The sequence below is a fragment of the Sphingomonas sp. genome, assembly GCF_035714405.1.
In the GTDB taxonomy this organism is placed as follows: Bacteria; Pseudomonadota; Alphaproteobacteria; order Sphingomonadales; family Sphingomonadaceae; genus Sphingomonas.
On record NZ_DASTMA010000014.1, the window covers coordinates 54,983 to 112,653 of the forward strand.

General features: G+C 68.8%; 47 protein-coding genes and 1 CRISPR repeat array (2 of these 48 running past the window's edge). Of the genes, 24 read left to right on the forward strand and 23 right to left on the reverse strand.

Annotation, left to right across the window (positions count from 1 at the left end; translation table 11 throughout):
* Positions 1-911 carry the 5' portion of an EAL domain-containing protein gene (locus tag VFQ64_RS05200; RefSeq protein ID WP_325102236.1) on the reverse strand. Its footprint begins 511 nt before the window's first position, so 911 of the gene's 1,422 nt are visible here — the first part of the coding sequence; it begins with the start codon at positions 909-911; its stop codon lies off the left edge, out of view.
* 68 nt (positions 912-979) lie between these two features.
* Entirely contained in the window at positions 980-2,188 is a 1,209-nt protein-coding gene (gene chrA, locus VFQ64_RS05205) for a chromate efflux transporter (RefSeq protein ID WP_325102237.1), read from the reverse strand.
* 150 nt (positions 2,189-2,338) lie between these two features.
* Here chrA and VFQ64_RS05210 point away from each other — a divergent pair, with 150 nt between their 5' ends.
* Together VFQ64_RS05210 and VFQ64_RS05215 are read left to right on the forward strand one after the other, a co-directional pair.
* On the forward strand, positions 2,339-5,188 hold the full coding sequence (locus VFQ64_RS05210; protein ID WP_325102238.1) for a pitrilysin family protein: 2,850 nt from the start codon (positions 2,339-2,341) through the stop codon (positions 5,186-5,188).
* Positions 5,185-5,448 carry a hypothetical protein gene (locus VFQ64_RS05215; RefSeq protein ID WP_325102239.1) on the forward strand — a complete coding sequence of 88 codons (264 nt, stop codon included), beginning with the start codon at positions 5,185-5,187 and terminating at the stop codon, positions 5,446-5,448. Before VFQ64_RS05210 ends, VFQ64_RS05215 begins: the two co-directional genes overlap by 4 nt.
* Positions 5,449-5,567: 119 nt before the next feature.
* Here VFQ64_RS05215 and VFQ64_RS05220 read toward each other — a convergent pair whose 3' ends face one another.
* Positions 5,568-6,878: an amidohydrolase family protein gene (locus tag VFQ64_RS05220; protein ID WP_325102240.1), complete on the reverse strand. Its 1,311-nt coding sequence runs from the start codon at positions 6,876-6,878 to the stop codon at positions 5,568-5,570.
* Positions 6,875-8,314 (reverse strand): amidohydrolase, encoded by a 1,440-nt coding sequence (locus VFQ64_RS05225; RefSeq protein WP_325102241.1) that lies wholly within the window; start codon positions 8,312-8,314, stop codon positions 6,875-6,877. The genes VFQ64_RS05220 and VFQ64_RS05225 overlap by 4 nt, the downstream gene beginning before the upstream one ends.
* A gap of 131 nt (positions 8,315-8,445) precedes the next feature.
* On the opposite strand from VFQ64_RS05225, the gene VFQ64_RS05230 reads away from it, so the two are divergent.
* Both VFQ64_RS05230 and VFQ64_RS05235 read left to right on the forward strand, forming a co-directional pair.
* Positions 8,446-8,664, forward strand: coding sequence for a hypothetical protein (locus VFQ64_RS05230; RefSeq protein ID WP_325102242.1), 219 nt, complete (start codon positions 8,446-8,448; stop codon positions 8,662-8,664).
* A 130-nt stretch (positions 8,665-8,794) separates the two neighbouring features.
* On the forward strand, positions 8,795-10,942 hold the full coding sequence (locus VFQ64_RS05235) for a histidine kinase dimerization/phosphoacceptor domain -containing protein (RefSeq protein ID WP_325102243.1): 2,148 nt from the start codon (positions 8,795-8,797) through the stop codon (positions 10,940-10,942).
* Here the strand turns inward: VFQ64_RS05235 and VFQ64_RS05240 are convergent.
* On the reverse strand, positions 10,939-11,463 hold the full coding sequence (locus VFQ64_RS05240; RefSeq protein ID WP_325102244.1) for a biliverdin-producing heme oxygenase: 525 nt from the start codon (positions 11,461-11,463) through the stop codon (positions 10,939-10,941). The two genes, VFQ64_RS05235 and VFQ64_RS05240, sit on opposite strands and share 4 nt — an antisense overlap.
* Positions 11,464-11,587: 124 nt before the next feature.
* On the opposite strand from VFQ64_RS05240, the gene VFQ64_RS05245 reads away from it, so the two are divergent.
* Entirely contained in the window at positions 11,588-12,571 is a 984-nt protein-coding gene (locus VFQ64_RS05245) for a LacI family DNA-binding transcriptional regulator (RefSeq protein ID WP_325102245.1), read from the forward strand.
* On the opposite strand, the gene VFQ64_RS05250 is transcribed toward VFQ64_RS05245, so the two are convergent.
* Genes VFQ64_RS05250 through VFQ64_RS05270 form a run of 5 tightly spaced genes read right to left on the reverse strand, consistent with a single transcriptional unit; the run spans position 12,568 to position 18,330 of the window.
* Positions 12,568-13,587 (reverse strand): YeiH family protein, encoded by a 1,020-nt coding sequence (locus tag VFQ64_RS05250; RefSeq protein WP_325102308.1) that lies wholly within the window; start codon positions 13,585-13,587, stop codon positions 12,568-12,570. The genes VFQ64_RS05245 and VFQ64_RS05250 overlap by 4 nt on opposite strands.
* Positions 13,588-13,630: 43 nt before the next feature.
* Positions 13,631-14,869 carry an MFS transporter gene (locus VFQ64_RS05255; protein ID WP_325102246.1) on the reverse strand — a complete coding sequence of 413 codons (1,239 nt, stop codon included), beginning with the start codon at positions 14,867-14,869 and terminating at the stop codon, positions 13,631-13,633.
* Between the two features lie 29 nt (positions 14,870-14,898).
* Positions 14,899-15,441: a TonB-dependent receptor domain-containing protein gene (locus tag VFQ64_RS05260; protein ID WP_325102247.1), complete on the reverse strand. Its 543-nt coding sequence runs from the start codon at positions 15,439-15,441 to the stop codon at positions 14,899-14,901.
* On the reverse strand, positions 15,381-17,234 hold the full coding sequence (locus VFQ64_RS05265; RefSeq protein ID WP_325102248.1) for a TonB-dependent receptor: 1,854 nt from the start codon (positions 17,232-17,234) through the stop codon (positions 15,381-15,383). Before VFQ64_RS05265 ends, VFQ64_RS05260 begins: the two co-directional genes overlap by 61 nt.
* Before the next feature lie 19 nt (positions 17,235-17,253).
* Positions 17,254-18,330, reverse strand: a complete 1,077-nt coding sequence (locus VFQ64_RS05270) for a Gfo/Idh/MocA family oxidoreductase (RefSeq protein WP_325102309.1) — start codon at positions 18,328-18,330, stop codon at positions 17,254-17,256.
* A gap of 37 nt (positions 18,331-18,367) precedes the next feature.
* Between VFQ64_RS05270 and VFQ64_RS05275 the strand changes: the two genes are divergently transcribed.
* Both VFQ64_RS05275 and VFQ64_RS05280 read left to right on the forward strand, forming a co-directional pair.
* A complete protein-coding gene (locus tag VFQ64_RS05275; RefSeq protein WP_325102249.1) occupies positions 18,368-19,279 on the forward strand; it encodes an aldo/keto reductase in 912 nt (303 codons plus the stop codon).
* On the forward strand, positions 19,276-20,346 hold the full coding sequence (locus VFQ64_RS05280) for an LLM class flavin-dependent oxidoreductase (protein ID WP_325102250.1): 1,071 nt from the start codon (positions 19,276-19,278) through the stop codon (positions 20,344-20,346). The genes VFQ64_RS05275 and VFQ64_RS05280 overlap by 4 nt, the downstream gene beginning before the upstream one ends.
* Here VFQ64_RS05280 and VFQ64_RS05285 read toward each other — a convergent pair.
* The 5 genes from VFQ64_RS05285 to VFQ64_RS05305 all read right to left on the reverse strand — a co-directional run bounded on the left by VFQ64_RS05285 (position 20,343) and on the right by VFQ64_RS05305 (position 25,309).
* Positions 20,343-21,836, reverse strand: coding sequence for an AMP-binding protein (locus VFQ64_RS05285; protein ID WP_325102251.1), 1,494 nt, complete (start codon positions 21,834-21,836; stop codon positions 20,343-20,345). The two genes, VFQ64_RS05280 and VFQ64_RS05285, sit on opposite strands and share 4 nt — an antisense overlap.
* A 7-nt stretch (positions 21,837-21,843) precedes the next feature.
* Positions 21,844-22,680 carry a p-hydroxycinnamoyl CoA hydratase/lyase gene (locus VFQ64_RS05290; RefSeq protein ID WP_325102252.1) on the reverse strand — a complete coding sequence of 279 codons (837 nt, stop codon included), beginning with the start codon at positions 22,678-22,680 and terminating at the stop codon, positions 21,844-21,846.
* A 27-nt stretch (positions 22,681-22,707) separates the two neighbouring features.
* Complete coding sequence (locus VFQ64_RS05295; RefSeq protein WP_325102253.1) at positions 22,708-24,138, reverse strand: aldehyde dehydrogenase; 1,431 nt, start codon at positions 24,136-24,138, stop codon at positions 22,708-22,710.
* Between the two features lie 66 nt (positions 24,139-24,204).
* The gene (locus tag VFQ64_RS05300) at positions 24,205-24,657 is read right to left on the reverse strand and encodes a MarR family winged helix-turn-helix transcriptional regulator (protein WP_325102254.1); all 453 of its coding nucleotides are present in this window, start codon (positions 24,655-24,657) and stop codon (positions 24,205-24,207) included.
* A 67-nt stretch (positions 24,658-24,724) separates the two neighbouring features.
* Positions 24,725-25,309, reverse strand: coding sequence for an NADPH-dependent FMN reductase (locus VFQ64_RS05305; protein ID WP_325102255.1), 585 nt, complete (start codon positions 25,307-25,309; stop codon positions 24,725-24,727).
* A 193-nt stretch (positions 25,310-25,502) separates the two neighbouring features.
* Between VFQ64_RS05305 and VFQ64_RS05310 the strand changes: the two genes are divergently transcribed.
* From VFQ64_RS05310 to VFQ64_RS05345, 8 genes are all read left to right on the forward strand, one after another.
* A complete protein-coding gene (locus VFQ64_RS05310; RefSeq protein WP_325102256.1) occupies positions 25,503-25,592 on the forward strand; it encodes a K(+)-transporting ATPase subunit F in 90 nt (29 codons plus the stop codon).
* A 12-nt stretch (positions 25,593-25,604) separates the two neighbouring features.
* Complete coding sequence (gene kdpA, locus VFQ64_RS05315; protein WP_325102257.1) at positions 25,605-27,296, forward strand: potassium-transporting ATPase subunit KdpA; 1,692 nt, start codon at positions 25,605-25,607, stop codon at positions 27,294-27,296.
* A 13-nt stretch (positions 27,297-27,309) separates the two neighbouring features.
* Positions 27,310-29,322: a potassium-transporting ATPase subunit KdpB gene (gene kdpB, locus VFQ64_RS05320; RefSeq protein WP_325102258.1), complete on the forward strand. Its 2,013-nt coding sequence runs from the start codon at positions 27,310-27,312 to the stop codon at positions 29,320-29,322.
* Positions 29,323-29,332: 10 nt separating this feature from the next.
* Complete coding sequence (kdpC, locus tag VFQ64_RS05325; RefSeq protein ID WP_325102259.1) at positions 29,333-29,926, forward strand: potassium-transporting ATPase subunit KdpC; 594 nt, start codon at positions 29,333-29,335, stop codon at positions 29,924-29,926.
* Positions 29,923-32,580 (forward strand): sensor histidine kinase KdpD, encoded by a 2,658-nt coding sequence (locus VFQ64_RS05330; RefSeq protein WP_325102260.1) that lies wholly within the window; start codon positions 29,923-29,925, stop codon positions 32,578-32,580. The genes kdpC and VFQ64_RS05330 overlap by 4 nt, the downstream gene beginning before the upstream one ends.
* Positions 32,577-33,257 carry a response regulator transcription factor gene (locus tag VFQ64_RS05335; RefSeq protein ID WP_325102261.1) on the forward strand — a complete coding sequence of 227 codons (681 nt, stop codon included), beginning with the start codon at positions 32,577-32,579 and terminating at the stop codon, positions 33,255-33,257. The genes VFQ64_RS05330 and VFQ64_RS05335 overlap by 4 nt, the downstream gene beginning before the upstream one ends.
* Positions 33,258-33,333: 76 nt before the next feature.
* Positions 33,334-34,122 (forward strand): rhodanese domain-containing protein, encoded by a 789-nt coding sequence (locus VFQ64_RS05340; protein WP_325102310.1) that lies wholly within the window; start codon positions 33,334-33,336, stop codon positions 34,120-34,122.
* Between the two features lie 214 nt (positions 34,123-34,336).
* A complete protein-coding gene (locus VFQ64_RS05345) occupies positions 34,337-35,539 on the forward strand; it encodes a multidrug effflux MFS transporter (protein WP_325102311.1) in 1,203 nt (400 codons plus the stop codon).
* Positions 35,540-35,567: 28 nt separating this feature from the next.
* Here the strand turns inward: VFQ64_RS05345 and VFQ64_RS05350 are convergent, their stop codons facing one another.
* The 5 genes from VFQ64_RS05350 to VFQ64_RS05370 all read right to left on the reverse strand — a co-directional run bounded on the left by VFQ64_RS05350 (position 35,568) and on the right by VFQ64_RS05370 (position 42,954).
* Complete coding sequence (locus VFQ64_RS05350; protein WP_325102262.1) at positions 35,568-37,115, reverse strand: acetolactate synthase large subunit; 1,548 nt, start codon at positions 37,113-37,115, stop codon at positions 35,568-35,570.
* Positions 37,116-37,273: 158 nt separating this feature from the next.
* Positions 37,274-38,827, reverse strand: a complete 1,554-nt coding sequence (locus VFQ64_RS05355) for a carboxylesterase/lipase family protein (RefSeq protein ID WP_325102263.1) — start codon at positions 38,825-38,827, stop codon at positions 37,274-37,276.
* On the reverse strand, positions 38,820-39,641 hold the full coding sequence (locus VFQ64_RS05360) for a LysR family transcriptional regulator (RefSeq protein ID WP_325102264.1): 822 nt from the start codon (positions 39,639-39,641) through the stop codon (positions 38,820-38,822). The genes VFQ64_RS05355 and VFQ64_RS05360 overlap by 8 nt, the downstream gene beginning before the upstream one ends.
* A gap of 32 nt (positions 39,642-39,673) precedes the next feature.
* A complete protein-coding gene (locus VFQ64_RS05365) occupies positions 39,674-42,106 on the reverse strand; it encodes a sodium:solute symporter (RefSeq protein WP_325102265.1) in 2,433 nt (810 codons plus the stop codon).
* Positions 42,103-42,954, reverse strand: a complete 852-nt coding sequence (locus VFQ64_RS05370; protein ID WP_325102266.1) for a CoA ester lyase — start codon at positions 42,952-42,954, stop codon at positions 42,103-42,105. Before VFQ64_RS05370 ends, VFQ64_RS05365 begins: the two co-directional genes overlap by 4 nt.
* Before the next feature lie 184 nt (positions 42,955-43,138).
* Between VFQ64_RS05370 and VFQ64_RS05375 the strand changes: the two genes are divergently transcribed.
* The 9 genes from VFQ64_RS05375 (at position 43,139) to VFQ64_RS05415 (ending at position 53,305) form a co-directional block, all read left to right on the forward strand.
* Complete coding sequence (locus tag VFQ64_RS05375) at positions 43,139-45,352, forward strand: TonB-dependent receptor (RefSeq protein ID WP_325102267.1); 2,214 nt, start codon at positions 43,139-43,141, stop codon at positions 45,350-45,352.
* 32 nt (positions 45,353-45,384) lie between these two features.
* Positions 45,385-46,365: a PfkB family carbohydrate kinase gene (locus VFQ64_RS05380; RefSeq protein ID WP_325102268.1), complete on the forward strand. Its 981-nt coding sequence runs from the start codon at positions 45,385-45,387 to the stop codon at positions 46,363-46,365.
* Positions 46,362-48,506 (forward strand): SUMF1/EgtB/PvdO family nonheme iron enzyme, encoded by a 2,145-nt coding sequence (locus VFQ64_RS05385; protein ID WP_325102269.1) that lies wholly within the window; start codon positions 46,362-46,364, stop codon positions 48,504-48,506. Before VFQ64_RS05380 ends, VFQ64_RS05385 begins: the two co-directional genes overlap by 4 nt.
* Entirely contained in the window at positions 48,496-50,307 is a 1,812-nt protein-coding gene (locus VFQ64_RS05390) for a beta-L-arabinofuranosidase domain-containing protein (protein WP_325102270.1), read from the forward strand. The genes VFQ64_RS05385 and VFQ64_RS05390 overlap by 11 nt, the downstream gene beginning before the upstream one ends.
* Positions 50,304-51,506, forward strand: a complete 1,203-nt coding sequence (locus VFQ64_RS05395; RefSeq protein ID WP_325102271.1) for a CoA transferase — start codon at positions 50,304-50,306, stop codon at positions 51,504-51,506. The genes VFQ64_RS05390 and VFQ64_RS05395 overlap by 4 nt, the downstream gene beginning before the upstream one ends.
* Positions 51,507-51,618: 112 nt before the next feature.
* Positions 51,619-51,891 (forward strand): hypothetical protein, encoded by a 273-nt coding sequence (locus tag VFQ64_RS05400; RefSeq protein WP_325102272.1) that lies wholly within the window; start codon positions 51,619-51,621, stop codon positions 51,889-51,891.
* Positions 51,888-52,646, forward strand: a complete 759-nt coding sequence (locus VFQ64_RS05405) for a DUF72 domain-containing protein (RefSeq protein WP_325102273.1) — start codon at positions 51,888-51,890, stop codon at positions 52,644-52,646. The genes VFQ64_RS05400 and VFQ64_RS05405 overlap by 4 nt, the downstream gene beginning before the upstream one ends.
* Before the next feature lie 182 nt (positions 52,647-52,828).
* Positions 52,829-53,038, forward strand: coding sequence for a cold-shock protein (locus VFQ64_RS05410; RefSeq protein ID WP_325102274.1), 210 nt, complete (start codon positions 52,829-52,831; stop codon positions 53,036-53,038).
* Between the two features lie 60 nt (positions 53,039-53,098).
* The gene (locus VFQ64_RS05415; protein WP_325102275.1) at positions 53,099-53,305 is read left to right on the forward strand and encodes a hypothetical protein; all 207 of its coding nucleotides are present in this window, start codon (positions 53,099-53,101) and stop codon (positions 53,303-53,305) included.
* Positions 53,306-53,937: 632 nt separating this feature from the next.
* Positions 53,938-54,501: direct repeats of the CRISPR family, unit length 37 nt; unit sequence GTTGTCGTTGGACCGCGATCTCTGAGCGGCTATGACC.
* A gap of 72 nt (positions 54,502-54,573) precedes the next feature.
* On the opposite strand, the gene cas2 is transcribed toward VFQ64_RS05415, so the two are convergent.
* The 3 genes from cas2 to cas9 all read right to left on the reverse strand — a co-directional run.
* A complete protein-coding gene (gene cas2 / locus VFQ64_RS05420) occupies positions 54,574-54,912 on the reverse strand; it encodes a CRISPR-associated endonuclease Cas2 (RefSeq protein WP_325102276.1) in 339 nt (112 codons plus the stop codon).
* Positions 54,909-55,844 (reverse strand): type II CRISPR-associated endonuclease Cas1, encoded by a 936-nt coding sequence (gene cas1 / locus VFQ64_RS05425; protein ID WP_325102277.1) that lies wholly within the window; start codon positions 55,842-55,844, stop codon positions 54,909-54,911. The genes cas2 and cas1 overlap by 4 nt, the downstream gene beginning before the upstream one ends.
* 90 nt (positions 55,845-55,934) lie before the next feature.
* Positions 55,935-57,671, reverse strand: the 3' portion of a protein-coding gene (gene cas9 / locus VFQ64_RS05430) for a type II CRISPR RNA-guided endonuclease Cas9 (RefSeq protein WP_325102278.1). It continues 936 nt past the right edge of the window; 1,737 of the gene's 2,673 nt are visible here — the last part of the coding sequence; its start codon lies beyond the right edge, outside the window — the gene reads right to left on this strand; the stop codon is at positions 55,935-55,937.

Below are 57,671 nucleotides of genomic sequence, written 5' to 3' on the forward strand. Positions count from 1 at the left end.
GGCAGATCGTCGCGTTCGAGCTGAAGCCCCGATACGTTGACCGCGACACGCAGCTTGCCCAGGCCGCCGATCTGCCAGCAACGCGCCTCGCGCAGCGCCGCGTTCAGCGCCCACAGCCCGATCTCGTTCGCCAGGCCCATCGACTCGACGATCGGAATGAAACGCGACGGCGGCACCGGCCCTCGTTCGGGATGGGTCCAGCGCATCAACGCCTCGGCCCCGCCGACGCAGCCGAGCCCGGCGTCGACCAGTGGCTGATATTCGAGCCGCAACTCGCGCCGGTCGATCGCTTGGCGCAGGTCCTGCTCCATGGCGTAGCGCTCGCGCGCCAGTTCGGCATAGTCGCTCTGGCGGCTGGGGGTGGCGGACACGCCCTCGGGAAGGGCGAAGGAGGCCAAGGTACGCGCCAGGAACGCGGTCGGCACCATGCCGTCAGCCGCATCATAGCGTCCGACCCGCAATTTGATCTCGGGCACCACGCGCGTCTCGCCATCCTCGATCGCGTCGCTGAGCGCATAGGATATCGCGTCGAGTTCGGCGCGCACCTCGTCGCTGGTGCGGTTCGTGAACCACAGACATACCTGGCCGCGATCGACCTGTGCGACGACGCGATCGGGTGGGAGCATCCGTCGCAGACGCTCGATCGCGGTGGCGAACACGCGTTCGCCCAGCGCCGGGTCGAAGGCGGTCAGCCGTTCGAAATCGGCAAAGGCGATCGCCCCCAGCATGCCTGCGCGATCGGCGGCGATGTGCGCCAGCAGGGTTTCGCGCGTCGGCAGGCCGCTGACCGGGTGGAAAGGCAAAAGCCTGTGCGCCAGCGACTCGGGCTGCGGCGCCTCGACGGACGCAGCGCGCGCGGGCGCAACCGCGCTCGAACGCCATGCGTCACGAAGGTAGGCGAGACCAAACACCCGCTCGGCCTAACCGCGAATAGTGAGGAGCCGGTTAAGTGGTTGCCTGCGGCCCGAAAGCTGCCGCGTCACAGCGCCGCCGCGCCTGCCACCGCGCCGATCGCCAGTACGGCGGGTGTGCTCCACTTGCTTTTCCACCGGTATAGGATCGCCAACGCGACAAGGAAGATCAGCAGGCTCGCGACCGCCTCGGGCGTCTGCGCCGCAGTGGTGCGGGTGAGGTCGATCAGGGTCACCACGATCAGTCCGACGACCGCGGCGGCGACGCCGGCGAGGACGTGCTGAAGGCGCCGGTGCTCGACCACCGCCTCGAGCCGCTCGTAGAACAGCAGCGAAAAAGCGAAGGCGGGCAGGAACATCCCCGCCGTGATCGCCAGCGCGCCGGCGAGCCCGCCGCTGATCCAGCCCGCAAAGGTGGCGAAGATCACCAACGGCGCCGGCAGGATCCCCGCCAGCCCGAGCCCGTCGAGGAACTGCGCGTCGCTCATCCAGCCGCGGTCGACCGTATCGGCGCGGATGAAGGGGATCGCGGTATAGGCGCCGCCGAAGGTGAGCAGCCCGCCCTTCAGCCCAGACCAGAACAGCATCGCCGCGGTTGGCGCGGCCGCGCCTGCGGTCGCTACCGGGCTAAACGCCGCTTCGCCGCCGTCCCATGTGACCGCAGCGATGGCGAGGGCCAGCGCCGTGACGGCCGCGGCCGCGCCACGCCGGCCGGTGACCGCCAGGGCAAAAGCGGCTCCCGCGGCCGGCAGTATGATCCAGAAACTGATCCCCACGAACGATGCCGCCGCCGCCCCGATTGCCGCCGTCCACGACCAGCGATCGAGCAGGATGTGCTCGCCGATGCGGTGGACCGCGCGTAGGATCACCGCGATCACCGCCGCCTGCACGCCGAGAAACATCGCACCCAGCGTCGTCCCGGCGATCGGTAGCCTTGTATAGGCCCAGGCGAGCGCGAGCATCAGCAGCAGACCCGGCAGCATGAAGCCGAGCCCGGCAAGTACGCCACCCAGCCGCCCCTTGGCGCGGATGCCGAGATGGACGCACAGCTCGTGCGCCTCCGGTCCGGGCAGCACCTGCATCACGGCGATTAGTTTGTTGAACCGGTCGGGCGCGATCCAGCGCTCCTCCTCGACCAGCTCGCGGCGGATCATCGCGATCTGCGCCACCGGCCCGCCGAACGCCATCGCGCCGAAGCGCAGGAAGCGCAGGAACACGCCGAGGTGGCTCAGTTCGGGCGGGAGGGGTTCCGCGCATGTTTCGTGGATGGCGGACATGGTTCACCCCTTCCCATCGAGGCTTAGCGGCCTTCGTCGGCATCTCGCGATGAAGAATTGCTTGGTGGGTCAGCAACGCCACGATTGCACTTGACCATCGGTGCGGGGCACGGTTGCACTGGGCAAGAAGTTGAATCCAGGAGCAAGTCCATGTCCCTCCGTCCACGCCTCGCCACCGCCATCGTGGCGCTGCTCGCCGGCTCGGTCCTTTCGCCCGCTGTGGCGCAGGAGCGCGCCGCCGCAACTGCGATCGTGGTGCCGCCGATTGCGTTCACCGAGCGGACGCTCGCCAACGGGCTGAAGGTGATCGCCATCCGCGACACCAGCACGCCCAACGTCACCACCCAGCTGTGGTACGATGTCGGGTCGAAGCACGATCCCGAGGGCCGCTCCGGCTTCGCGCACCTGTTTGAGCACATCCTGTCGCGAAAGACGGTGAACATGCCGTACAATGCGATCAACCAGCTTACCGAGGATGTCGGCGGCCAGCGAAACGCCTCGACCTGGTTCGATCGCACCAACTATTACGAGATCGTCCCCGCCCAGTATCTGGAGACGATGCTGTGGACTCATGCCGAGCGCATGGCGCGGCCGGTGGTGGACGCGCAGGTGTTCGAGACCGAGCGCAACGTCGTGAAGGAGGAGTTCCGCCAGCGCGTCCTGTCGCCGCCCTATGGCCGGCTGCGGCTGGTGATGGACGAGAACAGCTATGACACGCTGCCGATGCGTCGCTCGGGAATCGGCAGCCTGGAGCAGCTCGACGCGGCGACGCTGGAAGATGCGCGCGCGTTCCACGAGGCGTTCTATGGACCCGACACCGCAACGCTGATCGTGTCCGGAAATTTCGACCCAGCGCAGCTGAACGCCTGGGTAGACAGGTATTTCGGCGCCATTCCGCGCCGCGCCAATGCGATCCCGCTCGCCGCCGCCACCAAGGAGGCGCTGCGCACCGCGCCGCGCACCGTCACCACCTATGCCCCCAATGTGCCGCTGCCGACGATCGTGTCGAGCTGGCGCATTCCCGGCTCGCGGCATGCGGACCTTGCCGCGCTGGAAGTGCTCGACGCGATCTTGGCGGGCGGCGAGAATTCGCGCCTGCGCCGGGCGCTGGTGCGCGAGCAGCAGGTCGCCGCCAACGTCGGGGTGCAATTGCAGGACGTCGAGGATGGCGGCTTCTTCGCCCCGCAGGTGACGCTGGCGAGCGGGCGCACGGTGGCGGAGGCGGAGCCGGCGCTCGCGGCCGAAATCGCGCGGCTGCGCGAGACGCCGGTCACCGCGGGCGAGCTAGTCGAAGCGAAGAACGAGATCGCGGCGCAGGCGCTGCGTTCGCGCGAGACGTTCGACGGTCGTGCCTTTGCGCTCGGCGAGGCGCTGGTCCGCACCGGCAACCCGCGTGCTCTCGACGAACGCCTCGCCCGGGTGGGTAAGGTGACCGCCGCCGACGTGCAGCGCGTCGCGCGCACCTACCTGCGGCCGGAGACGCGGGTCGACTTCCGCTATCTCGATGAGCAGCAGCGGCCCGCGGGCGCGGCCGACGCCTGGACCAACCCGACGCCGATGCCACGCTGGGCGAACGTGCCGCCCGCGCGGCGCGCGCCGCTCGCCTTGGCGCCGGAGGGCAGCCGCCAGGCGCCGCCCCGACCTGCCACCGCGGTTGCGGTGACGCCGCCGACGATTGTCGAGGGACGCATCGCCAATGGCATGAATTTCGTTGCCGCGCGAACCGGGCCGGTGCCGGTCGCGACGCTGTCCGTCGTATTCCGGGGCGGCGCGGCGACCGACCCACGCAACCGCGCAGGGCTGGCGGCGATGGTCGCCGATGTGGCGACGCAGGGCACGCGCACGCGCAGCGCCGAGCAGATTGCCGCCGAGGTCGAGGCACTGGGCGCGCAGCTCGATGCGTTCGCGGGGCCGGACGGCACGGTCGTCTCGATCACCGCGCCGGTGGCGACGCTGGCGCGCGCGGGCGCGGTGCTGGCCGACGTGGTGCGCAACGCCGCCTTCCCCGCGAGCGAGGTCGAGCTGCGCCGCCGTCAGGCGTTGGACGCCCTGTCGGTGGCGCTGAAGAACCCCGGCACGTTGGCGAGCCTCGCCTTGCAGCCGATCAGCTATGGCACCGCGCCCTATGGTGCAGTGGTAACGCCCGCCAGCATCGCCGCGATCACGCAGCCCGAGCTCGCCGCGGCGCACGCGCAATTGTGGCGGCCAGACCTGGCAACGCTGGTGGTGACCGGCGGCATCGATCCGGCGGCGGCACGGCTGCTCGGCGAGCAACTGTTCGGCAATTGGCGGGCCGCTGGCACTGCGCCGGTACTACCGACCGCACGCGCAGGGGCGACCGCGAAGCCTCGGCTGGTGGTCATCGACATGCCAGGCGCCGGGCAGGCGGCGATCGCGGCGGCGGTGCGCGGCGTCGATCGCGCCGACCCGCGCTGGTTCGACCTGCAGGTCGCCAATGCGGTGCTGGGCGCCGGCTCGAACGGCCGGCTGTTTCAGGAGATCCGCGTCAAACGCGCGCTCTCCTATGGTGCCAATAGCCAAGTCGCGGCGCGCGCCGACGACGGCTTGTTGACGGCCACCACGCAAACCAAGAACGAAAGTGCGGCGGACGTCGTGCAAGTGATTCTGGCCGAGTTCGACCGGCTCGGGCGCGAGCCGCTGGACGCCGCCACGGTCGCCAGGCGCAAGGCGTTCCTGTCCGGCAGCCTCGGCCGGCAGGCGGAGACCAGCCGCGGCTTCGGCGCCATCGTCGCGGGGCTGATCCAGCAGGGCGTTCCCGCGGCGCAAGCCGCGCGGCTGGCGAATACGCTTGATGCGGTGACGCCCGCGGGCGCAACGGCGGCGGCGTCGGCGGGTGTGTCGAGCGCCAACGCCAGCGTCGTGGTAGTGGGCGACGCCAAGCTGTTCCTCGACAAGCTGCGCGCGCTCCGTCCCGACCTGGAGGTGATCCGCGCCGACGCGCTCGACCTCGGCAGCCCGGCGCTGATCGCCCAGAGGTGAGCGGGTCCGACGACTTTGCGCACGGCCGGCGCGACGGCCTGCGCTTGGCGCTTGCGATCCTGGCGGGTGAGGAGGCGAAGTGGGAGGCGCTGCTCGGCGAGAGCGACTCGTGGCGCACCAACGGCATCCGCGCGGTGCGCCACAAGACGCTGCAGGTCGCGCAGACGCGGGTGCGGACCGCGTTGAACCGGCTCACCCCAGCCGGGAAGGACGAGATGGACGCGGAGTTGGCGTCCGCGCTGGAGAAGGCGGGGCTTTAGGGCCGCGTCAAGGTGGGTGAACTCACCATCCGTTCGCCCTGAGCGAAGTCGTAGTCACACCCCGCAAGATGCTTCGACTTCGCTCAGCACGAACGAACAAATCAGGCCTGGAAGCAGCCCTAATAACGGTACGCCTTGGGCAGCCCATCCTCCTGCGGTGTGCTGTAGCGGTCGCGCAGCCTGGTCTGGCGTGAGGAGGTCGGCTGCAGCCGACCGTCAATCCACACCTGGATCGGCAGCGACGACAGCTCCAGCGGATCGCCGCTCCACAGCACGACATCGGCGCGCCGACCGGGACGCAGCGAGCCGATCTCGCCGTCGAGGCCCAGCGCCTCTGCCGGACGCGAGGTGATGGTGGCGAACGCCTGACCCCAGTTCAGCCCGGTGGCGCCGGGCACTCGGGTGATCGCGACCAGATTACCGGCATATTGCTTGATGACGTGCTCGCCCGGTGCATCGTTGGCGCCGATCGTCGAGATCGCCGTCACCACGCCCGCGGCGGTCAGGCGGCCGACGTTCGACTCGGTGGCGGCGACCTGTTCGAACGAGGCGGGCAGGTCGGCGAGTGCTGTGGCGATCACCGGCACGCGCGCGGCGGCGATCTCGCGCGCCACCATCCAGCCCTCGGTGGCGCCGACCAGCACCAGCTTGAGCCGCGGATAGTCGCGCGGCAGCGCCAGCACCGCGCGGATGTCGCTCGCGCGTTCGACATGCACCATCAGCGGCGTGCGGCCATCAAGCACGTCGAGCAGCGGCTGGACGTCGGCCCGCTTGACCAGCGCGTCACGGCTACGCCCGTCGAACGCCGCCGGGTTGCGCCGATAGTCCGCCGCCTGCGCCAGCGCATCGCGCAGCATCGCGAACGAGGCGGTGCGGCTGCCCCCGGCGATCCGCCCGCCATCCTCGCCGAGCTCGACATACTGGAACGCCCGCGCGCGCATGATCGGCAGGGCGTCCTCGCCCAGATCGATCACCGCACCCTGGCCCGCGAAGATCGAACCACCGGCGTTCGGCGCCACCAGCGCCCGGGTGACGCCGCCCAGCCGTTCGTTGGCGATCGGCACCGAGGCGGGGTTGATCGCGGGCGCGACGTCGATCGCCGCGGAGAAGGGCGACTGGCGCGCGACCACGTCGTTGCTCTCGTCCACGCCGTCGGCATCGACCAGGCCCAGCTCGTTCGGCCCGGTGATGATGCCGGCCGCGACCCACTTGCCGCGCGCGTCGATCACCTGCGCCCCGGCCGGGACGGTGACGTTCGCGCCGGCGGCGACGATGCGCTCGCCGGAGAAGACGACGGTGCCGTTGGGGATCGGCTGCGACCCGTCGCCCAGCGCCACGGTGCCGCCGACGACCGCGACAACCTGCGCCGCGGCGGGCGCGGCGACCAGCGTGGCGCCGAGCAGCAGCGATGAAAGGAGGAGCGCCTTCACTTCACACTCTCCCGGCCCGGCTGGCCCAATTCGAAATCGCTCACCGGGCGTCGCCGCGGGTCGAGCGCGTCATAGAGCAGCGCGCCGTCCACCCACACCTTTTCAGGGCGGGTATAGACGCTGAACGGATCGCCGTTCCACAGCACGACATCCGCCATCTTGCCGGGCTTGAGGCTGCCGGTCCGGTCGGCGATGCCCAGCGCCCTGGCAGGGGCGAGCGAGAGCCAGGTCCAGGCCTGCGCGTCCGGCACGTCGATGCCCGCCCGCCTGCCGGCGGCGAGTGCCTTGGCCACCTCCTGGTTGAGCCGCTGGATGCCGTTCTCGTCGTCGGAATGGATCATCGCGCAGGCGCCCGCCTTGTGGAGCAGGGCCAGGTTCTCGCCGATCCCGTCATAGGACTCCATCTTGAAACCGTACCAGTCGGCCCACACCGCCGCGCAGGTGCCGTTCGCCTTGAGCAGATCGCCGATCTTGTAGGCCTCGACCGCGTGGTGGAAGGCGGTGACCTTGTACCCGAACTCCTTGGCCATATCGAGAACGACGGCCATCTCGTCGGCGCGGTAGCAGTGGTTCTGGATCAGGATCTCGCCGGCGAGCACGCCGCGCAGAGTGTCCATCGCGATGTTGCGGTCGGGGCGCTTGCCGCCGTCGGCCTCGAACGCGTCCCAGTCGCGCTTGTACTTGGCGGCCTGCACCCAGGTGGCGCGGTCGACTGCGATGTTGCCCATTCGGGTCGAGGGTTTGCGGTTGCGGCCGCCATAGACGCGCTTGGGGTTCTCGCCGCAGGCCATCTTCAGGCCATAAGGCGCGCCGGGGAATTTCATCGCCTGCACCGTGCGGGCATAGACGTTCTTGAGCACGACCGAGCGACCGCCGAACAGATTGGCGGAGCCGGGCAGGATCTGCAGCGTGGTGACACCGCCATTGGTCAGCGCGCGGCCGAAACCCGGGTCCTGCGGCCAGACGCCATGCTCGGCCCAGACATCCGCAGTGACCGGATCGGTCGCCTCGTTGACGTCGGAATGCGCCTGCACCGACGGGCTTGGGCCGTTGCCGAGGTGGCTGTGGATGTCGATCACGCCTGGCGTCACCCATTTGCCGGCGCCGTCGATCACCGTCGCTCCCGCCGGCGCGGTGAGGTCGGCGCCGACCGCGACCACCTTGCCGTCCGCGAACAGCACCGCGCCTCGCTCGATCCGCCCGCCTTCGCCGTCATAGACGGTGACGTTGCGCACCAGCGTCGGCGCGCCGGGATAGGCGCGGTAAGTGGAGGGGAAGGGATCGTGGGCATAGCCCTTGTTCCGGCCGGGAGCGGCATCGTCGCCCTTCTTGGGCTGGGCAGGCTGCGACGATGCGGTGCGGGGCCGCTCGTCCGTCCCGGCGCATGCGGCCAGCGTGAGTGCCGCCGACAGACCCAACCACTTCAGAACCGCCATGCGACCTCCTAGCTCTCAATGGGATCGGTACGGCGAGCGGGCCGACGCGTCCAGCGCCGACCCTGCTGGCGGGTGGATAATCCATGCCCTCTGGGTGTAGGCGAGGGCTGAAACCGGAAGGGAAGACGTTGATGCGTTTCGTACAGGTCGAGTTATCGCCCACGGGCAAGGCGCTGGTCGATATCGACAAGCTTACCCACGCGGTTCCCCAGGAAACGGGCACAAGGCTGTTTCTCGGCGCGCAGCATGTCGACGTGCCGCACACGCTTGACGAACTGGAGAACCTACTCGCCGGGCGCGATCGGACGGACGATGGGGAGCACGGTACGGCAGGCTTTCACACCCGCTGAGCGGGCGGCAACCCCGTTCACAATGGGATCGGTCGGTGAGCGAAGCCGCTGGTCGTGTGGGAAGACAAAGCTTAAGTCCCGCCGTGTTGATGGGCTTGGTCCGGGCGGGGCGATCAGGAGTAGCGTGAGCGTGGCTGTTTCCACACCCCGGCCGGATATCGGCTTCGACCTCGATGCGTGCGACCGCGAGCCGATCCACATACCCGGCTCCATCCAGCCCCATGGGCTGCTGCTGGTGTCCGACGCGGACACGCTGCGCGTGGTCGCCGGTGCGGGCGCGCTCGAGCGGGAGTTGGCCGCGGACTGGCTGGGGCGCGACCTGTCCGCGCTGTTGGGACAGGACGTACCGGCACTGATCGGGAACATGCCCCCGGGACCGGGAGGCACGCTCGTCGGAGAGCCGGTGAAGGGCGCATCCGGATCCTACGACGTCGCGTTGCACCGGGCCGAAGGCATGCTCATCGCCGAGCTGGAGCCGGTGTCGGAGGCACCATGGACCGGTGGCGCGTTGCTGGCCTGGCTGGATGGGATCGCAAGCAATTTCGAGCGGGCGGGCGACCTTCTGGCCCTGTGCGCCCGCGCCGCTACCGCGTTTCGGGCGCTGACCGGTTATGATCGGGTCATGGTCTATCGCTTCGTCGACGACGAGGCGGGCCGGGTGGTCGCCGAAGACCGCGATCCGGCGCTCGGCACGTTCATGCACCATCACTTCCCCGCAACGGACATCCCCAAGCAGGCGCGCGCGCTGTACATCCGCAACCGTTCGCGCGTGATCCCGGCGATCAGCTACACGCCGGCGCCGTTGCGGCCCGCCGGGTTCGAACAGCTCGATCTGAGCGACGCCGCGCTCCGCAGCGTGTCGCCGATCCATCTCCAGTACCTGCGCAACATGGGCGTGGAAGCCTCCGCGTCGATCTCCATCGTCAAAGACGGGACGCTGTGGGGCCTGATCGCCTGCCACCATCACGCGCCCAAGCGGATCCCGCGGGACATTCGCGCGGCGGCGAGCGCGCTGGCGGGTGGCCTCGCCAGGCAGATTCGCGCAAAGGAGGAGGCCGAAACCTATCGCGAGCGGCTGCGCCTCCGCGCGGCGGAGGATGCGGTGATCCCGCGCACCGCGCGTGGTCAGCCGCTCCATGAGGCGGTGCGCGCCGTGAGCCGCGACCTGCAAACGATGTTCGGCGCCGACGGGTTCGCCATGGTCGAGAACAATCAGGTCAGCCTATATGGCGTCTGCCCGCCCGAGGCGTTCGTGGCGGCGGTGGCGGCGTGGTCACGCGCCAGCAAGCGCGGCGAGCCCTTCGCCACCTCCCATCTACCGACCGTCTACCCCGCCGCGGCGGGTCACGCCGCGATGGCCAGCGGGCTGCTGTCGATCCCACTGGCCGATGACAACGCAACCTTGCTGTGGTTCCGGGCGGAGCAGGTGGAGGAAGTCGAGTGGGCCGGTAACCCGCACAAGGCGGTGGGGCTCGATCCAAACGCTGTATTGACGCCGCGGACGTCGTTCGAGTCCTGGACGCAGACGGTACGCGGCCGGGCGCGACGCTGGACCCTGGAGGAAATGGATGCCGCGCGGCGCATCCGCCGGGTCTTCCATGAGGCGCATCTCAGCCGCCAGCTCGTCGCCCTCAACAAAGCGTTGCAGACCACGCTCGCCGACCGCGACGCGTTGCTCGTGCAAAAGGACATCCTGATGAAGGAGGTCGATCACCGCGTGCAGAACAGCCTGCAGCTGGTGGGCGCCTTTCTTTCGATCCAGGCACGGGAGGCCGGGCCGGGCCCGGTCTCCGATCAGCTGGCGGAAGCCCAGTCGCGGATCGCCGCGGTGGCGCTGGTGCAGAAGCGACTCTATCAGGGCGACCAGATCGCGACGATCGACCTGTCGCGCTATCTGGAAGAGCTGATCGGCGATCTCCGGACGACGCTCGGTCCCCATTGGGCTCGGCAGATGCACCTCGATCTGGCGCCGGTGCTGGTTCCCACCGACCGCGCGGTCCGGATCGGGCTGATCAGCACCGAGCTGGTCATCAACGCCACGAAATACGCCTATGGCGGCGATGCGGGCCCGCTGGACATCTCGCTGGAGCAGCATCGCGACCGGTTCCGCTTCGTCGTCGCCGACCGGGGGCGGGGGAAGTCCGGCGACGGCCAGGGCTTCGGCAGCCGAATGCTGGTGGCGATGGTCGCGAGCCTGGCCGGCAGCATCGAATACGGCGACAACGATCCGGGGCTGCGGGTCGCCCTGGCCGCGCCGATCGAGGATCCGCCCCGCTAGGGCGGATAGGTGGCCGCGGCGCGGAGATAGAGATCAAAGCAAGCCTCGGCACCGACGACGGCGTCTTCAAGCCATTGCGCACCGCCGCCCGCGGCTTCCGCGTCGATGCGCACGCGCGTTTCGCGCCACTCGCCCGCTTCATGGCCCGCCCCCAGATATCGCGTCGGCAAATCGGGGCCCACCCGCCTCGCCAGCAACGCGCCGCCCAGCCGCGACCCTTCAAGCACATAGTGGACGCCCCAGGCATAAGCAGGGTGGGGGGTGGGCTCGGTCGCCACGGGAGGCGGGACCGCGCTGCCCAAGTCGCTCAGATCGCGGGTGAGCAGCGCCATGCGTGATCGTCCATCCGGGCCGGTTCCGTCGCGCGAACGAAGCGACTCCGCGGCCGCCAGCGCCTGAGCATGCGCGAGGAGGAACCGACGGTAGGAGCCCGCGTCATCCAATCGGTATCCGCCGAACGCAGCATCCACCCGGCCGTGGAGGGCGGCCGTGCGTGATTGCAGGGTGGCGGTCGCGGACATCGGGCTTCCATGCCGCATCCGGCTTTGCGCGTCACGCCGGCCAGAAGGCGACCGCTGCACGTGACGCGAACCTCGCCAGCGCCCGTCTGGCCCGCGCGTTCCGGTACGGCTACATCCTGCCGACATGGCGCGGACCACCATCAGCGACGTCTCGCGCGCGGCCGGCGTGTCGATCAAGACGGTCAGCCGCGTCCTTAACAACGAACGCTATGTCGGCGCGGACACCCGCGCGAAGGTCGAGGCGGCGGTGGCGGCGCTGCGCTTTCGTCCCAGCACGGCGGCACGGTCCCTCGCCGGCGGGCGCTCGCACCAGATCGGGCTGATGTGCGACAATCCGTCCGCCTTCTATGTCCATCAGATGCAGCTGGGGGTGCGCGACCGCTGCTCCGAAGCGGGCGTACGCATGATCGCCCAGCCCTATGATCGGCACGGCGCCGATGCGATCGAGGAGATCGCGCAGCTGATAGATACCACCCGGGTGGACGCGCTGGTCCTGACGCCGCCGATCACCGACGATCCGGTGTTGCTCGACCGGCTGGTAGAGCGCGGCATCGCGTTCGTCCGCGTCGCGCCCGGCATCGGCCCCGACGTGTCGCCGTCGGTCTTCATCGACAACGCGGCGGCGGCGGGCGCGGTGGTGCGCCACCTTCGCGAGCTCGGTCACAGGCGCATCGGCCATGTCGGCGGCGACCCGAGCTTCGCCGCCAGCGCTAGGCGTCGCGCAGGCTTCGTCGCGGTCGCCGGTGATGATCCGCGGTTGCTGCGCGACGGCGACTTCACCTTTGCCGCGGGGCTGGCGGCCGGTGCCGAGCTGCTCGCGCTGCCGGAGCCCCCGACCGCGATCGTCGCCGCCAACGACGAGATGGCGGCCGGCATCCTGTCGGCCGCGCACCGGTTGGGGGTAGCCGTGCCGGGCGCATTGTCGGTCGCCGGGTTCGGCGACGACGCGGTGGCAGGCGTGGTCTGGCCGCAGCTCACCACCGTCCGGCAGCCGACCCGCGCGCTCGGCTACCAGGCCGCCGATATCCTGCTCGATCCCGGCGGCGCGCGGCACCGCGAGCTGCCCTGGACATTGGTCGTGCGCGATTCGACGGGGCCGGCGCCCTAGAGGAGGACGCCCGCCGCGAACCCTGCGAGCAGCAACGCCGTCACGGTGGCGGCGGCGATGACGAGCAGCGGCCGCCCGCCCGTTTCCAGCAGCTGCGCCAGCGGCGAGCGGATCGCGGTCGCGGTTACCGCCGCCGCCAGCAGCGCCGCCGCCGTCTGCTCCGCCGTGCTCGCGACGACCACCGGGACGACGCCGGTCGAGTTGAGCCCGGCCATCGCGAAAAAACCGATCACGAACCAAGGGACGCCGATACCCTTGCCGCGCTCGGCGCGGGGCAGCATCGCCGCGACGATCGCCAATACCGGCGCGAGCAGGGCGACCCGCGTCAGCTTGACGATCGCCGCGATCTGTCCTGCCGCGGGCGAATAGGCGTAACCCGCGCCCAGCGCCTGCGCGACGTCGTGGATCGAGGCACCGAGCAGGAACCCGGCCTGCAGATCGGTGAAGCGCAGCGCGTGCGCGACCAGGGGGTACAGCACCATCGCGGCTGCACTCATCGCCGAAATGCCGACCAGCACCAGCGTCAGCTGCGCCTGGCCGACCCGCTTCTCGCCCAGCGTCGTGGCCAGCGCCATCGCCGCCGATGCGCCGCAGATCGCGACCGCGCCCCCGGCCAGCACCCCGAATGCTCCCCCCGAACCCAGCCGTCGCGACACGAGCACGGCGGCACCGATCGTCAGCGCGACGATCGCGATCACGCTCACCAACGCCACCGGCCCCAGCGCGAGCACCTGCGCGCCGGTGACGCGGACCCCGACCAGCACGATCCCCCAGCGCAGCAGCGATCGGGACGCAAAGGCCAATCCGGCGGTCAGGCGTCCATCGGCGGACAGGAAGTTGAGCGACAATCCGATCAGCAGGGCCATCAGCGTCAGCGGCGCGCCGTAGCGATCGGACAGGAACCCCGCCGCCAGCGTGCCCAGCACCACGATCGTCAGCCCTGGCAGGTAGGCACGCCAGCCGCGCGTGACGACCGGCTCGGCATAGAGGAGGTCGCCATACAGGTCGGCGGCCATCATCGCGTCTGACCGGGGCGCGACCGGGCGGGTGGTCATCGCCTCACTCCGCCGCGCGGACGATCCGGGGCAGCAACAGGCGCAGCCAGGCGAAGGCGAGGAGGTAGGACACTGCCGCGAAGCTGAACAACGGCATGTAGCCGATGCCCGCGGTCAGCGTCACGCCCGTGATCCAAACGATCGCCATGCCGCCGATGTTGCCGCAAAACGCGCCCAATGCGGTGACCCGGCCGATCGCGGCGCGCGGGAAGACATCGGTGATGATCGAGAACAGCGTCAGCGAGAACCCCTGGTGCCCGGCGAGCACCACGCCCATCATGACCGCCACCGGCCAGAAGCTGTCGAGCGCGAGCACGACGGGTACCGGGAGGACGACCAGCGCCGATACGATCAGCATGCCCTTGCGGACGCGGTCGACCGGAACGCCGCGCTCCAGCAGCCGGGTGGAGATCGAGCCTGCTGCCAGCGCGCCGAGCGCAGAGCCGGCAAAGGCGATGGCAAGCGGGATCGCCAGCTGGGTGGTCGTCAGGTCGAACTCGCGCCGATAGAAGTCGGGCAGCCAGAAATTCAGCAGCCACCAGGTCGCGTCCGACAGCGCCTTGGCGCCCAGGATCGCCCAGGTCGCGCGCTGCGCCAGGATGCGGCGGATCGGCCAGATTTCGGTCGCTGCCGGTGTCTCGGATCGCGCGTCCTCGTCCGCCGCGTCGAACCGGACCCCGCGCGCCGCCAACAGCCACAATGCCAGCACGATGAAGCCCGCCAGCCCCGCGAACGCCAGTGCCCCGCGCCACCCGAAGGCGGCCGCCATCGGTGGGATGAAGAACGGCATGGAGATGGTGCCGGCACTCGCCAGCGCGGTGCCGATGCCGATCGCCAGCGAGCGCCGGTTGGGTGCGAACAGCGTCGCCACCGTCTTGATCGTCAACGGCGTCTGCACCGCTTCGGTGGCACCCAAGCCGATCCGCGCGGCGACCACCTGCGACCCCGTGCGGGCCCAGCCGTGAAGGAGTGCCGCCAGGCTCCAGGCGGACACCCCGACGATCATCGCGCGGCGGACGCCCAGCCGGTCGACCAGCCAGCCGGTGAGCAGGAACGACAGCGCCGCGGCGAACTGCGTCACCGCCGCCAGCCGGCCGAAATCGGCATCGGTCCAGCCGAAGTCGGCGGACATGTCCGGCTTCAGGATGGCGATAATCGGCCGGTCCATCGCGTTGAACACGCCCGCGACGCACAACAGACCGAACAACAGCCACGCACGGGAAGGGGAGACGAAGGGCGTCACTCCCGATCCGGGCGGGGCCGCACCGGGCATTAGAAGTTCACCCGGCCCGTCACTCCGTAATAGCGATCCGCCTCGCGCGGGATGAGATAACGATAGCTGCCGCCGGGACCGCCGGTCGCGATCTGGCCTGCGAAGCTCTGGTCGAGGACGTTGCGGACCAGCGCGGTCAGCTTGAACCGCTCGTCGCTGTCGAGCACCGACGCGGATAGATCGATCAGGCCATAGCCCCTGACGCGGGTCGCCTCGCGCACCGCGGCGCTGGCGTCGAGCTGCGTCACCTGGCTCGACTGGATCGAACCCCGCGCGCCGAACTCGAAATCGAGCGCGCCGCCGGTGCGGACCCGGTAATTGGCGTCGAGTGACGCCTTCCACTTCGGCGCGAAGGGCAGGGTGGTGCCGGACGGGACAACGCCGGTCACGACGCCGTTGGTCGGCACCTTGAACTGGTCGATATGCGCGTCCGTGTACGCGAACCCGCCCGAAATATTGAGTGCGTCCGTAGGCCGGAAGATCAGGTCGAGCTCGACACCTCGCGTTGAGATCTCACCGGCATTGGTGAAGCGCGTGACCACCGTCGTGACCCACCCGCGACAAGCGTGTCCGGATTGTTCGCCTGGAAGTTGCTATACTTGGCATAGAAAGCGGCGAGGTTGAGGACGAGGCGGCCGGCGAACAGAGTGTTCTTCAGGCCGGCCTCGAAGCTGTCCGCGGTCTCCGGCTCGATGACGTTGGTGCCGGTCGCGCCCAGGCCGAAGAAGACATTGAACGCCGGCCCCTTATAGCCGCGCGAATAGGTGCCGTAGAGCGTGGACGAAGGTGCCAGGTCGAACTGCAGACCGGCGCGGCCGGACAGGTTGTCGTTCGTCGTCTTGCCGCGGAACGGCCCGAACGAGCCCGCCACGCCGGTGCCGGTGGTCACGCGGTTGAGGAACACATCGAGCTGATCGGTGGTGTACCGCAGGCCGACGATGCCGCGGAAACGGTCGGTAAAGTTCAGGGTGCCCTGCCCGAAAAAGGCGAGGTTCTTGAACGTCGAGCCGAAGTTTGCCGTGCCCGTGCCGGTGAACGGCGTCACGCCCGGGGTGGTGCAGGGCACCGCCACCGACGCCGCGGGTGCAGGCGTCAGGTTGCAGCCGATCACGTTGCGTGTGAAGGTCCGCTCCGTATAGGCGCGCGAGTAGAAGGCGCCGATGACATAGGCGAAGAACTGATCGGCCGGGCTCGTCAGCCGCAGCTCCTGCGTCAGCGTGTCGCTGGTCTGCGGCCCGAAGTCGTGGAGCTGCACCGCGCCGACATAGGGCTGCGGCAGCCAGTCGCCGTCGCGGATCTCGGTGTTGTCGTACTCGCGATAGGAGCCGATGTAGGTGACGGTCTGCGTGCCCAGGCTCCAGTCGGCCTGGAACGAGCCGCCCCAGCTTTCCTCCAGCGTCGAGGTGACGAGGTTCTGCCGCGCCTGGCGCGTCTCGTTGCCGCGCTGCGGCGGCAGCACCCCGGCGGTGAAGTTGGCCGGCGTGGTGCCGATCAGCTCGGCGCAGCAGTCGTCGTCCGACTTGCGCCAGTCGCCGATGATCGTGATCGTCAGGTTGGGCGTCGGGTCGGCGACGAACACGCCGCGCACCCCGTACCGCTCGAAGCCGTTGACGCGGGTGTCATAGACCGTGTTGCGGACATTGCCCTCGTAGGTGCCGTAGAAGCCGGTCAGGCGCAGCGCCGCGACCTCGCCGAACGGCAGGTCGAGCGCGCCACGGACGCGATACTCGTTGCCGTTGCCGAAGAAGTACCCGCCCTCGACATAGCCGCCGAAATCCTTGCCCGGCCGCTTGCTGACGATGTTGATGACCCCGGCCGACGTGTTCTTGCCGAACAGCGTGCCCTGCGGCCCGCGCAGCACCTCGAGCCGGTCGATGTCGACCAGGTCGCTGAACGCCTCGCCGGCGCGGCTGTAGACGACCCCGTCGACGACGGTGGAGATCGACGGCTCGCCCGCGATCGAGAATGTCGAGGTGCCGACGCCGCGGAGGAACAGCGACTGGTTGATCGCGGTCCCGGACTTGCGAAAGTTGAGGCTCGGCACCTGGTACTGCGCACCCTCGATGTTGGTGGCGCCGGACGCGGCGATCTGATCGCCCGACAGCACCGTCACGGCGACCGGCACGTCCTGCAACCGCTCCGACCGCTTCTGCGCGGTGACGATGATGTCGCCGGGGGCGGTCTGATCGATCGAGGTCTGATCGCCGGCGGGCGGCGCGTCCTGACCGGTGCTCGCCTGCGCGTTCGTGCCGGCGGTCGTCATGTCCTGCGCCCAGGCCGGCGCGGCGAACAGGGCGGTCGCCGCGGCGCCCGCCAGAAGAAGCTGCTTGGTCATATGTCCCTCCCCTAAACCTTCAGAAGCCGAGTTCGGCCATTGCCACCACGCGGTGCTCGCGCGCGCTGATCTCCGCCGCCGCGCCGATCGCGACCGCGCGCAGTCCATCTTCGGCGGTGACCTCTACCGGGCCTTCGCCGCGGACGGCGGCATTGAATTTCTGGTGCTCGTAAAAGGTGGAGCCGTGGTGGCTGCCCGCCTGCAGCGCGACTGGGTCGGTATGAATCACGCGCCGTTCAACCGCCTTGGGCCGGCGGAAACCGGTGCGCGGGCTCGTGACGAGTTCGCCCGACGGGATGAAGACCTCCAGCCGCGCGGCGTCACCCACGGCCGCGATCTCCTCCTGATTCTCCGCGCCTTCCGCGAACATCGACAAGTCGAGCATCGCGCGGACGCCGTTGGCGAAATCGACCACGGTGTAGCTGTTGTCGATGATGTCGGGCGTTTCGCCGCCGTATCGCTCATCGCGATGGTTCACGTCCATCGCGCCCGAGCAATAGACGCGCACCGCTTCGCTGCGGACGATCAGCCGCATCAGGTCAAAGAAATGGCAGCATTTCTCCACCATCGTGCCGCCGGTGTTGCGGCTGAAGCGGTTCCAGTCGCCGACTTTGGGCAGGAAGGGGAAACGGTGCTCGCGGATCGACAGCATCCGCAAAGCCCCGACGTCGCCGGCATGCACCGCATCGATGAACGCCTTCGCCGGCGGCATGTAGCGATACTCCATCGCCGTCCAGAACACCCCCGGCGATGCCGCGGCGCGCGCGACGACCCAGCGGGCGTCCTCGATCGTCGTCGCCAGCGGCTTTTCGCACAGGATGTGCAGGCCGGCGTCGAACAGCGGCTCCAACACCGCGCGATGCGTATGGTTGGGCGAGGCGACGATCACCGCGTCGACCAGGCCGCACGCGGCAAGCGCGGCGGCGTCCTCGAACACCGCGACGCCGGCAGCGCGATCCTTGAGCGCGCCCCTGGCCCATGCCAGCGATGCCGTGGTTGGATCGGCAAGCGCGGTGACGACTGCGCCGGGTGTGATCGCCAGGTTGCTGAGGTGCTCGATCCCCATCATCCCGGTGCCGACCAGCCCATATCGCACTTGCTCGATCAATCCGATTGCCTCTAATATGACAGCGATGTCTGAAATCGCACTTTCGCCCGAACCGCGGCCCCTAGGCAAGAGCGGATTACAGGTCGGCCCGATCGCCTGGGGGATGTGGCGCTTCGGTCACTCAACCGTGGACGAGGGCCAGCGGCTGATCGAGGCGGCGTTCGACGCCGGCGTGACACTGTTCGACACCGCCGATATCTATGGCTTCCAGTCGGTCGAGGTCGGGTTCGGCGATTCCGAGGCGCTACTCGGCCGGGTGTTCGCGCAGGCGCCGGGGCTACGCGACCGCATGGTGCTGGCGACCAAGGGGGGGATCACCCCGCCGGTGCCGTACGACTCGAGCCGCGATTACCTGATGGCGGCGCTCGACGCGTCGCTGCGGCGGATGGGGGTCGATCATGTCGATCTGTACCAGATCCATCGGCCCGATATCCTTACCCACCCCGAAGAGCTGGCCGCCACGCTCGATGCGATGGTGGCGAGCGGGAAGGTGCGCGCGGTCGGCGTCTCCAACTACACGCCCGAACAGAGCCGCGCGCTGGCGGCGTTCCTGTCGGTGCCGCTCACCTCGCAGCAGCCCGAATTCTCGCCATTGCACCTGGAGCCGCTGACCAACGGCTTGTTCGATCAGGCGATGAGGGACGATGTCGCCGTGCTCGCCTGGTCGCCGCTCGGCGGTGGCCGCATCGCCCGGCCGACCAGCCCGCGCGAGCAGGCGGTCGCCGATGCGCTCGATGCGGTTGCGCAAGCCAACGGTGTCGACCGGGCGGCCGTGGCATATAGCTGGATCATGGCGCATCCGGTGCGCGCGATCCCGATCGTCGGTACGCAGAATATCGGCCGCATCGCCGCGCTGGCCGACGCCTTCAAGGTGCGGTGGACGCGGCAGAGCTGGTACGCGGTGCTGGTCGCCGCACGCGGCGAGGCGCTGCCGTGACCGGACGCGCGCCGTGCGAGGTGAGCTGGTTCTCGGCGCTGTGCGACGACGACTACGAGTTCCTTGGCGTTCCCGATCCGATGCTGGCGTCCAGCTGGGAGCATTGCCGCGATATCGTCCTGCAGGCCGAGACGAACGGTTTCGACAACATCCTGCTCCCGTCGGGCTATCAGCTCGGCATCGACACCACCGCCTTCGCCGCCGCGATCGCGCCGATGCTGCGGCGCATGGCGCTGCTGATGGCGGTGCGGATCGGCGAGAGCTGGCCGCCGCAGCTCGCGCGCCAGATCGCCACCATCGATCGGCTGCTCGGCGGCCGCCTAACGATCAACATCATCTCGTCCGACATGCCGGGCGAGACGCTCGGCAGCGCGCCCCGCTACGCCCGCACGGTCGAGGCGATGAGCATCCTAAAGACCCTGCTCAACGGCGAGCCGCTCGATCACCAAGGCGAGTTCTGGAACCTGAGGGTGGACCCGCCGCGCGTCGGCACGGTCTCCGGACGCGCGCCGCTGCTGTATTTCGGCGGCTTGTCCCCCGATGCGCGCGAGGCGGCGGCGAAGGGCTGCGATGTGTTCCTGATGTGGCCCGACCGCGAGGAGGTCGTCGCCGAGATCATCGCCGACATGCGCACCCGGGCCGAGAAGCATGGCCGCAAGCTTCGGTTCGGCTATCGCGCGCACGTCATCGTCCGCGATACCGAAGCGGAGGCGCGCACCTATGCCGACCGGTTGCTGTCCAAACTCGACGCGCAAGCAGGTGCCGCGATCCGCGCCAAATCGCTCGATTCTAAATCGGCCGGCGTCGCCGCGCAGGCGACGCTGCGCGACACCGCGGGTGACGACGGCTATGCGGAGGCGAACCTGTGGACCGGCGTCGGCCGGGCGCGGTCAGGTTGCGGGGCCGCGATCGTCGGTGACCCCGATCAGGTGCTGGCCAAGCTGAACCGCTATCGCGACATGGGCATCGAGGCGTTCATCCTGTCCGGCTATCCGCATGCTGCCGAAGCCGATCTGTTCGCGCGGCATGTGCTCCCGCACCTCGATCATGGCCAGCTGGCGCGCTAGTCTGGCCGCGACCCGGCGCCGGCGAGTAGGTCTCGCAGCAGCGTCTTGACGACCTTGCCGGCGCCGTTCCGCGGCAGGGCGTCGATCATGCTGACATGTCTCGGCAGTTTGTAGCGCGCCAGCCGGCCGTCGAGGTGTGCCATCACGGCGTCGCGCGTGATCGCCGCGCCGGGCAAGGTGACGATGGCGAGATGCCCGACCTCCCCCCATCGGTCATCGGGTACGCCGACCACGGCGGCTTCGGCCAGACCGGTCAGCCCGGCCACGGCGGCCTCGATCTCGGCCGGATAGACGTTTTCCCCGCCGGAAATGTACATGTCCTTGCGGCGGTCGACGATCCACATGAAGCCCCTGGCGTCGATGCGGGCGACATCACCGGTCCGGAACCAGCCATCCACGGTGAAGGCCGCGGCCGTGGCTTCGGGTCGTCGCCAATAGCCGGAGAACAGATTATCGCCGCGGATCTGCAGGTCTCCGGGTGTGCCGGGCGGAAGCGGGCGTTCGTCCTCGTCGACCACGCGGGCCTGTGTCCGTGGTGTCGGCATCCCAACCGATCCGGCATGTTCGGCGACGAGCGCGGGGTCGAGTGGGGTGTGGCAGACCGTCCCGCACTCACTCATCCCGAACCCATTGGAAACGCGCACGCCGTCAACGACCCAGCGCATCACGTCGGCGGAGGCATGCGGCGCGCCACCGGTGAAGAAGCCGCGCAGCCCGTGCAGCATGGCCGGATCGAAACCGGCCGTCGCGCGCAGCATCGCCGCCATCTGCGGCACCCCGAAATAGTGGCTGATACCGAGCGCGCGGTCGGTAAAACGCGCCAGCGTCCGCGCCGGCTGGAACCCGTCGGAGACGAGGACGGCGCCACCCCACATCAAAGGCGTCCGCACGGTGCTGACGATGCCGATGACGTGGAACATGGGGCCATCGCAAAGGAAGCGGCTGGCCTGTGTCACGCCGCCGTAAAGGGCGAGGCTGATCGCCGTCTCGCCGATCGCGCGCTCGCTGAGCATAGCGCCTTTTGGACGCCCCGAGGTGCCGGACGTATATAAGATCAGCGAAGTCGCGTCGGGGTTGATTGGCTCGGTTTCTATCGGATCGGTCGCGGTGATCGCGGCCTCGAGGGTCTCGATTGCCAGGCTTCGGGTGCCTCGCATCACATCATCGTCATGGATAAGTAGCGCGGGATCGGCGTCTCCGATCAGCCAGTCCAGCTCCGCTTCGGCGAGCCGCCAGTTGAGCGGCACATAGATCGCGCCGATCCGGGCGCAGGCATGATGGAGGACGATCAACGTCACCCGATTTCGCGCCAACGCCGCGACCCGGTCACCCGCACCGATGCCGCGGGCGCGCAACACCCCCGCGCAGGCCGCGACATCGCGGTCGAGCGCGGCATAGCTCCATTGCTGGCCGCTGGTCAGGTCCGCGGCGGCCAGCCGATCGGCGCCGAGCCAAGCCTGTAGCGCGATCGCGTCGACCGGCGTCGCCACCGCTGCGCTAAGCCCGCGGGGCTGCCAGATCGTAGGCGCCGAGCCCGGGCTTGAAGCTCTTCGCGTCGATGAACTGCCGGATGCCCTCCTTGCGGCCCTCATTGTCGAAGCTGTTGGCGGCTTCCTGCGCGCGGATCAGATAGTCCTCCGCATCGTCATAGCTGAGAACGCCGACGCGGCGTACGGCGTCCTTGGTCGCCTTCAACGCCACCGGATTTTTGGCGAGCAGCACCTTGGCGACCTCCATCACGCGGCCTTTCAATTCGGCCAGCGGCAAGGACTCGTTGACCAGGCCCCAGGCGGCGGCGGTCGGACCGTCGATATTCTCGCCCATCATCGCATGGTACATGGCCTTGCGGAACGGCAGCAACTCCACGGCCACCTTGGTCGCGCCGCCGCCGGGCAGGATACCCCAATTGATCTCGGACAGCCCGAACTGCGCCTCGTCGGCTGCAAAGGCGAGATCGCAGGCGAACAACGGCCCATAGCCACCGCCGAAGCACCAGCCGTTGACCATCGCGATGGTGGGTTTCTGATACCAGCGCAGCCGCCGCCACCAGCCATAGCTTTCGCGCTGCGCCGCCCGCGTCGCACCGAGACCCTTGGCCTCCGTCTCGCGGAAATACTCCTTCAGGTCCATGCCTGCCGACCAGGCGGTGCCCTCGCCCGACAGCACCAGCACACCGACATCGTCACGATATTCGAGGCTGTCGAGAACCTCCATCATGTCGCGATTGAGCGTCGGCGACATGCAGTTGCGCTTGTCGGGCCGGTTGAAGTTGACCCAGGCGATGCGATCCTCGACCGCATAGCTGACGACGCCGTTGCTGCTCAGTTCGGTCATGAAACGTATCCTGTGAAGGCGAAGGGGTCAGATCGGGTAATGGCCCGGCTGGGTCTCGATGGTGATCCAGCGCAGTTCGGTGAAGGCGTCGATCCCGGCCTTGCCGCCGAAGCGGCCATAGCCCGAGGCCTTGGTGCCGCCGAACGGCATCTGCGCCTCGTCATGGACGGTCGGACCGTTGACGTGGCAGATGCCCGACTTGATCCGCCGGGCGACGCGCAGGCCCCGCGCGGTGTCGCGCGTGAAGACCGCCGCCGACAGTCCGTATTCGGTATCGTTGGCGAGCTCGACCGCATGGGCTTCGTCGCGGGCGCGGATGATGCCGACCACCGGGCCGAAGCTCTCGTCGCGAAAGAGCTTCATCTCCGGCGTGACCCGGTCGATGACATGGGCGGGCATCAACACGCCGTCACCCTCGCCGCCGGCGACCTGGGTGGCGCCGTTCGCCAGGGCATCGGCGATCAGCCCGCGGACGCAATCGACGGTCTTGCGATCCACCACCGCCCCCAGCGGCGTCTTGCCCTCGCGCGGATCGCCGGCCGGCATGGCGGCAACCTTGGCGGCGAACTTCTCCACAAAGGCGTCGGCGACGGCGTCGACCACGATGATCCGCTCGGTGGACATGCAGATCTGGCCCGAGTTCATGAACGCGCCGAACGCCGCCGCCTTGACCGCCTCGTCGAGGTCGGCGTCGTCGAGGACGATCAGCGGCGCCTTGCCGCCGAGCTCCAGCAGGCAGGGCTTCAGATGCTCGGCCGCGCGCTTGGCGATGATCTTGCCGACGTGCGTGGAGCCGGTGAAGTTGATTCGCTTCACCTGCGGATGGTCGATCAGCGCGCCGACGATCTCACCGGCGTCGGCGGGAGCGTTGGTGACGATGCTGACCGCGCCTTCGGGCAGCCCTGCATCGGCAAAGGCCTGCGCGATCAGCTGGTGGGTGCGCGGGCATTGCTCGCTAGCCTTGAGTACCACCGTGTTGCCGCAAGCCAACGGCACCGCGACCGCGCGCACCGCCAGGATGATCGGCGCGTTCCACGGCGCGATGCCGAGCATCACGCCGACGGGCTCACGCAGCGCCATGGCGATGCAGCCGGGCTTGTCCGACGGGATTACCTCGCCGCCGATCTGGGTGGTCAGCGCCGCGGCTTCGCGAATGATGCCGACGCCAAGCATCAAGTTGAACCGCGCCCAACCCTCCGTCGCGCCGATCTCCCCCATCATCGCGGCGATGAGTTCGTCCGCCTTTGCGGCAAGCGCGTCGGCCGCCTTGTTGAGCAGCGCGCGCCGCGCGTTGGGCCCGAAGGCCGACCAGATGGGGAAGGCGCCCGCCGCCGCCGCCACCGCGGCATGGGCGTCGGCGACGGTGGCAGCAGGCGTCGTGCTGGCCACCCTGCCGGTTACCGGGTCGAGGCGCTCGAACGTCGTTGCGGTCACACGGGGCTCAACCAAGCTCGCCATCCACCCTCTCCGTTTATTGTTATGCGACATAGCGGATACCGCAACGCGCGGCAAACGCTTTATCGCCTAGTTCGACCGCGCCTCGATGCGGCTGAGCAGCAGGATCAGGGTGGCGCGTTCGGTGCCTGAAAGATTGGATAACACGTCGTCTTCGTGCTGACGCAGACGCGCCAGCGAGTCGGCCAGGATGCGCTGGCCAGCCGGAGTCAGCGTCAGGGAAAAGGCGCGCCGATCGTCGCTGGCGGTCCTGCGTGCGATCAGCCCGCGCTCATCCAGTTCGTTGACCAAGCTGACCATGTTGGCGCGCTGGATGCCGAGCGCACGGCCCACCGCACCCTGATTGATGCCGGGATTGGCTTCGATGATCGAGAGCACCCCGAACAGCACCTGCCGCATGCCCGTTCCAGCCGTCGCACGGCTGAAGTCGGTGGCGATGACCGCCGACGCGCGCCGCATGTGATAGCCGACCAGTTCGTCCAGCACGCCCAGTCGGGGCGTCGCGCCGTCGTCGCTAGCCATCACCAAATCGCCGCACCCTGCATCGCCTGGGCGATAGGCGCGGCCTCGCCCCGCCTCAAGGCGCAGATCATTGCGGGCCCGTGTCGATGATGTTGGGCCGATCGCGGCGCAGCTGGGCGAACTCCTGCACCTGACGCCCGACCAGCAACAGCTGGGCCGCGACCTTCGGGTCCGTGCAGCCATCCTCGGTGAACAGGCCGGGGGTGGACTTGATCCCGGCGCCCAGCGGCGTCGGCCAGCCGCGCAGGGCATGGACGATCGCGCGCATCGTGCTCATCGTGCTGCCGGTCGCCGCCCAGCCATATGCCGTCGCGATCAGCCCGACCGGTACGCCGTCGAGGTAGACGCGCGGATCGGTGGCGGTCTGCTCGATATAGTCGATCGCGTTTTTGACGAGCCCGGACACCGACCCGTGATAGCCGGGGCTGGCGATGATCACCCCGTCGGCGGAGCGGATCGTATCAACGAAGCGGGCAATGTCGGGCGCGGCACAGTCGCCGGTACCGTAATGCGGGAGGGCGACCAGAAAGGCGCCGTCGAACAACGTGACCTCGGCGCCTGCCTGCCGGGCCGAATCCAACGCCAGCCGCAGCGCCAGCTCGGTGGACGAAGCGGGTTTGGTGGTGCCGCCGATCCCGACAATGTGCGTCATTGTGATCCCCGTTCGCTGGTGCGGTAACCGCGCCGTCAGGCGCGCTCCCATAGCCGATGTGCGCGAACATGCCATTGCGGGCTGGGCCCCCGGCGGACCTTATGCTGCGCTTACGCACCGGCACGGTTTTACCCATCGCGGCTTAACGTAGATCAGAGGCAAGTGCCGGGTTCGTTTCATCAAAGGCGCCCGCATGCCCTTCGACCTGTTGCTTGGCGCCATCGTCGCGTCCTTTGTCCTCGTCTACCTGCTCGCCGTGCTCGCACGGCCCGAGCGGTATTGAGGGGGCGGGGACATGACGCTCGCCGGATGGGGGATGATCCTCCTCTTCACCGCATTGTTCGTGGCGCTCGCGAAGCCCGCCGGCGCATGGCTGTATGCGCTCTATGCGCGCGAGACGCTGCCGCTCGGCGGAGTCGAGCGCGGCCTGTATCGACTGGCGGGCGTCGATCCGCGCGTCGAGCAGGGCTGGGTCGGCTATGCCGCCTCGCTGCTCGTCTTCAACCTGGCGGGCATCGTCTTCCTGTTCGCCGTCCTGAAGCTGCAGGGCGGGTTGCCGCTCAACCCGCAGGGGTTCACGGGCGTGGAGACGCTGCTGGCGTTCAACACGGCGGTCAGCTTCGTGACCAACACCAACTGGCAGAACTACGGTGGTGAGGCGACGCTGTCGCACCTGTCGCAGATGCTCGGCCTGACCGTACAGAACTTCCTTTCGGCCGCGACCGGGATCGCCGTCGCCTTCGCGTTCATCCGCGGCTTTGCCCGGCGGCAGGTCAGCGGGATCGGAAACTTCTGGGTCGATATGACCCGGGTCACGCTCTATCTGCTGCTGCCCGCCTGCGTCGTGCTGGCGATCGTCTACGTCGCGCTCGGCGTACCGCAGACCTTCGTCGCTTCGGCCACGGCCACGACGGTCGAAGGCGCGCAGCAGGTCATCGCGCTCGGGCCGGTCGCGTCGCAGCTGGCGATCAAGATGCTCGGCACCAATGGCGGCGGCTTCTTCAACGTCAACTCCGCGCACCCGTTCGAGAATCCGTCGGCGCTGGTCAACATGATCCAGATGCTGTCGATCTTCGTGCTCGGCGCCGGGCTGACGCTGACCTTCGGCCGGGCGGTGGGCAATGTCCGGCAGGGTTGGGCGCTGCTCGCTGCGATGGTCGCGCTGTTCCTGATGGGCGTGGTGGTGACCTATTGGGCGGAGGCCGCCGGCAACCCCATCCACCAGGCGCTCGGCCTCGCCGGCGGCAACATGGAGGGCAAGGAGGTCCGCTTCGGAATCGCCGCGACCGCGCTGTTCGCGGTGGTCACCACGGCCGCGTCGTGCGGCGCGGTGATCGGCATGCACGACAGCTTCATGCCGCTCGGCGGGCTGGTGACGATGTTCAACATCCAGCTCGGCGAGATCGTCATCGGCGGCGTCGGCGCGGGCCTCTACGGCATGCTGATCTACGCAATCCTGGCGGTGTTCATCGCCGGGCTGATGGTCGGCCGCACGCCGGAATATGTCGGCAAGAAGATCGAGGCGCGCGAGATGAAGCTGGCGGTGATCGCCATCGCCATCCTGCCACTGATGATCCTGGGGCTGACCGCGATCGCGGCCGTCACCCCGGCCGGGCTGGCCGGGCCGCTCGCCAAGGGGCCGCACGGCTTCAGCGAGATCCTCTACGCGTTCACGAGCGCGGTCGGGAACAACGGCTCCGCGTTCGGCGGGCTGACCGGCAACACGCCCTTCTACAATCTGCTGCTGGCGCTCGGCATGTTCGTCGGTCGGTTCGGCGTGATCCTGCCGGTTCTGGCCATCGCCGGCGGTCTCGCGGCGAAGCGCCATGTCCCGCCCGGCGCCGGGTCGTTCCCGACCACCGGTGTGCTGTGGGTCGGGCTGCTGGTCGCGATCATCCTGATCGTCGGCGGACTGACCTTTTTGCCCAGCCTCGCGCTCGGGCCGATCGCCGATCAGGCCCAGATCGCCGCCGGCGTACTTCTTTAGAGAGTCTGCTGAAATGTCCGATCAAACCTCTCTCTTCACGGGCCCGCTGATGGTGGCGGCGACCCGCGACGCCGTGCTCAAGCTCGATCCGCGCGCGCTGATCCGCAACCCGGTCATGTTCGTGACCGCGATCGTGGCGGCGCTGTCGACCGTGCTGCTCGTCAAGGGGATTGCGACCGGAACGGGGGACTCCGGTTTCGAGGCGCAGCTCGTCTTCTGGCTGTGGCTGACGGTGCTGTTCGGTAATTTCGCCGAAGCGCTCGCCGAGGGGCGCGGCAAGGCGCAGGCCGCGTCGCTGCGCTCCACCAAGGCCGATCTTTCGGCAAAGCGCCTGATCGGCGTCGGCGAGGCCTGGTCCACGGTGCCTGCGGCGCAGCTGATGATCGGCGAGATCGTGCTGGTCGAGACCGGCGATCTGATTCCGGCGGACGGCGAGGTCGTGGCCGGCGTCGCGAGCGTCAACGAGGCCGCGATCACCGGAGAGTCGGCCCCCGTCATCCGCGAAGCAGGTGGCGACCGTTCGGCGGTGACCGCGGGAACGCGCGTCATTTCCGACAGCATCAAGGTGCGCGTGACGGCGGCGGCCGGACAGGGTTTCCTCGACCGCATGATCGCGCTGGTCGAAGGCGCGAGCCGGCAAAAGACGCCCAACGAGATCGCGCTGACGATCCTGCTCGCCGGGCTGACGCTGATCTTCCTGATCGCGGTGGGGACGCTGCCCGCCTTCGCCGCGTATGCAGGCGGGTCGCTCGCCGTGCCGGTGCTGGTGGCGCTGTTCGTGACGCTGATCCCGACCACGATCTCCGCCTTGTTGTCGGCGATCGGCATCGCCGGGATGGATCGGCTGGTGCGCTTCAACGTGCTCGCCAAGTCGGGCCGCGCGGTCGAGGCCGCCGGCGACATCGACACGCTGCTGCTCGACAAGACCGGCACGATCACGATTGGCGACCGTCAGGCGACCGCCTTCCTGCCGGTCGCCGGGATCACCGTGGAAGAGCTGACCGCAGCCGCGCGGCTGGCGAGCCTGGCCGACGAGACACCAGAGGGCCGCTCAATCGTGGTGCTCGCCGGTGCCGGCGAGGCGATGCCGGCCCATGCCGAGCCGATCGCCTTCACCTCGCAGACGCGGGTCTCCGGTCTCAAGATCGGCGAGCGCGAGCTGGTCAAGGGCGCGGTCGACGCCGTGCTCAACCGGCTGGGCCCGGTCGCCAACGCCGACGCGTTGCGTGCGATCTCGGACGGGGTCGCGCGGCAGGGTGCGACCCCGCTCGCAGTCGCCGACGGCAACCGTCTGCTCGGCGTCGTCCAGCTCAAGGACATCGTCAAGGCGGGCATCCGCGAGCGCTTCGGCGAGCTGCGGCGGATGGGCATCCGCACGGTGATGATCACCGGCGACAACCCGCTCACCGCCGCCAGTATCGCCGCCGAGAGCGGGGTCGACGATTTCCTCGCCGAGGCGACGCCGGAGGACAAGCTCGAGCTGATCCGTAAGGAGCAGCAGGGCGGCAAACTCGTGGCGATGTGCGGCGACGGCACCAACGACGCCCCCGCGCTCGCCCAGTCCGACGTCGGCGTGGCGATGAACACCGGCACGCAAGCCGCGCGCGAGGCGGGCAACATGGTCGACCTCGACAGCGACCCCACCAAGCTGATCGAGATCGTCGGGCTCGGCAAGCAGCTGCTGATGACGCGGGGCGCGCTGACCACCTTCTCGATCTCCAATGATGTGGCCAAGTACTTCGCGATCCTGCCGGCGATCTTCGTCGTGCTCTATCCGGGGCTGGGCGTGCTCAACGTGATGGGGCTGGGCAGCCCGGAAAGCGCGATCCTGTCGGCGATCATCTTCAACGCGCTGATCATCCCGGCGCTGGTCCCGCTGGCGCTTAAAGGTGTGAAATATCGACCCGCACCGGCGGGGACGCTGCTTGCCCGCAACCTCGCCGTCTATGGCGCGGGCGGCCTAATCGCGCCGTTCGTCGGCATCAAGCTCATCGATATGGCCGTTACCGGCCTCCGGCTCGTCTGAGGACAATCCCATGTTTACCGAAGTCACCCGCGCGCTGCGCCCGGCGTTTGTCCTGCTGCTCCTGCTCGCCGCCGTCACCGGCCTCGCCTACCCGGCGCTCATCACCGGCGTCGGCCAGCTCGCGATGCCCTTCCAGGCAAACGGCAGCCTGGTCCGGGATGGCGAGCGCGTCGTCGGATCGGAGCTGATCGCGCAGGGCTTCACCAGTCAACGCTACTTCCAGCCGCGCCCGTCGGCGGCCGGCAAGGGCTATGACGCATCGTCGACGGCCGCGACCAACCTCGCGCCCGGCTCCAAGGACCTGCGCGACGCGATCGCCACCCGCGTGGCGGACGCTCGCGCGCAAGGCATGACCGGGGGGATCGTTCCCGCCGACCTGGTCACCACTAGCGCCTCGGGGCTGGATCCCGATCTCAGCCCCGAGGCGGCCTTTTCGCAAGCGCCTCGGATTGCTCGCGCCAGAGGCCTGGGCGAGGCGCGGGTCCGTGCGCTGGTCGATAGCCGCATCGAATATCCGCTGCTCGGCATGGTCGGCGAGCGCCGGGTCAACGTGCTGCTGCTCAATCGACAGCTCGACCGGATGGCGTCTAACACGTCGCGATGAACGATGCCGCCCGTCCGTCGCCAGAGGCGCTGCTGAAGGCGGCGCGGCGGGAAGCGCGGGGGCGGCTCAAGATCTTCCTCGGCGCGGCACCGGGCGTCGGCAAGACCTTCGAGATGCTGCGCGAAGGCGCGGACCTGCTGCGCAACGGGCTCGATGTTGTCGCCGGCGTGGTCGAGACCCACGGCCGCGCCGAGACCGAGACGCTGGTAGCGCCCTTTGAGGTGCTGCCTCGTCGTACCATCGAGCACGGCGCGCATACGCTCGCCGAGTTCGACCTCGACGGCATGCTCGCGCGCAAACCCCGGGTCGCGCTGATCGACGAGTTCGCGCACACCAACGCGCCGGGCAGCCGCCATCCCAAGCGCTGGCAGGATATTGAGGAGCTGCGCGACGCCGGCATCGACGTGCTGACGACGCTCAACATCCAGCATGTCGAGAGCCTCAACGATGTCGTCGCCGGGTTCACGCGCGTCCGGGTGCGCGAGACGGTGCCGGACGCGATCCTCGACGACGCCGAGATCGAGATCGTGGACCTGCCGCCCGACGAGCTGATCGAGCGGCTAAAGGCGGGCAAGGTCTATGTCCCGCACGAGGCGACGCGCGCGCTGGGCCATTTCTTCTCGAAGTCGAACCTATCGGCGCTGCGCGAGCTGGCGCTGCGCCGCGCCGCGCAGACGGTGGATCGGCACCTGCTCGATCATGTCGCCAGCGTCGGCGAGCGCGGCACCTGGGCGGCGGGGGAGCGGGTCGTCGTCGCGATCGGCGACCAGCCCGGCGGCGACGCGCTGATTCGCGCCACCAAGCGGCTGGCCGACGCCCTGCACGCGCCGTGGACGGCGGTCAGCGTTGAGACGCCGCGCAGCGCCACGCTGAGTGCTGCGGCGCGCGAGCGCATGGCGCACGCGCTGAAGCTCGCGACCGGACTGGGCGCCACCATCGCCACCGTGCCGGCGCGCTCCGTGTTCGACGGGCTGTGCGCGCATATCATCGAGACGCGTGCGACCGCGGTGGTGGTCGGCAAGTCGCGCCGGAGCTGGTGGTTCGAGCTGCGCCACGGCTCCGTCGTGGACCGGCTGGTGCGGGTGCTCGACGGCGTCGCGGTGCATGTCGTCCCCGTCGCCGGGGTGGTGCCGGCGGACGCCGAGCCACGCTCCGTCCGCCCGCCGGCGACGCGCGGCGTCCTGCTCGGGCTCGGACTGATCGCGCTGACCACGGCGGCGGCGATCGGCATCCAGCCGCTGATCGGACCCAAGTCGGTCGACCTCCTCTATCTGCTGCCGGTGATCGCCACCGCGACGCTGTTCGGCCTCAGGCCGTCCCTGGCCGCCAGCGTCGCGGCGGCGCTGGCGTACAACTTCTTCTTCCTGCCGCCGCTCTACACCTTCACCATCGCCGATCCGCAGAATGTCGTGACCCTGCTCGTGCTGACCATCGTCGCGGTCGTGGCGAGCCACCTCGCCGGCGGCCTGCGGCGCGAGGCGACGATCGGCGCGCGCACCGCGACGGAGAACGCGGCACTCGCCGCCTTCGGACAGCGGCTGGCGGCGGTTTCCGACGAGGCGGGCACGGCGGCGGCGGTGTGCGAGGAGGTGGCGCAGCTGCTCGACGTCTCCACCGTCCTGTTCGCGCGCGAGGGCAACAGGCTGACCGTGATCGGCGCATGCCCGCAAGGTCCGTCGATGGGGCCGATCGACATTGCCGCAGGCGAGTGGGCGTTCGACCGTGGTGAGGTGTCGGGGCGCGACAGCGGCACGCTCACCGCCAGCGACTGGCAGTTCCATCCGCTGGAGACGGCGCTGGGGGTGCTCGGCGTCCTGGGGATCGCGCGCCACGGTCGCGGCGATCCGGTGCCGGCGGACAAACGTGTCCTTTTTACTACGCTGATCGGCCAGGCCGCGCTGGCGCATGAACGCCTGAAGCTGGAGGCGAATGCGCGCGAGGTCAGCGCGCTGCAGCAGCGCGACGACCTGCGCGCAACGCTGTTGTCCTCGATCGGCCACGATCTGAAGACGCCGCTCACCGCGGTCGTCGCCGCCGCCGACGCGCTGGCCGCCGAACATGGCGCGTCGCCGACGACCGCGACGCTGAAGGGGGAGGCGCGACGGCTCCGCCGCGTCTTCGACGACCTGGTCGAGATGACGCGGATCGAGGCGGGCGCGCTGGTGGTGCGGCGCGAGGCGACCGACCTGACCGACGCCGTTGCCGCCGCCGCGCAGGACCTGCGCGCCGAGCTCGCCCGCCACCGGCTGGTGCTCGACGTGCCGCCGACGCTGCCGCTGGTCGAGGCGGACCCGCGCATGCTCCACCATGTCCTCATCAACCTGCTGGGCAACGCCGCCAAGTTCGCACCCGCGCAGACGCCGATCACGGTCAGGGGGCGACGCGCCCCCGACGGGCTGACGCTGGCGGTGCTCGACCAAGGCCCGGGTCTGCCGCAGGGCCGCGAGACGACGCTGTTCGATCGCTTCACCCGCGTCGACGGCGACGATATGAGCGGCGGCACCGGGCTGGGGCTGGCGATCGTGAAGGGTTTCGCCGACGCCATGGGGCTGGGGGTCAAGGCGCGCAATCGCGACGAGGGCGGGGCGGTGTTCGAGGTGGTCTGGCCCGAGGTGGCGATCCGCCGGACCTTGCAGCAGGTCGAGCGGCGATGACCGGTACGATCCTGATCGTCGACGACGAACCCGCGATCCGCCGCCTGGTGCGCGGTGCGGTCGAACGCGCCGGCTACTCGGTCGACGAGGCGGCGACCGCGGCCGAAGGCGTGACGGCGGCGCGGCGGGAAGGCTGCGAACTGGTGCTGCTCGATCTCGGCCTCCCCGACCGGGACGGCCTGGAGCTGGTGCCGCTGCTTAAGGCGCTGGGTCGGGCCGTGATCGTCCTGACCGCACGCGACGAGACCGCCGAAAAGGTCGCCGCCCTGGACCTCGGCGCCGACGATTATGTCGTCAAGCCGTTCGATACCGACGAACTGCTCGCCCGCATCCGGACCGGACTCCGGCACCGTTCGGGTGGGGCGGGCGACGCAGCTGTCGTGACGGTGGGCACCATCGTCATCGACTTGCCCGCCCGCCGCGTGTCGCGGGAGGGGGCGGAGGTGAAGCTGACGCGCAAGGAATATGCGGTGCTGGCCGAGCTGGCCCGGCACCCGGACCGCGTCGTCATCCATGCCCATCTGCTCCGCGCGGTATGGGGTCAGGCGCATGCGGAGGATGTCGAGTATCTGCGCGTCACCATGCGCGGGCTGCGGCTCAAGCTCGAAGAAGACCCTGCATCGCCGGTGCTGCTGAGAAACGAACCGGGCATCGGCTATCGCCTGACCAGCGGCTGACGGACTAGGTGCGGGCCCTATTGAAGCTTGACTGGAAAGCGCGACTTTCGTCCCGGTGAACGACGAAGCTCCATCGATTTGCGTGGCCGCGCTGTATCAATTCGCGCGGTTCGAGGATCCTGGCGCCATCCGGCGCTCGCTGGCGGAGCTCTGCGACCAACTGGCATTGAGGGGCACGCTGCTGATCGCGCCGGAAGGATTGAACGGGACCATCGCCGGCTCGCGCTCCGCGATCGACGCGGTGCTCATCCATATCCGCGCCTTGCCCGGTTGCGCGGCGGTCGAGGTCAAGCTGGCCCGAGCCCCTGCCGCGCCGTTCGATCGCATGAAGGTGCGCGTGAAGCGGGAAATCGTGACCATGGGCGAGCCCGGCCTCGATCCGCTCACCGACGCGGGCCGATATGTCGAGGTTGAGGACTGGAACGCGATGGTCGACGATCCGGATACGATCGTGATCGACACCCGCAACGCCTATGAAGTGGCGCTGGGAAGCTTCGATGGCGCGATCAACCCCGGGACGAGGAGCTTCAGCGAGTTTCCCCAATGGTTCCGGTCTTTCCGCGCCGAACGCGAGCGAGACGGTGTGATGCCGCCGATCGCGATGTTCTGCACCGGCGGCATCCGGTGCGAAAAGGCGACCGCGTTCCTCAAGGCCGAAGGGCTCGACCGGGTCTATCATCTGAAGGGCGGCATCCTTGCTTACCTGGAGGGTACACCGCCCGGCGCGAGCCGCTGGCAGGGCGAGTGCTTCGTCTTCGACCAGCGCGTCACCGTCACGGCGGAACTCGTGGCCGGCAAAGCGCGATTGTGCCCCAGGTGCCAACGCTCGTTCGACGGCCAGGCTTGTGTTGCTTGTACCGATTGAGACGATCGTCCTTGTGCCTGGTCCCGAAAGTGCCACATGCTGCACTGCAGCGAAGACAGCGGGCAACGGATCGGCGAATAATGGTGATACGAAGTAGCGGATGTTCCGCCCGGCGTCGTCGGGCCGCGCAGCCCGTGGCGGGCCGGTGCCGGTGAGCACGCGCGCGGATCTTTCCGCCGCGACCGCGGATGGCGCAGTGACGCCGCTCGGCCGCATGGGGCGCCGCGAATTCGTCGTGGTGATCGCGGCGCTGATGGCGGTGAACGCATTAGGCATCGACATGATGCTGCCGGCTCTGGCCGACATCGGCGCCGAGCTGAGGATCGCCGACGCCAACGATCGCCAGTGGGTGGTGACCGCCTACATCCTGGGTTTCGGACTCGGGCAGCTCGTTTATGGGCCGTTGGCGGATCGCTTCGGACGCAAGCCTGTTCTCGCGATCACCCTGGCCGGGTTCGTGGCGGCCAGCCTGTTCGCCGCCGAGGCGACGACCTTCCCGGCCTTGCTCGGCGCGCGCTTGCTGCAAGGCTTCATGTCGGCCTCCACCCGCGTCGTCGCGGTGGCGATGGTGCGCGACAACTTTTCGGGTCGGCGCATGGCGCGCACCATGTCGCTGGCGCAGATGATCTTCTTTGTGGTGCCGATTATCGCGCCCAGCATCGGCGAGCTGCTGCTGTCGTTTGGACCTTGGCGGATCATCTTCTATGCGCTCGGCGCCTTCGCGGCGGCCGTGCTCGCCTGGTCGCTGCTGCGGCTGCCCGAGACGTTGCCCACCACCCGCCGGGTCGCGCTATCCGTGTCGACGGTGGTCGAGGGCTATCGCGCTACGCTCACCAACCGCCACTCGCTGGGCTATGCGATCGCGTCGTCGCTGACCTTTGGCGGCATCATCGGCTTCGTCGCCTGCTGCCAGCAGATCTTCGTGGAGCGGTTCGGGGCGGGTGACCGGTTCGCGCTGCTGTTCGGCCTGTGCGCGTTCTCGATGGGCTGTGCGTCCTTCGCCAACAGCAGGCTGGTCGAGCGGCTCGGAACACGGCTGATCTCGCAGACCGGGGTGTTCGCCTTCATCGCGCTGTCGATCGCGCACATCCTCACCATTGCCGCAGGCGCCGAGACGCTGTGGAGCTTCATCCTCTTCCAGGCGCTCAGCATGACCTGCATCGGCCTGTGCGGGTCGAACTTCGGCGCGATGGCGATGGAGCCGGTCGGCCACATCGCCGGCAGCGCGTCATCGGTGCAAGGCTTCATCACCAGCATCTGCGGCGTCATCGTCGGGTCATGGATCGGCCAATCCTATGACGGCACGACCTTGCCGCTGGCGGTCGGCAACCTGCTGATCGGCCTCGCCGTGCTCGCGGTCATCTATGTGGTGGAGCAGGGCAGGCTGTTCCGGCCGCACCACCCTGCCGCTGGCTAACGAAGCCGGAAGGCCTGCACCCCGAAGCCTATAGCTTCACCTCGATCAGCACGGGACCATCGGCCCGCAGCGAGTTCACCAGCTGCTTGTGGAAGTCCTCGGCCGTCTCCACCGATACCGCGGGAACGCCCATCGACTTGGCCATCGCGGGCCAATCGATCTTGGGCCGGTCGAGGTCGATCATCGACAGCGCGCGCGGGCCCGGCGCGCTGCCCGCGCCCATGTTGGAAAACTCCGCTTTCAGGATCGCATAGCTGTTGTTGGCGAAGATGATCGTCGTGATCGGCAGCCCCTCGCGCGCCTGCGTCCACAGCGCCTGGATCGTGTACATCGCGCTGCCGTCGCCGGTCATGCAGATGGTCCGCCGATCCGGGCAGGCCAGCGCCGCGCCGGTCGCCACCGGGGGCGAGTAGCCGATCGAGCCGCCCATGTTGTTGATCAGGTCGTGCGGCCGCGCGCCGGCGGTGTAGCCCATCGTCTCGCGCCCCGTGGTGAGTGATTCGTCGACGATGATCGCGCCTTCCGGGATCGCGGCGGCGAGCGCATGCGCGATCGAGATCGGGTTGAGCGGCCCTGTGGGCACCGGTGTCTCCACCCGCTGCTGGACCAGCGCTGCGCCGCCGGCGGGCCCGAGCAGGTCGAGCAGCATCGCCAGCGCCGCCGCGCTGTCCTCGTCCGCCTCGGCGAGCGCATGGACTTGCGTACCCGGCGCCTTCAGCAGGCTGGGCTGATCGGGATAGGAGAAGAAGGCGACCGGCTCGGTCGTCTCGACGGTGATGAGATGCTTGAACGGCTTCAGGAAAGCGAGCGCCGGCGCCACCGAATAGGGGATGCGCTCCAGCGGCGTGCGGCCCGCGCCCCGCTCCATCCGGGCGGTGAAGAACTGCGATCCCAGCCGCGCGCCGGCCTTGCCCGCGACCTGGCCGGCGAGCGACAGCGCCTCGCCGCGCGTGGCCTTGTTGGCGAGGATGATGAGCGCCGGCTCGCCAGAACGCAAAACCTTGGCGACCTGCTCGACCCGCTGCCGGTCCGGCGCGCGCCGGGTGCGGCTGGGTTTGGGCAGGCGGACGATCTCGCCCGCGTCCTGCCAGCTTGCGTCGCCTGGCAGGATCAGCGTCGCGATACGGCCGGGGTGCTCGCTCGCCTTGGCGACGCCGGCTGCGACGTCGGTGGCAACCGAGGCGGCGCCGTCGATGCGCCGGACCCAGTGGCTGAGCGGCCGCGCCAGACCCTCGATGTCACTGGTTAGCGGCGCGTCGTATTTCAGGTGGCTCGACGAATGCTCGCCGACGACGTTGACCATGCCCGACGACGCGCGCCGGGCATTGTGGATGTTGGCGAGGCCGTTCGACAGGCCCGGACCGAGATGCAGCAGCGTCGCGGCGGGCGCGTCCTTCATCCGGTACCAGCCGTCGGCGGCGCCGGTCGCCACGCCTTCGAACAGGCACAGCACCGGCTTGATACGCGGATTCTCCAGCGCCGCGAGAAAGTGCATCTCCGACGTGCCGGGGTTGGCGAAGCAGACCTCCACCCCCTGATCGGTCAGCGTTTCCACCAGATGTTCCGCGCCGTTCATGCCTGCTCCTGCTTGCGCTTTGACTTTGTCGAAAGCGCCTTAGAGGTTTCGATCGCGCTTGGCGCCTTTTCCGTCAGCTCGGGCATATATGGTCGCGGGTCGAGGTGCGCCTTTGCGCCGGCAGCGGCGAAGGCCACCCGGCGGCAGCGCGCGGCCGGTCAGCTTCCGGGCTGGGTATAGGGGGCGACCGCGAACAGCTCGCGCTGCCAGCCGCGCGGGTCGTCCACGATGCGGCCGCCTACGTCGAACACCATCGTCGCCCGCCGCTCCAGCGTATAACGCGGCCAGGGTGACGCGCCCGGCAGGTCCGGCGCGCCGGTGCGGGCAAAGGCGACGAAGCGGTCCTGCATCGCGCGCGACGCAGCGCGCACGTCCGGCCCTTCGCCGGTCCCGGCTCCAGGCGCGTTCGCCGTGCCGAAGACAAGGGGCACGTCGATGCAGTGAAACGCGCCGCGCCGTGGATCGGCACGCGAGGTGAAATCGACCTGGTAGAACCAGACCGGCGCGTCGGCGCGCGCGCGGGCCTCGGCCACCTCCAGCTGACCGCGCCAGCTGCGTCCGGCGGTGGTCGCGAGGAAATAGACGTCCGCGGGCGACGCGGTCGGCAGGCGGCGGCGATACTCCGCGACGATCCGCTCGGGCGCGACATCGACCGGCAGCTCGTCGGCGATGCGCGGCGCGACGTTGCTCCAGCTCATCGTCGACACGAACGGCGCGTCGGGATCGACGAACGCCCGCATCTCGTCGCGCGCGTTGCCGGTCATCATCGGAACGTGGCGCGACATCGCCGGCGCGTCGGGCCAGAAGGGATGGCGCGGGAGCGACCGCAGGTCGAGCACCGGCCCCATATAGACCGGGCCACCCAGCACCGGATCCTCGGCGTCCAGCGCGGCGATCAGCCGCTCCACCGGCAGCGCCGCCGCTTCGCTGACGCCGACCCCCAGCTTCGTCAGGAACGCTTGCGCCCGGCGGGTCGCATTGCGGGGCCCGCTCGCCGTCACCTGCTGGCCGCTCATCGTCGCGGCGCGGTGGATCAGCCCTTGGGCGGCGGGCATGGCGAGCAGCGTCGTCACCTTGCCGCCGCCACCCGAGTCGCCGAACGCCATCACGCGGGCGGGGTCGCCGCCGAACGCGGCGATGTTGTCGCGCACCCAGCGCAGGGCCAGCACCAGGTCGAGCTGGCCGGCGTTGCCGCTGTCCGGGAAGCGCGGGTCCAGCCGCGCGAGATAGAGATAGCCGAGCGCGTTCAACCGGTGGTTGATCGTCACCACCACGACCTCGCGCCCGGCCAGGTGCCGCCCGTCGCTGACCGGGTCGGAGCCGCTGCCGAACGCATAGGCGCCGCCATGGATGTAGACCATCACCGGCAGCCGCGCGCCCGATCGTGCCTCGGGCGTCCAGATGTTGAGGAACAGGCAGTCCTCGGACTGCGGCTGTCGCTTGCCGCGCTGTGGGCAGACCGGCCCGAATGCTCGCGCGGGTTGCACGTCCCGCGCCTGGGGCTCGGCGGTCGGCGCCCGGAAGCGCTCGGCCCGGCCATAGCGGATGCCGAGAAAGCGGGTCACGCCATTGTCCAGCCGCTCGCCGGCGAACCGTCCGGCCGGGCATGCCACCTCCGCCGCCCCGGTGCGGCCGAATGCCGCGCCGGCGGCGACCAGCGCCGTGGCGCCGGCCATCACCGTGCGCCGCGTCGGCCGGTCGGGCTCAGCCATGCGTCACCGCCCGGGCCTCGGCGAGCAGCACGTCGACCTGCCGCATCCGGATGGTGCTGCGCGACCACACCACGCCCACCCGGCGGCCGATCTCCGGCGTCGGCAACGGCAGCCGCACGACCTCGATCCCCTCGGGCCAGGGTGGCGACCAATCGGGAACGAGCGAGACGCCCAAGCCCCGGTCGACCATCACCGCGATGGCGTTGAGCGCATTGAGCTCGAAACGCTCGTGCGGCCGGATGTCCGCCTTGCGCAGATACTCCTCCGCATGCCGGCCGCCCCACTGGTTGCGGTCGTAGCGGATCAGCGGTTCGTTCGCGAGCAGGTCGTGCGCGCTGCGGTGCGCCAGCCGCGCCGGCGCGAGCACGATCAGCGGCTCCTCGCGCAATACCATCCAGCCGCTGGTTTTAGGCAGCGGATACGGCGCCTCCAGCACGAATGCGGCGTCCAGGGTGCCCCCTTCCACCTGAGCATAGAGCTGGGCGGAGTTGCCGGACTCGATGTGGACCTTGATGTCCGGAAAGCGCGCGCTGACCCGCGCCAGGATCTCGGGCAGCATCCCCATCAGCGGCGTCGTGCAGGCGCCGAGATGAAGCTCGCCGCTGAGCGCGTCGTCATTGGCGATGCTCTTCAGATCGGCGGCGTCGCGCAGCAGCTGGCGGGCATGGGGCAGGATGCGGCCGCCCTGTTCCGTCATGCGCACCGTCCGCCCGACCCGGACGATCAGCGATGCGCCCAGCTCGCGCTCGAGCGACTGGAGCTGCTGCGCGATCGCGGACGGGCTGATGTCGAGCGCGCGCGCGGCGGCGGCCATCGAACCCTGATCGACGACGGCGACGAAGGTTCTCAGGACGTGGACGTCGATGCCAGCCGCTCCGGTTCGATGTCTGGCCTGCCCTTGCGGCCGCCGCCCGTGAAGACCGTCATGCCATCGAGCTGCTCACGCGTCGGCGGCGGGAAGAAGAGGCTGGCGAGGTAGCCGATCACGATCGACATGACGATCGCGATCGCCAGGTAGAAATAGGGGTGAACCAACGCGAAGATCCACGCGATCAGCGTGATCACCGACGCCGCGACGATGCCGATCGCGGTGCCCTGCCAGTTCGCGCGCGTCGTGAACATGCCGAGCGTATAGGCGCCGGCGCAGCTGCCGCCCAGCAGCCCGAACAGCTCGATCGTCAGGTCGAGCAGCGAGTGGATGTCGAGCCGCGACAGCACCACGGCGATGGCGACGCCGACCAGCCCGACCAGCACCGTCATCCACTCGGCGAAGCGTACCGCCTGCTTCTGGGTCGGCGGCACGCGCTTGAACTTCTCGTAGAAATCGACCGACAGCAGCGTCGCCACCGAGTTGATCGTGCCGCTGAGCGTTCCCATCGCGGCCGCGAACAGGCCGGCGATGATGATGCCGGTGACGCCGTGCGGCAGCTCGGTGCCGATGAAGCTGGGGAACACCGCGTCGACCGGCAACAACGGGTCGAGCCGCCCGGGATTGGCGCGGTAATAGGCGAACAGCGTCGTGCCGATGATGTAGAACAGCAGCCCGGCCGGGAACAGGACAGCGGCGAAGAACCACACCGAGCGGCTCGCCTCCTTCTCCGAGGAGGTCGACAGGACGCGCTGCATCAGCACCTGGTCCTTGGGAAAGGTCAGGATGGTGTCGAAGGTGTAGAGGATCAGGAAACCCCAGATCGTCGGGGTGGTGAAATCGAAGCTGACATTGACCAGCTTGGTCTTGTCGAACTCCGCCGCCGTGGACACGATCTGGCTCAGCCCGACGGCGTTGATAATGAACCCGATCGCGAAGATCGCGCCCGCCATCAGCACCACGACCTGAAAGACGTCGGTCCACACCACCGCCTTCATGCCGCCGAGTGCTGTGTAGACGATGGTGCACAGCCCGATCACCAGGATGCAGCCGACCACGTTCATGCCGGTGATCGTGCCGATCGCCAGCGCCGGCAGGAACAGGACGATCCCCATCCGCCCGCCGACATGCATCAGGATCGCCAGCGCCGACGACAGCATGCGGATGATCGGGTGGAAGCGCGTCTCCAGATAGCCGAACACCGACACCAGGTTGAGCCGCCGGAACAGCGGGATCACCCAATAGGCGACCGCCACCAGCGCGAACACCGTGACGATCTTGGACATCATGTACTGCCAGTCGGTGTCGAACGCCTTGGCCGGCACCGCCAGGTAGCTGATCGAGCTGGTATTGGTCGCGAACATGCTGATGCCCGCCGCCCAGAACGGGATGGTGCGCGAGCCGAGGAAGAATTCGCTGGTCGATCCCATCCGCGAACGGCTCCAGAAATAGAAGCCGATCCCGAGCATCGCCGCCAGGTAGGTGCCGATGATCGACCAGTCGAGCCAGCCGAGCGGACGACGCTGCAGCTCCAACTCCGCGGCGGCAACGGTCAGGCCGCCGCCGGTGGGGCTGACCGAGACGATGCCGTTGCCGAACGGCGTGATCGCGGCACTTGCCGCCACCCGGTGACCGAGCGGCGCCCAAGCGTCGGTGACCGCGCTGTAGCTGTACCACTCCGCGTCCCGCCCCGCGCCGACCAGGTAGAGGAGATAAGCCTGGCCGATGGCGCGCGGCGAGCCGGCGACCACGGGTCCGGGCGCGGCGGAACGGGCGACCCATCCCTCCTTACCCGTCCAGCGTAGCTGGCGGTCGCCGCCCGCGGTCGCGAGCGTCAGGAACAGGGTCGGGCCGCGCGCCGCCAACGCGACAGGCTCGCCGGCGCCGGGCCAGGGCGCGGTCGCGGTCCAGCCGCCGCCGGCAACGGGAACCCGCAGCATCCGCGGCCGACCGCCGGCGTCGCGCCCGACCACCACCAGCGTCTCGGCCAGCAGCGTCGCCTGCGCCGAACGCAGCGGAACCGGCAGCGGCGGCAGCGCGCGGAGTTGCAGCGCCGCGTCCGCCGTCCCGATCATCGCCACCCGCTCGATCTGCCCGCCCGCTCCGAACAGCAACGCGGCGCGTCGGCCGTCGCTGACGCCGCCGGTCACGCCTCCCAATCCCGCCGCACGAAGCGGTGTCCAGGCCGAGCCGCCAGCGCGCAACATCGCCGCACCACCGCCACGCACCAGGACCGGTTGGCCTTCGAGCGACACCAGGACGGGCTTGCCGGTGCCGGGGAGGGTGGTCAGCGCGGGGAGGGCGCGCGCCTTCACCGCCGTCACGCCGCCGCTCGCCAGCGCGGGCACCGACCAACAGGCGCACAGGATCGTCAGGCATGCGATCAGCCAGCGGGTCACGGCCATCGTCATGCGTCTTCCTCCGGGTCGTTCGCCGCCAGCATCGCTTCGGCCTGGCGGATCATGGGAGCGTCGATCATCTCGCCGTCCAGCGCGAACGCGCCGCGTCCCGCCGCTGCCGCGCCCCGCGCTCCGGCGACGATGCGGCGGGCGCGTTCCATAGTGACGGCTCCAATCCCGAACACCGTGTTCGCGATGGCGATCTGGCTCGGGTGGATGCAGCTCTTGCCGAGGAACCCCAGGCTGCGCGCAAGCTCCGCCTCGCCCCGGAACCCCGCGGCATCCGTCAGGTCCGGCCAAGCGCCGTCATAGGCGAAGCAGCCGGCGGCACCCGCCGCCACGCGGACCGTCCACAGCGCCGCATGGACATGCTCCCGGCGCCGCCCGATGCCGAGTTGGGCGAATAGGTCGTTGAGCCCGACCTGCAGGCCGGCGACCATCGGGTGCGCCACCGCGATATCGCCGGCACGGATGAGGCCGCGCGCCGTCTCGATGTTGACCAGCAGCCGCGCCGGGGCGGCCTGGGCACGGCACTGCAGGATCGCCTCCGCCGCCGCCCGCACCGCCTTGGCGCTCTCGCCTTTGGGAAGGTTGATCAGGTCAATCCGGGCATGGGCCAGAGCGATCAGATCGTCTTGAAAATGCCCGCTGTCCACCGCGTTAATGCGGACGATGATCGTCTTGCCGGTCGCGCGGATCGCGTCGCCGGCGAGAAACTCGGCCAGCCGCATCCGCGCTGTCGTCTTGGCGTCAGCGGGCACGGCATCTTCGAGATCGAAGGAAATCGCGTCGGCATCGCTGCCAAGCGCCTTGGCGAAGAAGTCGGGACGCGTGGCGGGGACGAACAACTTGCTACGCAACGCTTCCTCCCCCAGTCGGCACGCGATTGCGTTGCGGACCACGGAAAAGCTACCGTGTACTTGGCTGGATAGGCAAGGTCGCACACGGACACCGCGCGAAACCGACGGTGTGAACGCAGCCGACCATGGTTTTATTGGGGCGCCCGCGCCCGGTACACAGCGGCAAAATACGAGGGAGGGGATAATGAAGGATTTCGCTCGCGTGGCGCTCGCCACGCTTCTGGCGTCGACCGCATGGTCGGGCGCAGCCGCCCAGCAAGCCGGCCCGCAGCCCGCCGAACCGACCGTAGCCCAGGAGGCCGCCACCACCGGCGACGTTCCCCCGGAGGACGACACCAGCGGCCGCGACGTCATCATCACCGGCAGCCGTACGCCCAAGGCCGTGGACAAGATCCCCGGCGCGGTCACGGTGGTGACGCCGGCGGAGGTGCAGCGGTCGCTGGCGATCACCGAGGACAACACCGCCATCCTGGCAAAGACCGTCCCCGGCTATTCGGAATCGAACCAGACGCTCAATACGCTCGGCGAGACGCTGCGCGGCCGTGCCTCGCTGTATCTGTTCGACGGCATCCCGCAGTCGACGCCGCTGCGCGACGGCAGCCGCAACGCGACCTTCACCGACATGTCGATCGTCGAGCGGATCGAGGTCATCAGCGGCGCGTCCGCGTCCGAAGGCATCGGCGCGGCGGGTGGCGTGATCAACTACATCACCAAGCGCGCCACGCGTGAGGGCTTCCACGCCAATGTCGGCGGCCGGCTGGGCACGCAGTTCCGCGACGACAGCGGCATTTGGGGCATCAAGGGCGATATCGCCTACAAGAGCGGCGGCTTCGACGTGTTCGCCGCCGCCGCTTATGTAGATCGCGGCGCCACCTATGACGCGCGCGGCCGTCGCATCGGGCTCAGCGCGTCGAGCTCGCTCGCCGACACCGAGCAGAAGAACTTCTTCCTGAAGACCGGCTTCAACTTCGGCGAAAGCCAGCGGCTCGAGCTGACCGGCAACTTCTTCCGGCTCGCGAGCAAGGGCAATTACCGCTATGTCGCGGGTATCCGCCCTCCGGCCGGCACCGACCAGACCACCGGGCTTCCGGACACGTCCGAGCGCGGGCCGCAGCTGGTCAATGGCGGCGACGTGCTGCGCACCGAATTCAACGAGTTCAAGCAGGCGGCGCTCAACTACAGCAACACCGATCTGTTCGGCGGCAGCCTCCTCGCCACCGCTTATTACGCGCGGCAGGCGATGCGCTTCGGCGGCGAGAATACCGACGATCGCCAGGATCCGCTGATCGCGCCGATCGGCACGCTGGTCGACCAGTCGGAGATCAACTCCAAGAAATACGGCCTGCGCACCTCGTACACGTTGCCTGAGTTCCTGACGGGGCTGGAGGTCCGGGTCGGCATCGACGCGGTGTACGACAACACCGAACAGCGCCTGGCGCTCACCGACCGCGTGCTGGTGCCGCCGCTGAAATACACCAGCTTCGGTCCCTACGCGCAGCTGTCCTACGACATCGGTCCGGTGACGATCACCGGCGGCGTCCGGCACGAGGACGGCCGGGTCAAGGTCGACGACTACAACACGCTGTTCCGCCGCAACCGTGCCTTCGTCACCGGCGGCACGCTTAAATATACCAACGACCTGCTGAACGGCGGCATCATTGCCCGGTTCGGCGGCGGCTTCTCCGCCTTCGCATCGTACAGTGAAGGGTTCACGCTGCCCAATGTCGGCATCCCGCTGCGCAACATCAGCACGCCGAATCAGTCGGTAGAGGGCATCGTCGACCTGCAAGCGGTGATCTTCGAGAACAAGGAAATCGGTGCGAACTGGCGCGGCAGCTGGGGCAGCTTCGGCGCGTCCTATTACCGGTCCTACTCGCGGCTCGGCGCCAACCTGTCGGTCGATCCGGCGACGCTCGACTTCGTGCTCAACCGGCGGCCGGTGCGGATCACCGGCGTCGATGCGACGGCGGAACTCCGGCCGGTCTCCTGGCTGCGCCTCAACGCGCTGTACAGTCATGTGAAGGGCATGACGAGTGCGGCCAACAACATCACCGAGCCCCTCAACGTCCAGCTCGGCATCACCAACATTGCGCCGGACAAGTTGAACCTGACGGCGACGGTGATGCCGACGCCGGCGTTGGCCTTCTCTCTCGGCATGGATCAAACCATGGATCGCACCGTGCGCACCGGGGCGGTGGTGACCGAGCGCACCAAGGGCCGCACCCTGTTCGACGCCACCGTGCGCTACAAGATCGACGATCTCGGCACCGTGTCGCTGGGCGCGGAGAACCTGTTCAACAAGTTCTACTTCCTCGCCTTCTCGCAGATCGACTTCTTCCAGAACTATTTCGCCGGTCGCGGTCGTACCGTGACGCTGTCGCTGCGTAGCGACTTCTGAGCGGGGCCGATCGCGGGTCGGGGAGCGAAAACGTGGTCGACCCGCGATCCGGCGGTCAGGTGCTGGTCGCCGGCTCCGCCAATGCCGACATGGTGGTGCGCGCCGCGCGCATCCCCGCGCCGGGGGAAACGGTGCTCGGCGGCGATCTGACCGTCAACCCGGGCGGCAAGGGCGCCAACCAGGCAGTCGCCGCCGCGCGGGCGGGGGGCGCGCGGACCGCGATGCTGCTGGCGCTGGGGCAGGATCCGGCGGCGGACCTGCTCCAGCGATCGCTGACCGAGGCGGGCGTGACGCTGCACGTCGTCCGCAGCACACGTCCGACCGGCGCGGCGCTCATCACCGTGTCGGATACGGCCGAGAACGCGATCACCGTGGCGCCGGGTGCCAATGCGACGCTCGCGCGCGAGCACCTGCCGGAACTCGCGAAGGTGGAGTGGCTGGTGATGCAACTCGAAACGCCGATCGAGACGGTCACGGCTTACGCACAGGCGGCGCAGGCGGCGGGGGTCGGCGTGATGCTCAACGTCGCCCCGGCGCGCGCGGTGCCCGACGCGCTGCTCGCCGCGACCGACGTGCTCGTCGCCAACGAGGAGGAGCTGGCGATCATCGCCGGCAGCGAGCTTTCGATCGTCGATCGACTGGCGTCGCTGGACGTGCCGATCGCGATCGTCACGCTCGGCGCGCGCGGGTGTTGTGCGTGGCACAGCGCCGGCATGATCGTGCAGCCCGCGTTCCGGGTCGAGGCCGTGGACACCACGGCGGCGGGCGACACCTTTTGCGGTGCGCTGGTGGCGGCGTTCGCGCGCGGCGACGCGCTGCCGCTGGCGCTGCGCACCGCCAGCGCCGCGGCCGCGCTCGCGACGACGCGGCCGGGCGCGCAGGTGAGCATCCCCACCCGCGCCGAAGTCGATGCGCTGCTCGCGACCGATGGCGACAGCGCCGGTGACGTCGCGGAACTCGCGCGTTTCTGCGGCCTTCCCATCGCTTGGATCGAGCAGACGGGCGAACGATGACGGACTCTCCCCATCATACCACCAGCGACGTCAAGTTCAGCCACGCGCTGACCGGTCCGTACCTTCCCGCGCCCGGCAAGGTGCCCGGCTGGCCGTTCCAGGAGATGGGCCGCTGGACCATCGACGTCGCCGGCGCGGCCGAGGAATGGCTGACGGGATTGCGCGAATGGCGGCGCGAGCATCGCCTGCGCATCGGCCTGGACGACAGCCTGTACCGCCATCCCGATCTCGCCTGGTCGCAGGCGAACTTCGTCCATGCGTTGACGATGGTGGAGGACCGGTATTTCTTCGATCCGGGGACGGGCCGCTACACCGTGGACCGCTATCTGGACGATCTGGAGGCGCGCTTCGGCGGCGTCGACAGCGTGCTACTGTGGTACATCTACCCCAACATCGGCGTCGACGACCGCAGCCAGTTCGACCTTGTCCACGACCTGCCCGGCGGCCTAGACGGGCTGAAGCTGGCCGTTGCCGACTTCCACCGGCGCGGCGTCAAGGTCTTCCTGCCGACCATGCCGTGGGATCATGGCACGCGGGAGGGCGATGCGCCCGATTGGGAGCGGATGGCCGACATCGTCGCCCGCGTCGGCGCCGACGGCATCAACGGGGACACCTATTCGGGCGTACCGCGCGCCTTTCACCTCGCCTGCGAGAAGCGCGGGCGCGCGGTCGTGCTGCAGCCGGAGTCGACTGCGCAGGCGGGCGATCACATCCTCAGCTGGAACCTGCAGAGCTGGACCAAGCGGGTGCCCGACGAGTCGATCCCGCGCGTGGTGAAGCTGAAATGGGTCGAGCCGCGCCATATCGTCCAGATCGAGAACCGCTGGAGCCGCGAGCGCTGGAGCGACCTGCAACACGCTTTCTTCAACGGCATCGGCTATGTCGCGTGGGAGAATGTGTTCGGCTTCGTCAACCGGCTGACCGACCGCGACGCGGCGGCGCTGCGGCGGGTGGCGATGATCCAGCGCGCCTTCGCGGCGCTGCTGTCGACCGATGAGTGGGTGCCATACGACCGGACGCTCCAGGCCGGCGTCTTCGCCAGCCGCTTTCCGGGCGCCGGCCGGACCCTTTGGACGCTCATCAACCGCCAGGAATATGGCGTCGCGGGCGAGCAGATCGCGGTCGCTCATGTTGACGGTGCCCAGTATTATGATGTCTGGCACGGCCACGCGATCGAACCGCGCATCGCCGACGGTCGCGCCTTCTTCGATGTCGAACTCGAACCCCGAGGGTTCGCCGCGCTGCTGCAGGTCGCACCCGGCGGCGAGGGGGAGGGGCTTGCCCCGTTGCTGGCCGCCATGCGCGAACACGCCACCCCATTGGCAGACCGTTCGGCGACCTGGTCTCCAGAACCACAAGTCTTGGTCCCGATCGCCCCGACCCCCGCCTATGGCGCCCCGCCGGAGGACATGATGGCGATCCCCGCCGCCACCTTCGACTTCGCGGTGCACGGCAGGGTGATCGAGGGCTACGCCGCCGAGGGCGTCGACGTGCAATACCCCTGGGAGCCGAGCCCCCGCCGCTTCCACCGGCACCGGATCGACATCGCCGCCTTCGCGATAGACCGCTTTCCCGTCACCAACGCCGGCTTCAAGGCCTTCCTAGACGCTACCGGCTACGCCCCCGCCGACCCGCACAATTTCCTGCGCCATTGGATCGACGGCGCGCCCGCCGTCGGCGGCGAGCGACAGCCGGTGGTCTGGGTCGGGATCGAGGACGCGCGCGCCTATGCCGGCTGGGCGGGCAAGCGCCTGCCGCATGAGTGGGAGTGGCAATATGCCGCGCAAGGGCTCGACGGGCGGCGGTATCCTTGGGGAGACGACTGGCGCCCCGACGCCGTGCCCGCGCCGTCGCTTGCCCGCACGATGCCGGCCCTGGCCGACGTCGACGCCTATCCGGAGGGCGCGAGCCCGTTCGGCGTCATGGCGACCACCGGCCATGTCTGGCAGTGGACCGACGAGTATCTGGACCGCCATGTCCGTGCGGGTGTGCTGCGCGGCGGCAGCCCCTATCAGCCGCAAAGCTCGCACTGGTACTTCCCGCAAGGCTATACGCTCGACAGCCATGGCAAATACCTGCTGATGGCCCCGTCCAAGGACCGCTCGGGCGGGATCGGATTTCGTTGTGCCGTTGACCTCTAGCGTGGCGATGACGCTGGCCGCGCCCGGCGCGGTGACGCTGGGCGGACTGCTCGGCGACGCGGTGGAGGCGAACCGCCGCGGCCGGCTGTCGACTTTCATCACCGGGCCCGACAGCCCACCGATCACGATCTTCGACCCCGCCACCGTCGCGGCCAACGAGGGCGGCGACTGGTATGGCGAACATGCCGGCAAATGGCTCTACGCCGCCGCGCGCGCAGCGGTCCGCGCCGACGACACCGCGTTGCTCGCTCGCGTCCGCGCGGTCGCCGATCACCTCGTCGGGTTGCAGGACGCCGAAGGCTATCTCGGCAACTACCCGCCGCACCGCCGCTTCACCGTCAAGCAGCCGCCCAAGCCGGTCAGCTGGAACGGCGAGCCGGCGCTGCGGACCTGGGATATCTGGACCCATGCCTATCTGATCCTCGGCCTGCTTGAGGTCGCGGGTGCCACCGGCGACGACCGTTACGGCGCGGCGGCCTGCGCGATCGGCGACCTGGCGTGGCGTACGCTGTCCGGAAGCGACGTGCGGATCACCGACCTCGGCAATCATTTCGGCCTGTCGGCGACCGTGCTGCTCGACCCCGCCTGCGCGCTATATTTTGCGACCGGGGAACGACGCTACCTCAACCTCGCCCTGCTGGTGCTCGAACAGGCGGAGGCCGATCCGCACAGCGCCTTTCTGACGGCCGCGCTGGCCGGCGCGGATCCGTCCGAGATCGCCACCGGCAAGGCGTATCAGCTGCTCTGGAATCTGGTCGGCCTGGCGAAGCTGCACCGCGCGACCGGCGAGCGGCGCTATCTGACGGCGGTCCACCTGCTGTGGGAGAAGGTCCGCCAACACCATCTGACGCTCGGCGGCGGGCCGTGGGGCGGGGTCGCGCACCGTTCGCGAGAGGTGTTCAACCCGGCCGGCGTGTTCGATCCCCATGCCTATGTCGAGACCTGCTCGACCATGGCCTGGATTCAGCTCAACCGCGAGCTGCTGACCATCCTGGGCGAGGCGAAGTTCGCGCAGGCGATCGAGCGCAGCGCGTACAATGACCTACTCGGCGCCCAGTCCGCTGACGGCGAGGATTGGTGCTATTACAGCTTCCCCAACGGCAAGCGCGTCCACACCACCTATTGGCGCTGCTGCAAGTCGAGCGGCTCGATCGCGGTCGAGGAACTGCCGGAGCTCGCCTATGGCGTGACCGCGGGGGGCGAGATCGCGATCAACCTGCTCGGCCCGTCGGCCGCCACGCTCGACGTGCCCGGCATCGGTGCCGTCAGCGTTTCGCAGGTCACCGATTATCCCCTGGCCGAGACGATCGAGATCGTCGTCGACGCTGGCGGGGCGGAGGTGCCGCTGCTGGTCCGCATCCCCGACTGGGCCGACGGCGCGACGCTGACGGGCATGGATGGCGCGCTCACGCCCGACACCTACGCCCGGGTGCTGACCGCCGGCACGGTGACCCTCACCCTGCCGATGCCGCCCCGCCTCCACCACGCGGTCGCGCGCAACGTGCAGGAATCGCTGGCACCTGACGGATCGCGCGTCGCGCAGGAGGTGCTGCGCCGCGACTATGTCGGGCTCACCGCCGGGCCGCTGGTCTACGCCACCCAACTGATCGACGGGTTCAAGGCCGAGGAGACCGTGCGGCTGGGCGATGACGCGGTGCGGGCCGGCGACGACCGAACGCTGCTCCTGATGCCGCGCGACCGCGCGCCGATCGCGTTCGAGCCCTATTACCGCGCCGATGGCCGCCGCGACGGCGCGTGGCGTCTGACCTGGCTCCGCGTTGCACCGGAGGCCGGCGCGTGACCGCGTTCCGCAGCCCCAAGCGCACCGGCCCCGCCGGGCCGCTCACCGGCATCAAGGTGCTCGATCTCAGCGCCTATATCGCGGGCCCCTATGGCTGCACGTTGCTCGCCGACCAGGGCGCCGACGTCATCAAGGTGGAACCCCCGACCGGGGACAATCTTCGCCAATATCCATCGACGCTGGAGGGCGAGAACCGCGCCTTTTTGGGCGTGAACCGGTCCAAGCGCGGCATCGTGCTCGACCTGAAGCAGGATGGCGACCGGCGCATCCTGCTCGATCTCGCCGCCGAGGCCGATGTCCTGGTCCACAATTTTCGGCCCGGGGTCGCCGAGCGGCTTGGGATCGGCCACGCCACGCTCGAAGCGCTGAACCCGCGGCTGATCTATTGCGTCGTCACCGGCTATGGCGAGACCGGGCCGCTCGCGGGGCGTGCGGGTTACGATCAGGTGCTGCAGGCGATGACGGGCATGTCGCGGCTGCAAGGTAAGGCCGGTGGGCCGCCCGAGCTGACCTACGGCTCGCCGGTCGATTACTATGCGGCGGCGCTGGTCGCGGGCGGCGTCGCGTCGGCACTGTTCGAGCGTGAGCGGAGCGGCGTCGGCCAATATGTCGGCGTGTCGCTGTTGCGCAGCGCGATGACCATGCAGTCGGCGCGGATGGTCCAAGGCGACGGCGAGCGCCACGATGTCGCCCGCGACATGCGCTCCGGCGGTATCACCGGTCTGCACCCGACGGCGGAGGGGTGGCTTTACCTGTCGGCCAACACCGCCCGCTTCTGGGCCGCTTTGTGCGAGCGCACCGGCCTTGCCGCGCTGGCGGCCGAACCACGCTATGACACCGTCAAGAAACGCGCGGTCCATGCCGACGAGCTGGTCCCTCGGCTGCGATCTGTCCTGCTGACGCGATCGGCCGAGGCGTGGGAAGACCTGCTCGCCGACGCTGTGCCGTGCTCGGTGGTGCGTTCGGTCGAGGACATGTTCGAGCACCCGCAAGTCGTCGCCGAGGAGCTGATGGCGGTCATCCCCCATGCTGGCCTCGGCAGCTATCGCGGCGTCACCCGCTCGATCAAATTCTCGCGGACGACGGGCCCGGACCCGTTCGCCGCGCCGCTCCTCGACGAGGATCGTCAGGCGTTGCGGGGTGGATACGAGCAGGCGCGCGCAGCTGGCGGCCAAGCGCGTGCAGAACACCCGGGCTGAACCCGACGGGGCCGGTTGCGTCATGGCTCCACCGCTGATGTCACCGCTCGTTTGCATGCCACGACAACGAAGATCCGTTTCGTGCGTTACGCAGACGAAAGGAGTTCCAGACATGGAGATCATCAAGCTGCCGCTCGGCGAGATCGCGCCGGAGGAGAGCGACTGCATCAGCATCGACAAGGCCCCCGACGGCAGCTTTCAGCTGAACACCAGTGCGCTCGGCGCCTGCGACACCGGCGATGACGCGGAATCGACGGCGGTGATCGGCAGTCAGCCCTATCCCAGCTATGACGCGGCGGAAGCGGCCGGGCTGGCGATCGCCGCCGAGCAATGCGTCAGCACCGTCTATATCGCGCGCGAGACGGGGATGGCCGGGGAAGGATGAGGGCCGGCCCGGTCCTGATCGGGACCGCGGGCTGGTCGATCCCCACCGCCCTGGCCGGTCGCTTCGGCGGCGACGGCGCGCACCTGCATCGTTATGGCCGCGTGTTGCGGGTGGCGGAGATCAACTCCTCCTTCCACCGGCCGCACCGCGCGGGCACATATCGGCGCTGGGCCGACAGCGTACCGGAAGACTTTCGGTTCTCGGTCAAGCTGCCCAAGACGATCTCGCACAAGCAGCGGCTGATCGATGTCGAAGGCTTGCTGGACACGTTCCTCGCCGAAGCGTCCGCTTTGGGGGAGAAGCTTGCCGTCTGGCTGCTACAATTGCCGCCGAGCTTCGCGTTCGACGGGGCCACCGCGCGGGCATTCTTCACGCTGCTGCGACAGCGCAGTCCGGCGACGATCGCCTGCGAACCGCGCCACCCGAGCTGGTTCGACCTGGAGCCCGACGCGCTGCTCGACAGCCTTGGGGTAGCGCGTGTCGCCGCTGATCCGGCGTTGGTCCCGGGTGCCGAACGTCCCGGCGGCTGGCGAGGGCTGCACTATCACCGGCTGCACGGGTCGCCGCGGATCTACCACTCCTCCTACAACGAAGCATGGCTCCGCGACCGCGCCACCGGCTTGGCGGCAGCGGCCGCCACGGGCACCCCGATCTGGTGCATCTTCGACAACACCGCATCAGGTGCCGCAGCTGCCGACGCGCTGACCCTCCGGGCGATGCTCGATACGGGCGACGAGCCGCAAGCCACGCTGTGATCTCGCTGGTAAAGCCGTCCGAAATCGGGTGCGCGCTTGTGTTGAGCGCCGATCGGCTTACATAAGGGCCTGCTACCAGTCGCATATCGACAGTCTTCGGTGCTTTGCGGCTCCTACTTCGGTCCTTCCCTGCTTCCTAGCGGCGGCCCTGCTGTTCAGGGCGCGCGAACGAAGGAACGAACATGATTACCGGCACCGTCAAATTTTTCGACTCGACCAAGGGCTTCGGCTTCATCACCCCCGATGACGGCGGCAAGGACGCCTTTGTCCACATCAGCGCCGTCGAGCGCGCGGGCATGATCTCGCTCAAGGACAATCAGCGCGTCAGCTACGATCTGGAAGAGGATCGTCGCGGCAAGATGGCCGCGGTCAACCTGCAGGCCGCCGAATAGGCGCCGAACCGGGCGCCCTCCACCCGGAGGGCGCCCTTTTTCGTGAAAGAGGAGCGCACCTTGAGCGACAATGCACTGTTCTATCGCAAGCAGGCCGATACCGAGCGTGCCAATGCGGACGCGGCGGTGCTCGCCAATGTCCGCGAGCGCTGCGAACGGGCCGCCTCCTCCTGGGAAGCGATGGCGTCGCGCGCCGAACGCACCGACACGCTGCGCCGTCAGCGCGAAGCATCGGCCCGGCCGACGGTGGATGTCGTCCTCGATTAGCATTGCGCGCGCACGATGTCGTTGTGCGGGATCGTCCTTCGGTCCTGATCGGTCGCTCCTAGCTTCGCTGCTGCCGGGTTCAGTCACGGCTCGAGTGAGCATCGATTGCGCCCGCGTGTGAACGCCTAGGCGCTTATCTACCCCGCTGTTCTCGGCCCCGAACGCCTTACAACCGAGATTTTCCGGCGAGATTTTCCGGGTGCGCGTCGTGCTGCCACGTCCCATCGCGAAGGAAAAGCCGCGCGCGCGTGTTCACCTCGCAACCCCCGTGATCCTGGTTCGGACCATCCTCCAGTCGCCACTATCCCGTACCGGATGGACGCTTCGGTGCGGATCAAAGCCTGCCCCAAAGAACGAATTGACCGCCGCACGGCCGCAGTGTCGCCTGCGCGCAGAGCGCTAGCCACCCCCCATTTGTCGCTCGGTCACTCTTCCCGCCCTATGCAGATCGGGCGGATGGCACGGCAAGATTGCAAGGTTGTACGGATCACGCCCGCGAACATGCGACGACGCTGACGAACATTGCAATCTTGCAATGTTCGCGGCAGGCGGTTGCGAAATGATGAGGCCGACGGGGGTGTAGATCTCTGAGCGGCTATGACGCCCGCGACGCGCTACCAAATGAGTGGATGGTTGTCGTTGGACCGCGATCTCTGAGCGGCTATGACCGCGCGACCCCGCGGCGGACCGCTCCCCCGTTGTCGTTGGACCGCGATCTCTGAGCGGCTATGACCACGACGGCAGACGCGGAAATGACCAGCCAGTTGTCGTTGGACCGCGATCTCTGAGCGGCTATGACCGGTGTCGTCGTTTGCCAGCGTGCCCAGGAGTTGTCGTTGGACCGCGATCTCTGAGCGGCTATGACATGCCCGCAAGCGTGCAGGCTTGAGCCAAGGTTGTCGTTGGACCGCGATCTCTGAGCGGCTATGACAACAGCGCCTCGTACCGGCCCACGCCTTCGGTTGTCGTTGGACCGCGATCTCTGAGCGGCTATGACCCGACAAGAAGATGGGTGCGGTTGGCATCAGTTGTCGTTGGACCGCGATCTCTGAGCGGCTATGACCTTTGCCAATGGTGGCTCGTTTCGTGTTGGGTTGTCGTTGGACCGCGATCTCTGAGCGGCTATGACCGATGGTGACGAGGCTGGACGGCGACACGTGTTGTCGTTGGACCGCGATCTCTGAGCGGCTATGACGGTTGGGCCGCTATGTTGCTGAAACTACAGCGCATAGCGGCCCCTCCGCTCTTCCGAAACATGCCCCGAACCATCAGAACAGCGCCAGCTGATCGGGATTCTTCCGCGGCCGCCGCTTCCTTTGACCCGCAAATCGGACGATGTTCTCGTACTGGCGGTCGGTGAAACTCAGGATGTGGATGTCCCCCTTGTCCGGCAGGTGCGCCTCGATTCGCCTGAGATACGCCTCATACTGCTCCTTGCCGTTGCAGAACCGCGCGTAGATCGAAAACTGACTCTTCTCGAATCCCTCGTCCAACAGGAACTCGCGGAACTTGGTCGCCGCGCGCGACTCGGTCTTGGTGCCGACCGGCAGATCGAACATGACGAAGATCCACATCAGCCGATAGCCGGAAAGCTGCGTCGCACTCACGCGGTTCCGGCCGGCGCCAGCCCATCGAGCCTTGCCAGCTCGAGCGCCGAAGGTGGCGACGGTAGCACCAGGTCGCCCGCGTTTCCGCTCTGGAAGGCGCGCGCCAGCGTCGCCGCCGCGCGCTCGGCCGCGAGCCATACGGTGGTGACGCCGTCGCCGCCGGGCAGGTCGAGCGCGATCAGCCCAGCATAGGCGCGCTTGGCCTCCGGCGTGACCTCCTTGTGTCCCGCCGCGCGCAGCCGCAGCGTCAGCGTGTCGACCAGCGGGCGGAACGGCTCGATCAGGTCGTCGGCGAGCGCCAGCGGATTGCCGCGATTGGCATGGTGGATGCCGACCGACGGGTGCAGCCCCGCCGCCGCCACCGCGCGCGCACACGTCGCGCGCATGACGGCATAGCCATAGTTGAGCATCGCATTGGCACCGCCCGCGTCGCGATCGCGGCGAAAGCCCGTGCCCATCAGTTCGGACCAATAGCGCCGTGCCGCCTGCGCCTCGAGATTGTCGGGATCGCCCGAGCGCACCCGGCGGGCGAGGAACAGCAGCGGTTCAGGCCGCCCGCCTGCCGCCTCCAGCGCGGCCGCCTGCCAGCGGATCTTGGCGATCACCACCTGGCGCCACAACTGCTTGGCGAGCGGCCGCCCCGCCTCCCATTGCGCGCGCATGCGGCCGTTCTGCGCATGGTGGCCGGCGATCGGCAGGCAGACGGCGACCGGCGAATGGTTGGCGCCGCAGAGCAACAGCACCGCGCCGCGCTCCGCCAGCGCGACCGCGAGGTTGGTCGTCCAGGTGACTCCGTGGGCATGAACAATCACCGCCGCGACATCGGCGAGCGGCACACGGCCGACCTCCTCGCGCCCTTCGCTGACGATCAGGAAGCCGCGATGCGCCGACAGGTGCCGGCCGTCGGTGGCGATGTCGACGATCCGTTCCAAGCAAGCCCTCCTGGCGCTCAGGCTAGGGGAGGGGCGGCGCTAAGTCAGGGCCGTCGCCGGTCGAGATTGCTCCCCATCGGATACATCGCTTCAGGCGGCCGGCCTGGGTCGGGTGCGGCGCACACGCGTGCGGGCGCCGAAGCCAGGATCGCGGACGCGGCCGATCTCGTCGACCTCGGCCTTGCGCGCGCGCCAACTCTTCAGCGTGTTAGGCGACGGATAAATGTATTTGAACGGATCGCCCTTGTCGGCGTCGCGCGCCTTGAGTGCGCCCGCCTCGTGCGGGGGTGCGACGGCAAACTGATTGTCCGAGAACTTGACCACACGCACCAGCTCGCGCTCCCCGCCCCGCTCGATGGCTAGGATGTCGTCGCGGAACAGGCGCATGAGGCGCTTTGCGGCCGGGTGAGGCCTTTCCCCGGCGTCAGGCTGGTGCGCATCGAACATCGACACGACCTGCGAGCGCCACTTGCCGTCCGGCATCTCCCAGATGTCGTAGCGGTAATTGGAATCGCCCTTGTAGCCCTTGTAGGCGCGACCGTCGCGGTCGCGGATCGGGATGACGCTGAGCGGCTCGGTGACGCGCACACGCCGGACACCCCGAAACTGGAGCGGTCCGAGCCTGTGAAAGCTCGCCAGCGCCTGCTCGAATGCCTTGCCGTCGAGCCCTTTCACGTGCGTCGCCAGCGCGGCCCGCAGGTCCGGGTCACGTACGCATCCGATATCGGCGGGCTTGAGGCTGCCGAGCGGCTTGCGGCGCACCACGATGGTGTTGCCCTTGGCGTCGGTGAGGCCGGTGAAGCCGTAAGCCGTGTCGTTGTGCAGGCGCCCGGCGGTCGATCCGGTGCCGTGGCCCGCCGTGCCGTGATCCGCCCGATGGCTGACGACGATGCTGCGGACCTGCTCGCGCACCTCCTCGCGAAAGCCGTCCCACGGCTCGGGCACATGGATGCGGTTGAGACCGTCCTCGCCTTCGGTTCCCGAGGTTCGGGCGATCTCCTGAAGCAGGGATCGGTCGACGACGGCGATAACGACCGCATCGATGACATGATGTCGGTGATCCAGCCGGTTTTTATCGCGATCGCTGCCGGTCAGATTATCGTTTTCGAGTATGCCGCGATCGAGCCCGAGCTTGCGTCTGACCATCGCCGTCATTCTGCCGGGCGAGACCCAGACGTTGCTGCTGCCCTCGCCCTTGTCCGGGTAGAGCGACGCCATGTACTCGCGCGCCAGCCGGGCGAGATACTGGGTGTCGACGAGCTGGCGCGCGAGGAAGCCGCCGTCCTCCTGCTGCTTGGCCATCGCGTCGGGCTCGAACCGCCACCGCTTGTTGCGCGGCAGCTGGGCGGCGCGGCCGGCGATCTCGTCCCAATCTTCGGTGTGGCCATAGGCTTCGAACGGGGACCGCTTGCGCTTGAAGCGGTTCGCCTCGCGGGTGCAGACGATCTTGTTGCCGTTGCTGTCGTCCAGCGTCGCGGTGAAGGGCAGGATATGATCAACCTCCGCTTCACCGTTGAACAGCATGTCGATGCCGATCTGCTTGCCCGTATAGACGCAGCGGCGGTCGAGGCAGTTGCCTGGGTTGAGTTCTTCCCAAAGCTTCAGCAGCGCCCTGTTCGCACCTGTATCGTCGGCAATCTTGCGCCCAATCTGGTTTCCCTCAGCGTCTAACCCGAGCAGCTTTCGTGATCGCTTCTCCGCCGCCACCCTGTTCTCGTTGTTCTCGCGATTGCGCTTCTTCTTCTCCTCGTCGGTCAGCTTCAACTCGCGCGCGAGCTCGATGGCGATCTCCTTGGGCGGGCCATAGCGTGCGATCAGCGTGTTGAC

What these genes read in the sequence shown, in the direction of transcription:
- chrA (WP_325102237.1), bottom strand. Translation starts at nt 2,188, where the DNA reads ATGTCCGCCATCCACGAAACATGCGCGGAACCCCTCCCGCCCGAACTG.
- VFQ64_RS05210 (WP_325102238.1), top strand. Translation starts at nt 2,339, where the DNA reads ATGTCCCTCCGTCCACGCCTCGCCACCGCCATCGTGGCGCTGCTCGCC.
- VFQ64_RS05225 (WP_325102241.1), bottom strand. Translation starts at nt 8,314, where the DNA reads ATGGCGGTTCTGAAGTGGTTGGGTCTGTCGGCGGCACTCACGCTGGCC.
- VFQ64_RS05230 (WP_325102242.1), top strand. Translation starts at nt 8,446, where the DNA reads ATGCGTTTCGTACAGGTCGAGTTATCGCCCACGGGCAAGGCGCTGGTC.
- VFQ64_RS05240 (WP_325102244.1), bottom strand. Translation starts at nt 11,463, where the DNA reads ATGTCCGCGACCGCCACCCTGCAATCACGCACGGCCGCCCTCCACGGC.
- VFQ64_RS05245 (WP_325102245.1), top strand. Translation starts at nt 11,588, where the DNA reads ATGGCGCGGACCACCATCAGCGACGTCTCGCGCGCGGCCGGCGTGTCG.
- VFQ64_RS05250 (WP_325102308.1), bottom strand. Translation starts at nt 13,587, where the DNA reads ATGGCCGCCGACCTGTATGGCGACCTCCTCTATGCCGAGCCGGTCGTC.
- VFQ64_RS05265 (WP_325102248.1), bottom strand. Translation starts at nt 17,234, where the DNA reads ATGACCAAGCAGCTTCTTCTGGCGGGCGCCGCGGCGACCGCCCTGTTC.
- VFQ64_RS05275 (WP_325102249.1), top strand. Translation starts at nt 18,368, where the DNA reads ATGTCTGAAATCGCACTTTCGCCCGAACCGCGGCCCCTAGGCAAGAGC.
- VFQ64_RS05290 (WP_325102252.1), bottom strand. Translation starts at nt 22,680, where the DNA reads ATGACCGAACTGAGCAGCAACGGCGTCGTCAGCTATGCGGTCGAGGAT.
- VFQ64_RS05295 (WP_325102253.1), bottom strand. Translation starts at nt 24,138, where the DNA reads ATGGCGAGCTTGGTTGAGCCCCGTGTGACCGCAACGACGTTCGAGCGC.
- VFQ64_RS05300 (WP_325102254.1), bottom strand. Translation starts at nt 24,657, where the DNA reads ATGGCTAGCGACGACGGCGCGACGCCCCGACTGGGCGTGCTGGACGAA.
- VFQ64_RS05305 (WP_325102255.1), bottom strand. Translation starts at nt 25,309, where the DNA reads ATGACGCACATTGTCGGGATCGGCGGCACCACCAAACCCGCTTCGTCC.
- VFQ64_RS05310 (WP_325102256.1), top strand. Translation starts at nt 25,503, where the DNA reads ATGCCCTTCGACCTGTTGCTTGGCGCCATCGTCGCGTCCTTTGTCCTC.
- kdpA (WP_325102257.1), top strand. Translation starts at nt 25,605, where the DNA reads ATGACGCTCGCCGGATGGGGGATGATCCTCCTCTTCACCGCATTGTTC.
- kdpB (WP_325102258.1), top strand. Translation starts at nt 27,310, where the DNA reads ATGTCCGATCAAACCTCTCTCTTCACGGGCCCGCTGATGGTGGCGGCG.
- kdpC (WP_325102259.1), top strand. Translation starts at nt 29,333, where the DNA reads ATGTTTACCGAAGTCACCCGCGCGCTGCGCCCGGCGTTTGTCCTGCTG.
- VFQ64_RS05330 (WP_325102260.1), top strand. Translation starts at nt 29,923, where the DNA reads ATGAACGATGCCGCCCGTCCGTCGCCAGAGGCGCTGCTGAAGGCGGCG.
- VFQ64_RS05335 (WP_325102261.1), top strand. Translation starts at nt 32,577, where the DNA reads ATGACCGGTACGATCCTGATCGTCGACGACGAACCCGCGATCCGCCGC.
- VFQ64_RS05345 (WP_325102311.1), top strand. Translation starts at nt 34,337, where the DNA reads ATGGGGCGCCGCGAATTCGTCGTGGTGATCGCGGCGCTGATGGCGGTG.
- VFQ64_RS05350 (WP_325102262.1), bottom strand. Translation starts at nt 37,115, where the DNA reads ATGAACGGCGCGGAACATCTGGTGGAAACGCTGACCGATCAGGGGGTG.
- VFQ64_RS05355 (WP_325102263.1), bottom strand. Translation starts at nt 38,827, where the DNA reads ATGGCTGAGCCCGACCGGCCGACGCGGCGCACGGTGATGGCCGGCGCC.
- VFQ64_RS05360 (WP_325102264.1), bottom strand. Translation starts at nt 39,641, where the DNA reads ATGGCCGCCGCCGCGCGCGCGCTCGACATCAGCCCGTCCGCGATCGCG.
- VFQ64_RS05365 (WP_325102265.1), bottom strand. Translation starts at nt 42,106, where the DNA reads ATGACGATGGCCGTGACCCGCTGGCTGATCGCATGCCTGACGATCCTG.
- VFQ64_RS05375 (WP_325102267.1), top strand. Translation starts at nt 43,139, where the DNA reads ATGAAGGATTTCGCTCGCGTGGCGCTCGCCACGCTTCTGGCGTCGACC.
- VFQ64_RS05385 (WP_325102269.1), top strand. Translation starts at nt 46,362, where the DNA reads ATGACGGACTCTCCCCATCATACCACCAGCGACGTCAAGTTCAGCCAC.
- VFQ64_RS05400 (WP_325102272.1), top strand. Translation starts at nt 51,619, where the DNA reads ATGGAGATCATCAAGCTGCCGCTCGGCGAGATCGCGCCGGAGGAGAGC.
- VFQ64_RS05405 (WP_325102273.1), top strand. Translation starts at nt 51,888, where the DNA reads ATGAGGGCCGGCCCGGTCCTGATCGGGACCGCGGGCTGGTCGATCCCC.
- VFQ64_RS05410 (WP_325102274.1), top strand. Translation starts at nt 52,829, where the DNA reads ATGATTACCGGCACCGTCAAATTTTTCGACTCGACCAAGGGCTTCGGC.